This is a genomic window from Nocardia vinacea, assembly GCF_035920345.1.
In the GTDB taxonomy this organism is placed as follows: Bacteria; Actinomycetota; Actinomycetes; order Mycobacteriales; family Mycobacteriaceae; genus Nocardia; species Nocardia vinacea_A.
Map to the genome: position 1 here is coordinate 2517065 of NZ_CP109149.1, position 57401 is coordinate 2574465.

A 57401-nucleotide genomic window follows, 5' to 3' on the forward strand; every position below is an offset into this window, starting at 1 on the left:
ATCCTCCGGCAGTGCCTCCGCCGCGGGCGCCGCAACATCGGCCGGTAGCGGCACTGCCTCCAACTCGCGGTCATCTGCCGGTAGCGCCTCCGCGACGTCAGCCGGGAATGGCACCTGGTCCAGCGCCGCGACATCCACCGGCGGGCGTACCGTCTCGGGTTCCGAAACATCAGTCGGCCGCGGACCTGCCTCCAGCTCCCGAACGTCTGCCGGTAGCGTCGCGGCCGCGGGCTCGGCAGTATTCAGCATCTGCGACGTACCGTCCGGCTCGCCAACATCGACAGGCTGCGGTCGTGCCGTCTCAGGTTCTCGAACATCGACTGGCAGAGGTGGAGTTGGGCGTGCCCCGACATCCGCCGCCACTGGCACCGCGACGGGCTCCGCAACATTCACCGATGGCGGCAGAGGACCCGGCGGCCGAACATTCATCGGTGGCGAAACTACCTTCGGCGCTTGGACATCCGTCGACGCTCGAATCGCTTCCGGTTTCGCGGTCTCGCGCAGTGAACCAGTCGGTGCCGATACGGCCGACTCGGGGCCCGTGCGGATCGCGGTGGGTTGTCGAGACAGGGTTCGCTGGATTATCGGTGGGGCTGGGATCGGTTCCGGTGCAGGGAATGTGGCGGGTTCGGTGGGTGCGTTCGGTTTCGCCGGGCGCGGACGGACGGTGCGTTGTGACCAGGGGGTGTCCACTGTCCGACGGGACCACGGAGTTGGTGCGGGCTCGCGCACGAGTGGGCGGCGCCGACTTGCGGTGGGTAGGTCTGGCGTCGGTCGACCTGATGCGGTTTCCGAGTGCATTGCCGCAGACGCGACATTCGACTGTGCTGCTGCGAAGGCCGCGTCCGAACGCACATCTCCGGATGCGCCGACCGAACGCGCCTCCACAGATGCCGCGCCCGACTGCACTCCCACGGGTGCACCGTCCGACCACACCTCCGCAGATGCGCCGTCCAACCGCACTTCCACGGATGCCGCATCCGAACGCACTTCCACCGATGCCGCATCCAACCGCACTTCCACCGATGCCGCATCCGAACGCACTTCCACCGATGCCGCATCCGAACGCACTTCTTCGGACGCCGCGACCGACTCCACCTCCGCGAATTCGATCGCGGCCTTCAGCTCGACGACGGTTCGGTTGGCTTCGGCGATGAGGCGTTCCAACCTCGTCACCATCGCCTGCAGTTCGCCCGGGTCGAACCGCGACCGCTGCATCACCGAGGTCTCCTGCTGTGTCGTTACCGCGGTCAGGTGCAACCGGGTGTGCTGACCCGTAACCACGGTCCGATTCGCATGGACCCGAGTACGGACAGTGGCACAGTCAATTTTCACTCACCTCGTCAAACCTCCCGAGATTGGGAAGTCCACACCTTGCCCAGCTCGGCCGGTTCGGGCAGGGTTCATCGGTCGAACTCAGAGGGCGCCACCTCAGATCAACCATGGGTTGAAGCTGCAGTCCAGATTCGAATGGTGCGCGGGATCCAGGGCCTCGAGCACGATGGAGGCCGAACGCGGTGAATACATCATGGTCAGGTGGTCGGACAGATCCTGTTCGCAGCCGTCCTGCAGCGTGATGTTGTCGACCGTGGCATCCGGCCCGGCCTGCAGGAATGTCCAGTTGTACGGGTTGGTGACCTCGTCGTACCGCGACCCCACGACCGTGTAGTCGACACCGGGGACGGTATCCCCGTTCGCGTTGAGCCGCGCATAGAACGAAGACCCCACCGCCTGTTCGATATTCGACAGCCCGACGATCGGCTCGTAGAAACCGAGGATATTCACACCGAGGTTATTGATGGCCCGCCCCAGCAACGCGATGCCCATCAACGACGTGCCGTGGTGGGTGGCACCGAAAGTGACCAGCTTGCCGACCTTATCGGCACCTCCGTCGTATTTCAGATACTGATTCGCCACCGTTCCACCCTGCGAATGGCCAACGATGTCGACCTTCTCCGCGCCCGTGGCCGCGCGCACCCGCTCCACGAAATCCGCCAGCTGGCGCGAGGATTCGGCCATCGGCCCGACCCCGTAGCGACCGGGCAGCACCGCACCGATCCCACCGCCCTCCATCAGCCCCGATCGCCCGAAATTGAAGGCGAATACGCAGAATCCCGCCCGCGCCAACTGCGGCGAGAGATAGGCAAATGTGTCGAAGGCATTGAGCCAGGTGCCGTGCAACAGCACCACTGGGTTCGGATGTTCGGCACTCGGCTTGCAGTCCCACCGGTTCGCACCCGGCGGCGCGACATCCGGGTGCGCGAGACCGTACGCGAAAGCCGCAAGGGCCGCGGTCATTTCGGGTCCTTCACCGACAGTATTGGATGCGATGCTCTTCGCCCAGCCCGATCCGCTTCCGGTATCCACGATCGCCTGTGGCTGGCGCCCGTCCGGAGCCGGGGCCAGCCCCGCGTTGATCTGTTCGACGAGGATTTGCTGATCGGATTCGGCGGGCACCGCGCCCGCCGTACCGAATCCGAGTCCATGCGCCACGGACAGTCCAGCGATGAGGGCGGCACCCGCGAAGGCGCGGCAGCCGCGTTGCTTCATTGCAAACATTTCGTACTTCCCATCCCGATCGGTTCCGCCCCACGCCGGTCGCTATGCCACAGGTCACAGATCGCACGAAATGTGATGGCCGCCATTGTGATTACGCGGTATTCGAAATCTAGGACGGTCTTTAGTCGACGTCACTACACGCCATGACGAATAACTCCACGCTGGTTTGTCGTCGACGACAAAGTTCTGGTTGATAAAACCGAAACGTTGAACCGCCCACTGTCGTCGGCAACAATCGGCGCATGGCAATCGCTACGACCTCGGCCATCCGAGACGCTCCATTGGTGACCCGGCTACTGACCCGGTGGCCGCAGATCTCCGAGCGCATGCTCGCCGAGGGCCTCGGCGCGACGCCACCCGCGACCGATCTGCCCGAGGGCCATTTCACCGCGGAGGTGCTGCCCGCCATCTACGGCTGCGGCCGCGCCGTACTGCACGCCATCGGCGAAGACCGCGAATTCACCGGAGCCGAGGTCGCGACCTTCGTGGCACCGGTCGCTGAGCGGCATGCCGAAGACCGCTTCCCGCTGTCGATCCTGATCGAGGCAATCCACGGCTCGGCGCAATCGGTACTCGCCGAAGCTGCCGCACTCGCGACGCCCGATGAAATGGCCGATCTGGTCCAGGTCGGCTCCCGCCTGCTCGATCTGCTCAAGCACATCAATATCATCGTCGTCGAGACCTACACGGCGGTCGAACAATCCATCTACAACGCCGAGCGGGAAGCCCGCCGCGAACTGTGTTCAGCACTGCTGCGCGGCCAACCCGCCGATGAACAGGCCGCCCGTGCCGACACCCCGCTCAGCGACCGCTACACGGTGCTCGGCATCCATATCGATTCCGACGACCAGTCCACCTCCGTCGCCGATCTGCTGGCCCGGCGACGGATACGGATCCTGCACCGCACCCTCGACACGATCAGCAACGGCACCGCCCTGGTGACCTTCGACGGATCCACCGGAATCGCTCTGCTCCCAAGGTATTCCGACGAACCCGAGTCGACCCGTTACGCCGGGCTGGCGGCCGAGCTGGCCGAACAATTCGGCGCGTCGGCATATCTGGCCGAATGCCCGGCGGTCCCGCGCGCCGAACTGCCCGAAGCCGCGACGGAAGTCGCCGAACTCGCAACGCTCGCACGCCTACTCGGCCGCCCGACCGGAACCTACCGACTCGACGATCTGCTGCTCGAATACCAACTCACCCGACCGGGCCACGCCCGCGACCGGCTGGGCGAGCGGATCACCCCACTGCTGAGCAACCCCCATCTCCTGGAAGCATTGGAGGCACATCTGCGCTACGGATCCGACCGTAAAGCCGCGGCGGCACGACTTCATGTGCACCCCAACACCTTCAGCTATCGACTGCGCCGCATTGCCGAACTCACCGGTATCGATCCCGCCGACCCGAACAACTCACGCCTGCTCGCCGCATCACTCACGATCCAGCGCACGCACCAGCCGCCCGAACCGCGACGGTAGGCCGCTCAGGCGCCGATCCGGGCGACCGTCTCGGCGACTCGCTCCAGGTGATCGGTCATCGCCGCACGCGCGGCCTCCGGCGCACCGGCCTCGATGGCCCGCACGATGGCCTCGTGCTCGCGGTCGGAATCGGTGCGGCGGTCCTGGGTCAGGTTCAAGAACTCCGATTGCAGATCCAGCGCGCGGCGGGTGTCCGCCACCATGGCGGTCAGCATCGTATTGCCGCTCGCGGCGGCGATCGCGGTGTGCAATTCGCCGTCGTAGCGGACCCATTCGTGCGCATCCGGGGCCGCCGCGAGCTTGTCCAGGATCTCGAACAGCTGCCGCACCTGCTCCGGCGTGCGGCGCTCGGCGGCGAATCCGGCGGCCGGTATTTCGACGAGCCGGCGCGCCTCGATCAGATCACCGGCACCGACACCCGCGAAGGTCGGCTGGGTATCGGCATTCTTGGAGACGATGAAAGTGCCTCGGCCGGTGTGAGTTTCGGTGAGTCCGAGGATGGCGCAGGCATGTAGTGCCTCGCGTACCACCGGCCGACTCACCCCGAACTGCTTGGCCAGCGCCAACTCCGCGGGCAGGCGATCGCCCACCGCGTAATCGTCGCTCTGGATGAGGCTCTTCAGCCGACGAAAGACCGCTTCGGTGGCGCCGATGCGCTGCACGTACCCTTCCTCGACCGTCACGCGACCCAGTATGGCATTGACAGCAGCTGTGACCACCATTACAGTCAACCTGTCTTACAGCCTGACAGCCTTACTTCTTCGGGGCTGGATCCGGCCCATGGAAGGTTTTCGATGCAACATCACGACCAACAGTCGACCGCCGCCACCACGCCCGCACCGCGGATCGATATCGGGGACCTCGGCTACCAGAAGCGGCTACGCAAGCGCCATATGCAGATGATCGCGATCGGCGGATCGATCGGCACCGGGCTGTTCCTCGGCGCCAGCGGCCGGATGTCGCTCGCGGGACCATCCCTCGCCCTCGTCTACATCGTGTGCGGAATCTTCACTTTCATGGTCGTGCGCGCACTCGGCGAACTGGTGATGTACCGGCCTTCGTCCGGGGCGTTCGTGTCCTATGCCCGCGAATTCCTCGGTGAACGCGGCGCGTATTCGGTGGGTTGGCTGTACTTCCTGAACTGGTCGACGACCCTCGTCGCCGACATCACAGCGGTCGCGCTCTACGCGCACTTCTGGTCGTTCTTCGTGCCCGTGCCGCAGTGGGTACTGGCGCTCATCGCGCTGATGGTCGTCGTCGCACTCAATGTGATGTCGGTGCGACTGTTCGGCGAACTCGAGTTCTGGTTCGCGCTGGTCAAGGTCGGAACCATCGTCGTATTCATGGTGCTGGCCATCGGATTCATCGTCACCGGCACCTCGGTCGGCGCGAACGTCCCCGGCATCTCGACGATCACCGATCACGGCGGCCTGTTCCCCCGCGGCCTGGCACCCATGCTCACCATCGCCCTCGGTGTGGTGTTCGCCTTCGGCGGCACCGAAATGATCGGCGTCGCCGCAGGTGAAGCCGACAATCCCCGACTGGTGGTGCCGCGCGCGGTCAACTCCATCATGTGGCGGATCATCCTGTTCTACGCGGGCTCGGTCATCCTGTTCACACTGCTCCTGCCGTGGACGGCCTACTCCCCCGATGAAAGTCCGTTCGTCACGGTGATGAGTTCGATCGGCATCCCGCACGCCGCCGACGTCATGAATCTGGTGGTGCTCACCGCCGCGATGTCGAGCCTCAACGCCGGGCTCTACGCGACCGGTCGCACCCTGCGCTCGATGGCGGTGGCCGGTGCGGCACCACGTTTCGCCCAGCGCATGAACCGCAACGGCGCACCGTACGGCGGCATTCTGATCACCAGCGTGGTCGGTATCGCGGGCGTGGTGCTCAATCTCGTCATGCCGCACAAGGCCTTCGAGATCGTGCTGAATCTGGCCGGACTCGGCATCGTCGGCACCTGGGCGTCGATCATGATCTGCCACTGGATCTTCGTGCGCCGAGCCGAGCAGGGGCACTACCGCAGGCCCGCCTTCCGGCTGCCCTTCGCGCCGGTGCTCAACATCCTCACGCTCGGCTTCCTCCTCGCCGTCATCCTGCTGATGTTCTTCGACGACGAGATCGGGCGCATCACGCTGGCGGCATTCCTGCTGGTCCTCGTCGCGATGGTGGTGGGTTGGTTCCGGGTTCGGGGTCGACTGGATCCGGACGTGCTCGCTCCGATGTCGGAAACCGGATCGGAGACCTCGTGACCTCGATCGCCACGGTGCCGCACCGTCTTTCGCAGATCAGTGTCGACATCCTCTACACCGGTGGCACATTCGGGATGGTCGATCACGGTGACGGACTGCGGCCCCGCCGGGGTCTGGGCAGCGAAATCGCAAACACCATCGCACGATTCGAGCGGGAGAACGGCATCGCGGTTCGGTTCGACTACACCGAACTCGAGCAGGTCATCGATAGTGCCGATGCCGGGCCCGATACTGCCCGCCGGATCGCCGCACAGGTCCGATCCGGTATAGCGGAGCGGCAACCGGATGGGATCGTCGTTGTGCACGGCACCGACACGATGGCCTATGTGGGCGCTCGGTTGGCATTCGAGCTGCACGGTATCGAGGTGCCCGTCGTGCTGACTGGAGCGCAGATCCCGCTGGGCTTTCCCGGTAGCGACGCACGGAGCAACCTGACGCTTGCGCTGAACAGCATTGCCGCCCAGGCAGTTCCGGGAACGTTTATCGCCTTCGGCGAGTCGCTGCATCCGAGTGTGCGGGCCAGCAAACGCGCCTGCGACGACTACGACGGATTCGCCACGGTCCGGGAGTACACACCGCCGACCGCACCACCACGACTGCCCGAGACTCGACCGCGCATCGACAGCCCATCCGTCGGCCTGTTCACCGTCTTTCCCGGAATGCATCCGGACCTGCTCGATACGGCACTGCGCCACTACCAGGGCGGACTCGTACTCGAGTGCTACGGCTCGGGCACACTGCCACTGCACGGTTCGGCAACGGTCGAGGTCATCCGCGCGGCCACCGCACGGGGAACGCCGGTAGTGGTCATCACCCACTGTGATAGCGGCACAGTCGATCTCGACCGCTATCAGCCCGGCCGGGCCATGCGCGATGCCGGTGCCATCGGTGGCGGCGATATGACCAGGGAGGCCGCACTCGCGAAACTCGGGTACCTGGTCGACATCGGCCTGTCCGGTAGCGAACTGCGCCGGTGGATGACGACCAACCTGCTCGGCGAACTCTCGAATCACCCCGTGACACAGCCGTTCCCACACACATCCAACTGAACAGGAATCCGATGACCGAAAGCACTCGTACCGAACGCGATTCCCTCGGCACCCGCGCGGTACCGCGCGAGGCCTACTGGGGCGTCCACACCGCCCGCGCGCTGGACAATTTCGCCATTACGGGCGACCGCATCGGCAATTACCCGGCCCTGATCACCGCACTCGCCGCGGTCAAACAGGCCGCCTGCCGGGCCAACCGGGACCTCGGCCTACTCGATTCGCGCCGTGCCGACGCTATCGATACGGCCTGCGACGAGATCCGCGGTGGCGCACTGCACGACCAGTTCCCCATCGATCCCGTCCAGGGCGGGGCCGGTACCTCGACGAATATGAATGCCAACGAGGTCATCGCCAACCGGGCGCTGGAGCTGCTCGGCCACGACCGCGGCAGCTACACCGAACTGGACCCGCTCGACCATGTGAATCTGGGCCAGTCCACCAACGACGTCTACCCGACCGCGGTGAAACTCGCCATCGTGCACCATATCCACGATCTGGTCGCCGCACTGGGTCGACTGGCGACCGAATTCGACAGCAAGGCAGTCGAATTCGCCGACGTCATCAAGATGGGCCGCACCCAGCTCCAGGATGCCGTACCCATGACGCTCGGGCAGGAGTTCGGCACCTTCGCGATCATGGTGCGCGAGGACTGCGCTCGCCTCGACGAGGGCACCGCACTGTTGCGCGAATGCAATCTCGGCGGTACCGCGATCGGCACCGGGATCAACGGCCATCCGGATTATCCGGCGCTGGCCTGCACCCATCTCGCCGCTATCACTCGGATTCCGGTGACCTCGGCCGCCGACCTCATCGAAGCCACTCAGGACTGCGGCGCGTTCGTACAGATCTCCGGCATCGTCAAGCGCGTCGCGGTCAAACTGTCCAAGATCTGCAACGACCTGCGGCTCATGTCCTCGGGACCGACGACCGGTCTGGGCGAAATCTCGCTTCCCCCAGTGCAAGCCGGATCATCGATCATGCCCGGCAAGGTCAATCCGGTCATCCCGGAGGTCGTCAATCAGGTCGCATTCGCGGCTGTGGGCAACGATATGACCGTCACCATGGCCGCCGAAGCGGGCCAGCTCCAGCTCAACGCCTTCGAGCCGATCATCGCCTACAGCCTGCTCCGCACCACCGCCCACCTCACCGCCGCCATCGACGCCCTGGCAACCAGATGCGTCGCGGGCATCACCCCCCATCGCGACCATCTCGAACAGGGCGTCCGCCGCTCCATCGGCATCGTCACCGCCCTCACCCCCCACATCGGTTACGCCGCCAGTGCCCGAATCGCAAAGCAGGCCTTGCACACCGGCCGCCCCGTCGAGGAAATCGCCACCGAACTCGGCCTGCTGCCCGCCGAAACCGTGAAATCCCTACTCGCGCCGCACCGCCTCGCCGGACTGCCGACCCCGGCGACCGAACCTGCTGTGGCGCAGTAGCTACCGCGGTCGCGCTCCACTGCGACACACTGCCGGCTTCATGCCTCGGTCGCCGGGCGCTGACCTGGTGCGTCGAAGTTCGCACGGTCTACGCTTCGGCTTCGAACACGCCGACGTCGGCGTGGCGGCATAGATCCGCGGGCCGGTTGGGCTAGCATGGCAGCGCTGTGCGACGTGGCGGCGTTCGCGCAGCGATCGGGGAAGGAACCCGCCCGGCGACACTCTGTGTCGCCGGGCGGGTCGAAAACTCCTCCTGCCGTGCTCCGCACATGGCCTGTGTGCCGATCCCAGAGGCCAAGTGCGCACTGAATCGCCGCATTCCTTGCGAGAATCGCGGCACGGTAGTCGAAACCCACTCTCCCCGAGGGAACCTCACTACGCGACGTAGTCGACGAAGTTCGCTCGATGCTCGCCGACGAATTGCTGGGCACCGCAGGTCTTTCCGTGCATGACGCCGCCGGCAGGGCTGGAGTATCACGACGCAGCAGACTCCAGTCGTGCCCACCGGCGGCGGAACAGGCGAATCCCGGTGAACGCCGCAGGACGGTAACACGCCCACGAAAGGTGCTGCGGGAACCGGTATTCGGACAAATCGGCGTGTGCTACTCCCAGCCGGAAGGACTGTCGCGCACGTGCAAGAATCGTCCGCGATGATCACCTATCTCGAAGCAACTGTCATCGGTGCGGTGCAGGGGGTCACCGAGCTGTTTCCGATCTCCAGCCTCGGTCACTCCGTGCTGATCGCCGCATGGGTGGGCGGTGATTGGCGGAAGTTGTTGGTCCAGAACGAGTCCGGCGCGGGTAATCCCTATCTGGCGTTCGTGGTCGCGCTACATGTGGCGACAGCCGTGGCATTGCTCGGGTATTACTGGCGCGACTGGTGCGCGATAATCGGCGGTTTCGTCACCACGCTGCGCACCCGGCGGCTCGATACTGTTCCGCAGCGATTGGCGTGGCTGATCGTGATCGCATCCACGCCGGTCGCCATCCTCGGGCCGCTACTAGTCCATCCGCTGCACGCACTGTTCGAGGGGCCTATCGATGCGGCCATCTTCCTGACGCTCAATGGCGTGGTGTTGGTGATCGGTGAGGGGCTACGCCGACGCAATGAGCCGACGCTGGCGGAATACGGGCGACGTTTCGCCCTCACCGCCACATCGCATCCGTCCCGCCAATCCGACCGGCCGCTGGCCGCCCTCGGGACGCGCGACGCCGTAGGCATCGGATTCGCTCAAGCCGGCGCCCTGCTGGCCGGGTTCAGCCGCGCGGGTCTGACCATGGTCGGCGGATTGTGGCGCGGTCTCGAACACACCCACGCGGCCAAATTCGCCTTCCTGCTTGCTACTCCGGCAATCCTGGGGGCCGGGATCGTGGAATTACCGGAACTGCTCGGACCGGAAACCGACGGCATCCGCGGGCCGATACTCGTCGGCGCCATCGTGTCCGGGACGTCGTCCTGGCTGGCCGTGCGCTACCTGGAGCGGCACTTCCAAACTCGCACCCTGCTACCGTTCGCAACGTACTCACTGATCGTCGGACTGCTCTCGATCGTCCACTTCAGCTGAATCCATCTTCGACAAACAGGGTTTCGTGCTCAGATGACAACACCGGACTATGACGAATTCGGACTATTCGCCGAGAATGCGGCCGAGGCCGGGCTCCCCTGGTCCGGTCCGCCCGAGGTGCAACGGTTCTCGGTCGACATCGGCTCCGGTCGCCACATCAGCGGTCTGCGCTGGGGTGAGGGCGAACCGGAGTTGGTGCTGCTGCACGGTGGCGCGCAGAACGCGCACACCTGGGACACCGTGGCGCTGGCGCTGAACTGTCCACTCGTCGCGCTGGACCTGCCCGGCCACGGCCATTCCGACTGGTGGCCCGACCATCTGTACACACCACAACGGCTGGCCGATGCGGTCGCCGCCGCCGTCGAGACCGTGGCGCCGCAGGCGAAGGCGATCGTCGGCATGTCCCTCGGTGGGCTGACCGCAGTACGACTGGCCGCGCGCCGCCCGGACCTGGTGCGCCGCTTGGTCATCGTGGACGTCACCCCGGGCACCGGTGACAATCCGAACAAGACCGCAGCGATAGTCGCATTCGTCAACGGCCCCACCGACTTCGGATCCTTCGACGAGATCCTGGAGCGCACCGTCGCGCACAATCCGAGCCGGTCGGTCCAGTCGCTGCGCCGCGGAGTTCTACACAACGCTCGCCCACGCGACGACGGCCGCTGGATCTGGCGCTACGACCGACTCCGCCCCACCGCCGACGGCTCGCTCGACTTCAGCCCCCTGTGGGACGACGTCTCCGCCGTACAAGCACCCCTACTGCTCGTACGCGGCGCACGCTCACCGGTTGTCGACGACGCCGACGTCGCGGAGTTGCGCCGCCGCCGCCCTCGCGCCCAGGTCGCGGTCGTCGACGGCGCCGGACACTCGGTCCAGGGCGACCGCCCCCTGGACCTCGCAGCACTCATCCGCGACTTCGCCTTTCCCACTGAATGATCGAGCATTACTTCGGCGCGTTCGGATTGAACTTATTGGTGAAGAACTTCGACGGTTCGAAGGCACCGGTGATCCCGCCGGTATCCCGCAACCAACTCTCCCAGCGCAGGAAATCGGTGTCGGCGATTACCCCGCTGGGAGCGGGCACCCCGACCGACTGCCAGAACTTCACCGACGAAGCATCCTCGCCCGGACGTTGCCGCTTCTCAATAATCTGAGTGAACCTGGCGATGACTTCAGCACGCGGTGTGGTCTTCTGCCATTCGATCGCCTTGGCGACTCCACTCACGAATGCCTCGACACTGGCCGGGTTCTTGGCGAGGAAGTCATTGCGAAACACGTATTGACCGCCGTTGAAAGGACCGAATTCCTCGTAGTCGGTGAATACCGCACGGAGTCCACCGTTCGCGATTGCCCGCTGCTGGAACTGTCCACTCAACGCAGCGACGTCGACCTGTCCGCGCCGGAGGGCGTCCTCGGTATTCGGCGGCGGCAAGACCACCAACTGAACCGATCTGATCTGTTCCTCGTCGAAACCGCTCTTCTTCAGCGCATCGTGGATATCCGCCTCGGATTGGCCACCCAGCGTGTTCACGCCGATCTTCTTGTTCAGCAGGTCTTTCGGAGTCGTGATCGGACTGTTCTCGGGAACGTAGAACCCGGTGAACGTCTTGTCGTCGGAGCCGTAGTAGTTCAGCACCGCAGTAATCGGCGCACCGGCGTGCGCCAGCTTCGCCACCGCACCGCCGAAAGCGCCCCCGAAGTCGACCTGACCGGTAGCCGCCGACTGGATATCCTGTGGACCGCTGATGGTGTTTCCCTGCCAGTCCAGCTTCACCTTGCCTTCGAAAAAGCCGAGATCCTCGGCGAGTTCGGGAATCGTGACCTGCGAGGCCCAACCTCATTGTGCGGCCACCTTTCGGTCGATCTGGTTGGGCCAGGGGATGTAGACGGGGATGTATCGCCCCATGACGACGGCGCCGAGCGCCGACACGGCGCCGATGGTCAGGACCGCGACAGCCAGTGGACCGACCGCCGCCAATCCGCTGATCGCCAGCGGACCGGCGAAAAAGCCGCCGTCATGGGTGAGCCGCCACGCGGCAAGGAATTCGGCACGGGTGGCGGCAGGGGCGATATCGGCGCCGATGGTCATGATGACACCGTTGCCGATCCCGTTCCCGATCCCCATGACCACCGCGACGATGCCGAGAGTGAGTGCCGAATCAGTCAGCGGCACAGCGAAGTACGTGAGGGCCAGGATGGTCAGCGACGGTACGGCGATGAATCGTCTGCCGTACCGGTCCATCAGATGGCCCGCCGGATACGCGCACAGTACATCCAGACCGGCCCCGATGCCGAAGATCAGACTGGCCGTGGCGGCGGTGGTGCCGAGGTGATCGGCCCACAACGGCAGCACGGCTTCCCGCGACGAACGCGCGGCACCCATCAGCAACGAACCCGCGCCCAGCGTCAGCAATAGTTTGCGATGAGCTCTGCCGACGCCCAGTAAGGACAGCGGCGGTTGCCGGATCGTCCCGACGGCCGAGGTCCGCGGGTCCGGAAGCCGGGCCATCAGCCATCCGGCCACCGCTATCGCAATCAATTGGACGACGAATCCGCCGCGTGTGCCGATTCCCATGATCGCGGCGGCACCGAGAAATGGACCGACGAAGAAACCGAACCGCATGGAACCGCCGAATAGCGACATTGCCCGCGCTCTGCGTTCGAATGGCACGGCCTCCGACAAATAGCTCATCCGGGCCAGGCCCCAGATCGCATTGGACAGCCCGACGATCACCAGTCCCCCACATAAGATCGGCACCGTCGTCGCGAGCACGCACAATAGGACACCGATGACGCCCGCAGTGCTCGCACCGATGATCGACACCCGCTCACCGAGCCGGGATACGACCTGACCAGCGGGAATATCGCCGATTATCTGTCCGAGCCCGACCAGCGCGACACAGAATCCGGCTACCGCCACCGATGCGCCCAAGTCGAGCGCTGTCAATGTCATGACCGGCGCCGCAGCCCCCATACCGATCCCGTACGCCGCCGCGGGTACATAAACGGTGAACAACAGCGGCCGCAGCGAGCTCAGTTCAACCGATATCTCATCTTGTCGGCAGGTCGTCATACTTTTCGATAACCCGCATTTCTCTCGGTGGACGACGCACCGGAATACAACTACGCCGGGCGAATATTTCGACTCACCTTGCGGACGCAGGCGGAAATAGGCAATACCTTTTCCACATCGTGAAAATCACGGTGATTCGAATTCGGCCCGGCACTGTCGGGAATTTCGCTGCCGCCGAAATCGCTACCGGCGTAGCACCGATCGGGTGAACGCCGTGTTCAATCGCATCAGGAAGGGGCTGCCTGGCCGGGTCTCGTGGAGGGCCTCGGTGAGTAGGGCGATAGGTTCCGTGCAGGTGTTGTAGCGGGCATTCGGATCCTTTGCGAGCGAACGGTGCACGATCGAGTCGACCTCGGGTGGGATCCAGTGCCGGCGTGCAGAGATATCGGGAGGCGGATCGTGCAGGTGGGCCTGCGCGGTGGCCATGAGATTTCCGCGGGGGAACGGCGGGCGGCCGGTGAGCAGTTCGATGGCCGTGGAGATCAGCGCGTACTGGTCCGTCGCCGGGCATACTGCGCCTGCCTGCAGCAGTTCGGGCGCGGCGTACGGCACCGAGACGACGACGAAACCGTTTGTGGCCAGGGGCGGTTCGGGCCGGTGCAGCCATCGGGTCTGGTCGAAATCCGAAAGTTTCACCGTCGCAGGGTCGTCCGGGCCCACCAATAGATTCGCCGGTTTGACGTCGAGATGGACGATGTCGTTGGCGTGCACGAAATCCAAACCCGCCGCGACCCGAGCCAGCACGTGCAGCACCCGCCGCAGGTCCGGCTGTCGGTGCGGCATCGGCACCAATGTCGCCCCTGTTGTACCTGCCACGTACTCGTGCGCCGACCACAGCCTGCCGTCGGTTTCACCGTGCGTGTACATCCGCACGATATTGGGATGCCGCAGCACGGACAGGATGTCGAACTCGTGCACGAATCGCGCACGCGCCTCGGGTGACCGACTGTCCTCGGGACCCAGAATCTTCAGCGATACCGGCCGCGCCCGTTCCAGATCCTCGGCCAGATACACATCACTGCTACCGCCATGACCAAGCCGAGCCTGCACAACGAATCCAGCAAACCGGTCATTCGGTTCCACTACCACCGCCACACCGTAGTTCGCCGCCGCCCGGCATCGGCGGCGCAACCTCTCGCTGCTGGGAAATCGGGTGCGGTCAGTCCTTGGGTATGCGTTCGTGGAGGGTCTCGTCGAGCAGCCGCCACGCCGTGAGCGCGAGCCTGGCCCGCAACAGTCCAGTGGGCTCGGCGAGTTCGATACCCGTCATCTTTTCGATCTGTTCGAGGCGACGGGCGACGCTGCTGTGGTGCAGGTGCAGCAACTCGGCCGCCCGGCGCAGCGAGCCGGTGGCACAGTAGGCGTCGAGTGTCTCCAGATCTTCCGAGGTGCTTGCCATTCGGGCGATCGCGGCCACATCAGCGTTGTCGCGCGCAGCGTCCCGGGGTACCTGCGCGAGTAGTGCCAGCGCCCCGAGGTCGTCGTAGTGGACGATCGGGCTACGCGCGGTGGCGAAACGCAGGGCGGTACGGGCTTCCCGCCAGGACCGGTCGGGGCAATCGGCGGCGCCGATGCCCGCGCGTACGCCTGCCGGAAACCGGGCCGGGTCCACAGTGGTAGCCAGGATGACGCCCACATCGGCCAGCGGTGCCGCCTTCACCGGGCGGGCTGGGCAGATCAGGCCGCCGACCTGGTCGAGCGGAAGCTGAGACCGAACGGCCACGACGCGCACCGGCAGGTCGACGGCAAAACCCAAGAGCCGCAATGCCCGAGCCCTGGCCGCCTCGTCGCCGTCGGCGCTGATCACCAGTTCGACCAGGGCCGGGTCGGCCATGGTGGTGCGTGCCGGGCCGTATCGCTCGACGACCGCCGCCGCTGCGATAGCGAGCCGCTCCAACAGCAGTTCGTCGAGCGAGCGGGAGTCGCCGGTGCGTTCCAGCCAGACCGTGCCGATCTCCTCCTCGTCGAGGATGATCGACCCAGTGGTGGACGCGGACGGCGGCGGACCCGACACTTCCCGCCCGTCGGATGCGAATCGGATCACTCGTCCCGCGCCGTGCAGTCGAATCCCGGTCACACACTCGGCCAGGACCGCCGAGGCCCGAGCCAGCGCCGGGAGATCCACCCGCCGGCGCATCAGGGTGTCGTAGAACATCACGACACGCAACGCGCCTTCCGCTTCCACATCCAACTGCGACAATCGGACCACCAAGGCATCCATGTCTGCAGGATATGCGGCGCTCGTCGCGGAGCGGGGCCGGAATGCCCGACGGTTGGCGGATGAACTCCGAGCGACCGATCGCGAGGATAACTGTCATGGATCCCGAACTCGAACCATTCGTCTCGCTCTTCCCGCCGTCCGACCTGTCCGACCCGCCCACCGCGCGTAAACGGCTCGCCGAGCTGGCCGCCGCGGTGCCGGTTACCGACGCCGTGAACCTGGAGATCGAAAATCGCACGGTCCCAGCCGATCCCGATGTGCCGGTGCGGATCTATCGTCCGCACCAGGCCCAGGGCGCCATCGTGTGGCTGCACGGCGGCGGATTCGTGATGGGTGATCTGGACACCGAACATCCGTGGGCCACGATGCTCGCCAACGGCTCCGGCGCGACCGTGATCTCGGTGGGCTACCGGCTTGCCCCTGAAAACCCGTTCCCAGCCGCACACAATGACATCTACGCGGTGCTGGACTGGACCGCCGAGCACGCAACCGAACTCGGCATCGACCCGACGCGCATCGCGATCGGCGGCCACAGCGCGGGCGCTGGTCTCGCGGCCGCGGTGGCGTTGCGGGCGCGCGACGAGCAAGGGCCGCCGATCCGTTTCCAATTGCTCCACCAGGCCGGACTCGACGACCGGCAGGAGACGTGGTCGCAGCGGAATTTCACCGATACGCCGTTCGTGACTCGCGACAAGGTCGCGCAAATGTGGGGGCATTTCCTGGGCTCCACGCCCGCAACGCCGTACGCGGCTCCGGCGCGAGCCAACGATCTGTCCGGCCTGCCACCCGCTTACATCGCCGCCGCGGAGTTCTGCCCGAATCGCGACGAAGACATCGACTACGCATTGCGCCTGATGGCGGCTGGCGTGTCGGTCGAGTTGCACCAGTGGCCCGGCACGTTCCATGGCTCCCAGGCGATCCTGTCCGCGGAGGTGTCACAGCGGCAGAACGCCGAACTGGCCGGAGCCCTGCGGCGCGCCTTGGCCGAGTGATCCGAAATCCTCGGCCCGATGTGGGTAACGCTGGTCCCAAGGCGGGGAACAGCGTTGCCCAGCCCCGCACGGAACGCATCGCATGCCAGGCTGTCACGATTGACCTACGCGGTACGGCGTCCTCGAAGACGATGCAATCCCATCGTCGCGGCGGCGACACGTGGATCGAACATGTGCAGTGGGGATTTCGTCATATTCAGCACGTCGAGGAATTTCGCCGCAGTCGCCGGATCGTCCGCCGCTGCCCGGAACATCCTGTTCAAGCCTGAATGCGCAAGTGATTTCACCCCTGGTGAGCCGATCTCGACGGGGGGCATCGTCATATCGCTGACCTTTGTCAGCCACCACGGGGTGCGCAGCATGCGGCCGACGCGGCGATAGTATCGGCGTGGCAGATCGTCGGTCCCCTGCTGGAGTACCTCATCGAGTAGATCCGCCGCAATGGCCGCGACAGTCATTCCGCTGCCATAGATCGGATTGAAACTGCACACCGCATCGCCGATCGAAAGTATTCCTCCCGGAACGCGATCCAGCAGTTCGTACCGGCGCCATACCGCCGTGCGGAACCGGTAGGTCGCTACGTCGTCGACAGGTATCGCGCAGCGAATTACGGTAGCGACATCGTCGGGTGCGCACTCGGCGGCGTAATCCAGCAGTGCGTCCGGACTCGCCGGTGGGTGATTTTCCTTCCCGACGCCGAACGCCGAGAGCACCCATAAATCCCCTTCCTGTGCCGCGAACCCGAACCCGCGCGGTCGGTTCGGCATCGGTCCCACCAGGACGATCCGATCGCCGCCGACGGCGTCCAGCGGCAGGCGGAAATGGCAAGTGGCATAGCCGATATCGACGGGCACCTGATCTTCGCGTGGCCGTGGGTACCCCAGCGACTCGAGCCAGGCACCAGCTCGTGAACCACGGCCCATCGCGTCGACCACCAGATCGGCATGGACAGGCTCCGGTTCGCCGTCGGTCTCCCGGCGCATCACCCGCACTCCGCCGACACCGGTATCGGAGGCGACCAGTTCGGCGACGACAGCGTCGTCCCATATCGTCACATTCGGCAGCGCCGATACCCGGGCACGCACATGCGATTCCAGAAATGGCCGGCTGGCGGCAACGGACGTTCTGCCCAATTCGGCGCGATACAGGACGTTTCCGAAGAAGATCGCCCGGAAATCGTCGAATGCGCTGACGGCCTTCGCGCCATCGGTGATGAGCTCGTCGATCAGGCCGGGAAACCGGGACTCGGCGATATCGGCGGCGCGCATCAGCAGGCCGTGGGAATGTTGCGATTGCGGAGTGCCGCGGCGTTTGGTTTCCGCGGCCGACAACCGATCTCGCTCGACAACGGTCACCGCCGCATAGTGGTCAGCCAGAATTCGGGCCGCGAACAGACCTGCGATCCCGCCACCGAGTACGACCGCATGGTCCCCGACGCGGCGGTTACCCCTTCGACTCACCGGGTCCTCCTCGTCGGTGTGACGGCGCCGACGACGTCCGAAAGATCGGTCGATCGCGGGCAGGGCACGGCGACCCTACCCCGATGCGGCGTGGTCGTGCATGTCGTAGACGTGGCGTCAGCGGACGGATCGGTGGATGACCTCGCGGGCCAAGGCCCGGTATTGCTCGGCGCCGGCGGATCGAGGCGCCCAGGTGGTGATGGGTTCACCGGCAATGCTGGCGTCGGGGAACCGGACCGTCCGCGAGATCACCGTCTCGTAGACCTGATCGCCGAAGACCTCGGCGACCCGGGCCAGCACCTGACGCGCATGCAGCAGGCGCTGATCGAACATCGTGACCACGATGCCGAACAGGCTCAGCCCCGGGTTCAGCCGGTCCCGGACCTTGTCCATGGTGTCGGTGAGCAGCGCGACCCCGCGCAGCGAGAAGAACTCGCACTCCATCGGGACGATCACACCGTCCGCACAGGCCAGCGCGTTCACGGTGAGCAGGCTCAAGGATGGCTGACAGTCGATGAGTATGTAGTCGTAGCGGTCCCGGATCGGGTCGAGTACCCGCCGCAGTGCATGTTCCCGGCCGACCTCGTTGACCAACCGAATCTCCGCCGCGGACAGATCGATATTGCTCGGCAGGAGGTCGACGTTGTCGACATGAGTCTTGATCAACACCTCGTCGATCAGCAATCCCGATCCCCCGAGCAGGTCGTATACCGTCGATCGCAGATCATTCAGAACCGCGCCCAACCCCGCGGACAACGCACCCTGCGGATCGAGGTCCACCAGCAGCACTCGCCGCCCGCATTCGGCTAGCGCTGCGCCCAGATTGATGGTCGAGGTGGTCTTGCCGACGCCGCCTTTCTGATTGCACAGGGCGATGACCTGCGCTTCGGCACGGGGCACCGAGTGTTCGGACGCATTGACCGCACTCACGATTCGCAAACGCTTCGGCTCGTCTCCGACCCTGAGCCACTCCGATTGCCAGGCAGATCAACTCGCAGGTAGTTTGCCAACATGTCGCCAGGTTAGCCGTTCACCCCGGGACCGAACAACAAACCCCGCCTGAGTCCTTGATCATCAACAATCAGAGCATCGATCGCTGACAATTCACTGAACCGACCGCTTGGTCGAAACCGTATCGCCGGGAATGAATCCCAGAAACTGCACACGTCCGTCTTCGATTCGGGCCAGCTTCGATCGTTGTGCGGCCGCTCGTTATGATCACGATCCTCTGCTTACGATCCTCTGCCCGCTGTCCACCCACGAAAAGGAATGCCCATGGCACGCAAGGTCGTTGTGACGCTCGTCGATGACTTCGACGGCAAATCCGCTGCCGAGGAAACAGTGGCCTTCGCCCTCGACGGCGTCGAATACGAAATCGACCTATCCACCGTCAACGCCGGCCAACTGCGCGGCATCTTCGAGCCCTGGACCTCGAGCGCTCGCAAAATCGGCCGCGCAGCCCGGGGCAAGAGCCAGACCTCGCGCACGGCCAACGACCGCGCCCGCACCGTCGCCATCCGCGACTGGGCTCGCGCCAAAGGCATCGCGGTGTCAGCCCGCGGACGGATTTCAGCAGAAGTAGCCCAAGCGTACGAGAAGGCCAACGCCTAGCCGCTGTGCAACCTGGCGCTGACCACCCCGTCGTCAGTCGGCGGGATGCAATGTCCCGGTAGCGGTTTGCCGTCCGAAACCGTCCCGCGCGACGGTCGCAAGCGCACCGTCGCGCGGGGTCGCCGAGACGACCAGCCCTTGATGGTCGAACAGCGGCGACCGCAGGCGATAGTCGAAGACCTGGTCACCGGTGTACCCGCGGGCCCGGGCGGCCTCGGCCATGGCCAGCGCCTGCAACGGTCCGTGCACGAGCAGACCGGGATAGCCCTCGACATCGCGGGCGTAGTCGCGGTCGTAGTGGATGCGGTGGCCGTTGTAGGTGAGCGCCGAGTACCGGAACAGCAGGGTCGGGGATGTTTCGATGGTCCATTCGTCCTCGGCGGGAGGCACTTTCGCGGCCTGGCCCGGTTCCGGTTCGCTGGTTCCTCCGCTCGCCTCGACGGCGTCGCGGTAGACGATATCCTGCCGTTCGTCCACGACGATTCGATCGCCCTGCAGTATCTGATGGCCGACAACGACGAAGGTCAACGCGCCGCTGCGCCCCTGTTTCTCCTGTGTGGACAGCACTGTCGTTCGTTTCGTCGCTGATTCGCCGCACACCAGCGCACCGCGGGTGCGCACCTGCCCTCCGGCCCACATCCGGCGTCGTCCAGGCCCCGGCGGCGCCGGAACGGTATTGCGAATCGGATGACCATCAGGTCCCAGATCCGACTGTGCGGGGCGTTCCAGCAAGTAGATCCAGTGCCACAGCAGCGGAAGTCCCTTGTCGAGATCGGGCAGTGGCACACCGAGCAGCCCGCTCAGCGCCTCCGCCGGACCGGGCACCAGCAATTCGGTGCGTTCGACCACGTCGGTCATGCCGGCGACTCCTTCGAAACATGTTCTACCGATGCGAATTCCGCGCGCAAGGCCGCGGTGTGCCGACCCAGCCGAGGCACCGCTCCCATCGCCGGTTCCCAGCCGCCCACCACCGGCGGCAGCATGGCCTGCATCACCCCACCGGGTGTATCCACCGGCCGCCAACGATCGCGGGCCGCGAGCTGCGGATGCTCGGTGAACTCGGCTGGTGTGCGCAACCGCGCATTCGCGATACCGGCTTGTTCCAGCAGCTCGATGACCTCATCAGTGCCGAATGCCGCAAATACCTGCTCCAGCAGCACGGTCAACTCGCCGTCGTGTGTCACCCGATCGGTATTGGTCGCGAACCGTGGATCCTCGATCAGGTCGGTGCGTTTCAGCACCACGTCGCACAGCGCAGTCCACTCGCGCTCGTTCTGGATACCGAGGAATACGGTGCCGTCGGCGGTGCGGAACGGACCGTACGGCGAGATCGATGGATGTTTCGCCGCAGTGCGGCGCGGTGGTTCGTCGCCGTAGCGGGAGAAATAGGCGGGCTGGCTCATCCACTCCCCGAGCGCATCGATCATCGCGACGTGCAGACTCGCCCCGACACCGGTGCGCGCCCGGTCGTAGAGCGCGGTGAGGATGCCGCTGTAGGCATACATACCCGTGGCGATATCGGCAATCGAGAAGCCCGCTTTGGCGGGCACTTCCGGTGTGCCCGTTGACATCACGAGCCCGGTCTCGCATTGCAGCAACAGGTCGTAGGCCTTCTTCGACCGATACGGACCGTCGGGGCCGTAGCCGGAGATCGAGCAGTGGATCAGCTCGGGCCGGGCCGCGCGCAGCGTTTCGGCGTCGAGTCCGAGCCGTTCGGCGGCACCGGGGACCAGGTTCTGCACGAATACATCGGCCCGGGCGATCATCGCATCGAGCAGCCGGCGGTCGGCTGGATCCTTGACGTCGAGTTCGACGCTCTCCTTGCCCCGATTGAGCCACACGAAATAGCTCGACTCCCCGTGGACGGTTTGGTCGTAGCGTCGGGCGAAATCGCCGCCACCAGGGCGTTCGATCTTGATCACGCGGGCACCGAGATCGGCGAGCTGACGGCTCGCGAACGGCGCGGCAACGGCCTGTTCGACCGCGACGACGGTGATGTCTTCGAGAGGGCGGCGCATGCGGTGCCTTCCGGGAACGTCGGTGCCGGACAACTCAGTTGATCCGGTTACGGCTGATCAGCTGGCGGGCGATCACACCGCGCTGAATCTCGTTGGTGCCCTCACCGACGATCATCAGCGGCGCGTCGCGGAAGTAGCGTTCCACATCGAATTCGGTGGAATACCCATAGCCGCCGTGCACGCGCACGGCATTGAGCGCGATCTCCATGGCGGTCTCTGAGGCGAACAGTTTCGCCATACCGGCCTCCATATCGGCGCGCTCGCCCGAGTCGTATCGGCGCGCCGCGTACTGCACCAACTGGCGCGCGGCGGTCAGTTTCGTCGCCATATCCGCGAGATAGTTGCCGACGGACTGGTGCTGCCAGATGGGTTTGCCGAAGCTTTCCCGTTGCTGGGCATAGCGAATCGAATCCTCCAGCGCGGCCCGACCAACGCCGAGCGCGCGCGATGCCACCTGAATCCGCCCGATCTCCAGACCGCGCATCATCTGCGCGAAGCCCGCACCCTCGACCCCGCCGAGCAGCGCCGATGCGGGCACCCGCATATCGTCGAAGGTCAGCTCACAGCTCTCGACACCCTTGTAGCCGAGTTTGGGCAGATCCCGCGACACCGTGAATCCGGGCCCCTTCTCCACCAGCAGAATGCTGATCCCACGATGCGCGGGTTCCGCGGCCGGATCGGTCTTGCACAGCAGGGCGACCAGATCCGACCGGCGGGCATTGCTGATCCAGGTCTTGGACCCGTTGACGATGTATTCCTCACCGACCCGGCGGGCCGTCGTGCGCATCGCCTGCAGATCCGATCCGCCGCCCGGTTCGGTCAGCGCCATGGTCGCGCGCAGCTCGCCGGTCGCCATCCGAGCCAGGTAACGGTCCTTCTGCTCCTGAGTTCCGTAGTCCAGCAACAGTTTTGCGACCACCGTGTGACCGCCCATCGCCCCCGCCAGGCTCATCCAGCCGCGCGAGAGCTCCTCGGTGACGGCGGCGTAGCACGGTGTGGACACCTTGGCCGCGCCCCACGGTTCCGGGATGGCCAGCCCGTAGATCCCGAGCTGTTTCATCTGGTCGATCAGCTTCTCCGGGTAGGTGTTCGTGTGGTCGAGCTCCTGCGCGACTGGTTTGACCTCCCGGTCCACGAAGTCACGCACCACTGCGACGATCGCGGTTTCTTCCTCGTTGAGCTCGTCCACGACGACTTCCTCTCGACCCTCGGCGATACACCCGCGCACCATCATCGTGAGAGTTAATACGGGCCTGGGTAAAATGCCGAGTTCTGATACCACTATGCCGGTTCGCGATGCGCAGGAGGAGCGGATGGACTTCAAGCAGTTGAAGGCCATGGTCACGGTGGCCGAGGTCGGCAGTGTCACCAAGGCCGCGGAGTTGCTGCACCTGGTCCAACCGGCGGTCACCCGGCAGATACGGATGCTCGAACAGGAACTCGGTGTCGCACTGTTCGAGCGCACCCGGCAGGGTATGCGCCCGACCGAGGCCGGGACGGTCATGGTCGAGCGGGCGCGGCGAGCCCTGCACGAACTGGATCGTGCCCGCGCCGAACTCCGCCCGGCACCCGGTGTCGTCACCGGGGTGGTCACCGTCGGCCTGCTGGAAAGCGCCGCCGACCTCTTGGCCGAACCGCTTGTTTCGGCGCTCGCCCACGATCACCCCGGCATCGAATTGCGCGTGCTCACCGGCTATTCCGGACATCTACAGCGCTGGCTCGACGACGGCGATCTGGATCTGAGCCTGCTGTACAACCTGACCAGCACACCGTCGCTCAATGTCGAACCGCTTGCACGGGAACGGCTCTGGGTGGTCGCACCCCCGAGCGCCGAGCTGCATACCGACCGTCCTGTCACCTTGGCCGAGGTCGCGACCCATCCGATGGTGATGCCCGCGCCGGGGCATGCGCTGCGCGCCCTCATCGACGGCGCCTCCGCGCGAACGCAAGTGAATTTCGACGTGACCGTCCAGACCAATTCACTGCGCATGCAGAAACTGCTGGTGCTCGGCGGGCACGGCTGGACGATCCTGCCCGGCGTCGGCATTGCCGACGATGTCGCCAGCGGAACGCTCAGCGCCGCACCGCTGTGCGAGCCGGAGGTCTGGCGACTGATCGTCCTCGGCATACCGCGCACCGGCCGCGTACCCGCTGCCGCCGAAGTCGTTGCGGCCGAACTCATCCGCCAGGTACGCACCGCTGTGGCGGAGGGGCGCTGGCCCTCGGCCCGACTCGTCGACCGCAGCGAAACCACGGCGGATTGACCAGATCGATTGCCGTCGAATGGCTCGGGTCGAACGGACGCCCATCGCGTCACGCACCAGCGTCATATGCCGTCCGGAAATACGGGCATCAATTGTTTTTATTTTTCAACCGTGCTCATCATCACTCATGATCGGTCGCAGAGTCTTCTGATACCGAGGTTCGCCATGCAGCAGTATCCGATGTTCATCGACGGGCAGGACCATCAGCCGATCGGCGGCGAGTGGTTCCCCACCGACAACCCGTATCTCGGCGAACCATGGGCCCGAATCGCCAAAGGCGGCACCGAGGATGTCGACGTCGCGGTGCAGGCCGCCCACCGGGCCTCGACCTCCGGCTCCTGGCCGGAACTCACCGCGAGCGCTCGCGGCGCACTGCTGCGCCGCCTCGGCGACACCCTCGCCGAGCATGCGCACCGACTGGCCGAGCTCGAGGTCCGCGACAACGGCAAACTATTCGCCGAGATGTATGGCCAGCTCAGCTATCTGTCCCAGTGGTTCTACTACTACGGCGGACTGGCCGACAAGATCGAGGGGACAGTCCTGCCGCTGGACAAGAAGGGCTACTTCGCCTACACGCGCCAAGAGCCCGTCGGTGTCGTCGGCATCATCACGCCGTGGAATTCACCGCTGATGCTACTGACCTGGAAGCTGGCCCCGGCCCTCGCCGCAGGCTGCACAGTGGTGATCAAACCGTCGGAATTCACCTCCGCCTCCACGATCGAGCTGGTCAGGCTGTTCCATGCCGCCGGATTGCCACCGGGCGTGATCAATGTGGTGACCGGCTTCGGCGCCGACGTCGGCACCGCCCTCGTCGAGCATCCGCTGGTCCGCAAGATCACCTTCACCGGATCCGATTTCACCGGGCGCGGAATCAACGAGGCCGCGGCTCGTGACCTCAAGCACGTGAGTCTCGAACTGGGCGGTAAATCCCCGAATATCGTATTCGCCGACGCCGATCTCGACGCCGCCGTCAACGGAGTCGTTTCCGGCATCTTCGCCGCCACCGGCCAGACCTGTATCGCCGGATCGCGACTGCTGGTCCAAGACAGCATTCACGACGAATTCGTCGCGCGCGTAGTGGAACTCGCGCGCACGGCCCGCATGGGCGACCCCATGTCCGAGAACACCCAGGTCGGCCCGATCACCACACCGGCGCAGTACACGAAGGTGCTGGACTACCTTCGGATCGCCGAAAAGGAAGGCGCCACACTGGCTTTGGGCGGAGCGCCCGCGACGCGCTCGGAATGCGGCAACGGCTGGTTCATCGAACCGACCATCTTCACCGACGTCGACAACCGGATGCGCATCGCGCAGGAGGAAGTCTTCGGACCGGTGCTCGCCGTCATTCCGTTTCGCGCCGAAGACGATGCCGTCGCCCTCGCCAACGATGTCCGCTTCGGCCTCGGTGCGGGCGTCTGGACCAGTGATATCGGCCGTGCACTACGCATGGCCGACCGCATTCGCTCCGGCACCGTATGGGTGAACACCTATCGCGCCGTCAGCTTCATGGCACCGTTCGGCGGATTCAAGGATTCCGGCATCGGCAGGGAAAACGGTGTCGACGCCGTCCGGGAATATCTCGAAACCAAGACGGTCTGGATCAATTCCGGTGCGCCCGTGGGAAATCCCTTCGTAATCCGCTGATCCGCCGAGGCCTGTCGCCGATCCGACATGGCGTCGCAGTAGAGCAGACGTGGGCACACGCGGGATCCGGAAAGTATCACCGCGCCACCCATCGGTGAATGATGACGCCGGAGATGTGCCAAAGTTCTACGTAGCAGTCACGCGGGCGCGGTCAAGCGTCGCCTTCGTCCTATAGCCAGACACTACTCACTCTTTGCGTTTGCCAGATAGCGAGAGGCATGCCACCTCGTCCCATCGGTATCCGCACCCCCGCCGCTCAAGCGCAACCATTGTCACGTCGGAAACCGTGACAGCAACGCCATCGAGCGGCGCGTCTATAGCAGCCGCCGTTGCAGCAGCCTCTGCCGAGAGTCCCTCATACATCGGGTAGGCAATCGTCACATGTGGCGCGGACGACGAGTCCTTCACCGGAGCATCAGGGAAGGCGGACAGGGTTGCTGCGCGCAGTGTGTCTCGAAGGTTATTGATCTGCTCGGCGGGCGAAAGGATAAACCCGATCGCACCACGGAGATTGGTCAGCTCCCATGCACAGGACCGATACACCCACAGCGTCAAGTGGCATACCGCAACGTTCAGCAAGGGCTTCGATTACAACTTTGTCGGTATCGCCCTCGACACAAGTACGACACGATCGGAAAAGAAACCTTCCGAAAATGAGGTAGGCAACTCCTTCGTTGCAACCTTACTAACAGACTCTTCGCTCTTGCCGATATCAGCCGCGATCTCGGCAATTGAAGTGCTTTTAATTGTTGATTGATTACCGACGATCCCGGAAGACATACCAATGGGTGAACGTCTGGCGTGACACCGATCCCATCGCCACACCTCTGTTCACCACGTCCGAGGGAAGCAGGTTCGTCAGTAGCTATCCACATGATCCACCCCCTCAAGACGTATGGATTCCCGATCCAGAAATGACCACCTGGTCGGACAAGGCGCCTGCGCCGGAGGCTGTCCACGCCCACAGCAACTACTGGATCGACCGGGAACAGGAGCGGATCGTAGCGGCACTGCACCAGCAGCTAGAGCGGCTTCCATTGACGTAGAGTGATTTCGGCCGCCCGCTGCCAACGCTCAAAGAGCGTACTTCATATGGTCGGCTAAGCCTTAGTGAGCTTCTTGTAGCAGGTCAGTGCCGCTAATGTAGGCAGATTTTCACGCCTGCGCATATGGACAAGCGACGAATTCAAGGAGATCGCGACCGAGTAGGTTTCAACCCCCGCGAGCGCGGAACTCCCCGACGGTTGATCGCATAGACGAGTCAGCGCGTGGGTTTCGGCTGATGCCCAACTCGGCCAGATTCTCGGCGTCGCCGATTGTGACATCCGGCTACCGGGCAATTTATCTGAACGAGGCACTAGAACGGACTGCCGATATCTCCGAGCATTGCTTTGCGGATGAGCGGCAACGGAAGCGGCCCGAGTTTGATGTACGCGTCGTGGAAATCCTTCAATGAATACTTGTCGCCTATCTTGGCCTTGTAGTCGTCACGCAGCTTCAGGATCATCAACTTGCCCATCGTGTAGTAGCCGTATGTGGCGTCAGAGGTTCCACGCTTGGTCTCTGACTCTGCGACCGGTTCGGGTTCATATGCCTGCTTCAAGAACATGTCCTGCGCCTGCTCGATCGTCATGCCCTGCGTATGCAGTTTGATGCCGACAATGAAGCGGACGTCACGGCGTAGGGCATCCTGGATTTGCGCCAGCCGGTAGCGCGGATCGTCGGCGTGCAGGCCCTCGTCGAGCATCATCTGCTCGCAGTAGTGCGCCCAGCCCTCGGAATTACTTGGCGCCGTAATGACTTTGCGAATATCGGACGGATAGTCTTTCGCGTAGAGGAATTGCACATAGTGTCCTGGCCACACCTCGTGTACGGACGCGTTGCTGATCATGGGCCGGTACCACTGCGTCATGAAGTCGTCCTGCTTCTCTTGTGACCATGTCGGATCAGGCAGTGTCATGGTGAAGTAGGCCTCGGTGGCGACGGTCTCGAACGGGCCGGGTATGTCCATCGACGCCGTAAGCGTCGCGCGCAGGAAGGGTGGGGTCTCCACCACTCGTGCCGGTGGAGCCAGCGGAAGCTCGATGATCTGCTTGTCGCGGACGAACTGCTCCAGGCTGTCGAGGTTGCTCTGTGTCACTGCCAATAACTCCGACGCTGGTGGGTAGTCCTTCGCCGCCTCCGCGAGCACGTCTGTTGGCGTCTTTGTTGGGTCGATCTTTCGAGCAGCCTCGGCAAACGCCTGCTGGTTGCGCTTGAGGTCCGCCTCCGCGATGGACAGCAAGTCGGGCAGCGGGGTGGTGATCATCTCGTCGGCGGCGAGCACCTTCCGATAGATGTCCGGGCCGTACGCGAACGAGCCGTTGGACCGGTTCAGCAGATCGCTCTGCAGCCATTCCTTATAGTCATCGAGTGCGGCGACCACCGCGTCGTTGGCAGAGCTGAACTCGGCCAGCAGCGGTGGGTCTTTCACGTCGGCGAACGCCGCAGGCACATCCACCGCGAAGAAGTGGCGGTTGCCGTCGAGTTGGTCGATGGCGATCTCGGTGTAGACACGTGGTGGATTGTCGAGGTTCTTGCGGGCCTCGGCGAGGGCATTCGGCATCAACTTCAGGCGGGCGGTGAGTGACCTCAGCCGTTGCTCGGGCGGCGCGAACGTGCGCGAGATCATCACAAAGGCGTCGTTGGTGATACCGCTGCTGTAGGTGTCGGGATCCTTCGCCCAGGGGCGGATGACCTCTTTGCGCAACAGCATTCCGTCGAGCGTCTGCTTGGTCTGTTCGAGGTCGAGCTGTGCTTCGAGTGAAAGTTCTTCGGCATCAACGTCATTGAACCGCGCCTGGAACGACTTGATCGAATTGGCTTCGGCCTGCACCGCCGCCGCTGACCGGTCCGCAATCAGATCGTCGTATTTATGGATGCCGAGGAAAGTCGCATTCGATGGATCTTGTTTGTAAGTGAATTCGAGAAACTCTGCCGCGAGCTTGTGGAAGGCGTCATCGCCGGAACCCGCGGATGCGGGAGGCGGGCGACTTGGACTACTGCATGCCTGTACGAACGTCACCAGGAACAGCAGTGTTACGAGCGACGAAGCCAGCCATTTCCGGCGGGCACCAGGCTTCGTTGTGTCAGCGGGTGTGATCATGGCAATCGCTCCTTCGACCCGCGCAGGCGCGCGGGTTTGATGAGTTCGAAGCACCACTTTCGCGCCCAGGGATTGCATTATGCCCGGGGCCGGGGAAACCTGGGCGGCCCACTTGCCGGGCCGCTCGGATTACGATAGCGCCATTGTGACGGCCCTATCGGTGATCAACACACGCACGAATGGCCAGAGGCGCTTGCTCGGTGTCTTCATCTCTCTGACGTCCGCGTCCAGGCACGCTGGTCTATGCGCTCGAAGTAGGCGTCGCGACGAGGTGCTGACCGCAACAACTAGGTTCTGTCTCCAACTTGATCTGACCATCGACAATGCCCTGCCACAGGACAAGATCAAGGCCAGGCTCCGCAAGATCCAGAGCGAGCGCACCAGCATCGAAGCCCGGCTGACCGCCACACACGCGGAGTTGGCGGTCGGTGTCGAGGTATTGGTGAACGCACTGGATCTGCTCAGCGATCCGCAGGAGTTGCACGAGAACGGAAGTGATGTGGTCCGGCGCCACCTCAACCAGACGTTCTACCAGTGCTTCTACCTGGACATTGATGGTGTGAAGGCTGACCAGCTCAACGAGCCTTTCGCTGGCCTACACGAAGTTGGCGGGACTGGACGAACTTTCCACCAGGGGCTACCCCGATCGCCCCGCCCAAGTAGAAGGTCCAGAAACGAGAAAGGTGGTCCTACCCTCTCCGGTGTCCCTAAGGACCCCGGTTCGAGTAAGACCACCCTTGTGGACATGGCGCGAATCGAACCCGGCTGACGAACTGCACCGGCCGGGCGGATTGGTCATCGTTACCAGCCGTAGATGGAAAATGGGCTACCACTGACGATGTGCGCCATTGCCGCACGACAGTAGTCGATCATGCGCTCAGGCGGTTCATTGGCTGAAACCCATTGCAGCTCTGCGCATTTGTCTGGTTCTTGGTTCTCGGGCTCTCCCTTCCAGGAACGCACCGAAAAGAAGAACGCCATTCGTCCGCCGGAGGACGAGTTGTGCATGATGTGGGCGAAGTGGACGTCCTCGGGGGCGATGCTGATCCCGATCTCCTCCTTGGCTTCGCGAATCAGGGCGTCGATCACGGATTCGCCAGCTTCCAGGTGGCCGGAGGGCAGGTGCCAGGCTCCGTCCTCGTAGCCGGTGTTCTGGCGCAGGCCGAAGAGGACGTCGTTTCCGCGGCGTAGCAGGAGGTGAACATCTCCAGTGACTTTGTGTCGCCGAGTATCTGAGCCGTGAGACTTGGTGGTCGCGTCGGTCATGAAATGAAAATCCCCTTTGTCCATAATCGTTGAGCTGGGTTTGCGCCAAGGGAGTGCCGGGGCAGGATCAGCCGAACGCCCACCATGGCACCGGAATACATCGGACTCATCGAACGGGCTTGGAGGCGCCGAAACCCCTGGCCCGCAAGAACGGGACCAGGGGTTCGGCGTGCCGAATTGTGGTCAGCTCTTGACCAATTCGGGGACTGCGGTGTCGAGCTCCTCGCCATCCGCAGGGGCGGCCGCCGCCCGGCTCGGCAGCAGCACAGCCATGACGATCACGACCAGTGCCAGAGCGGCGGAGACCAGGAAGGCCAGGCGCATGCCGTCGAGGTGGGCCGTGACTGGGTCGGTGCCGTCGGCGACGAGTCCGGTGCTGCGGGCCGACATCACCGTTACCACCAGGGCGGTGCCGAAGGCTGCGGCGACCTGCTGCAGCGTGCCGAGCATCGAGCTACCGTGCGAGTACAAATGCTGCGGAAGCGCGCCGAGCCCGAGGGTGAAGACCGGGGTGAAGGCGGCGGCCAGCGACACCATCAGCAGGATGTGCAGTACCAGCAGCTGCCAGTACGGCATGGACATCGAGATCTGGGTGAATCCGGCCAGCGCTGCGGCGATCCCGACCGAGCCGGGAATGACGAGTACGCGTCCACCGAACCGGTCGAACAGGCGGCCGACCGTCGGTCCGAGCAGACCCATCGCCAGCCCGCCCGGCATCACCAGCAGGCCGGTCTGCAAGGGGCTCAGGCCACGCAGGTTCTGCAGATACAGCGGCAGCAGGATCATCGAGCCGAGCATCGCCATGAACGCGACCGACATCAGCACCAGTGCCTTCGCGTAGGTGCCGGACAGCAGGACCCGCAGATCCAGCAGCGGGGTGCCGATGCGCTGCAGGCGCAGCTGACGGAATACGAATACGGCGATGAGAGCCGAGCCTGCGGCGACGATCAGAGCCGGGCTGGTGAGGTTGTCGCTCTCGAACCGGCTGAGCCCGAATACCAGCCCGCCGAATCCGAGGGCGGCGAGCACCACGCTGGCCGAGTCGATCGCCCCGGCCTGCGGTTCACCGACATTCTCCAGTCGACGCAGACCCAGCCAGGTGACGACCGCAGTGATCGGCAGCACCAGCACGAAAAGCCAACGCCACGAACCGATCTGCAGCACCATCCCGGAGACCACCGGGCCGAGGGCGGGCGCCACCGAAATGGCAAGGGTGACATTGCCCATCACCCGGCCGCGGTCCTGTTCGGGCACGACGGTCATGAGTGTGGTCATCAGCAGCGGCATCATTACCGCAGCGCCGCCGGCTTGAATGACCCGGCCGAGCAGCAGCACCGCGAACGACGGCGCGACGGCCGACAGCGCGGTACCGGCGAGGAAGACCCCCATCGCCACGGCATAGGCCCGTCTGGTCGATACCCGCTGCAGGAACCAGCCGGTAGTCGGGATGACGGCGGCCATCGTCAACATGAACGCGGTGGACACCCACTGAGCCGCCCGCTCGGTGACCTCGAGGTCGGCCATCAGCCGCGGGATCGCGTTGATCATGATGGTTTCGTTCAGGATCACCACGAAGGTCGCGAGTACGAGTACCCGGATGACGGTCGGCGTCCGCCCTCCCGAGGCGGGGGCGGAAAGTTCGGCTGACATCGGGTGTACCTCCAGAGCGTCTCGACAGGAATATGTGTGGCGCGTTGCCGATTCATCGGATCTCGCCACAGTGGTTGAGACGGGACCGGCAGCTCGAATTCATCGGCACGCGACAGTATTGCGGTCGCCACCGACAAGTTCGTCGCTCTTCCATCCATCGACACCGCGCCCCCACAGCGGGCGTATGGGTGAGAACATACCTCTCATGATGAAGAATGATCCTTCCAACGCGGGACGAACGGCGCAGCGCCGGATGCGGACGAGCACCGCGGCGGCGTTCGTCATGGCGATGACACTCGTGTGTGGCGGTAATGCGGCAGCAGCCGACGAGCCGAACGCCGCCGATCCGGTGGCTTCCGCGGGATGCGCTCTGCCCGCGGTCGCCCCGGGAAACTCCACCGGGCAGTTCGCGGCAGCGGGAAAATCGGGTAGCTACGTCCAGGACGTTCCTGCGGGGACATCAGGCGCGCTACCGGTGGTCTTCGATGTCCACGGGTACCTGGAGCCCGCCCAGATCGAACGCGTCGCCACCGGTGTCGGCCAATTCGGAATCGAGCACGGATTCGCGACGATCACTCCGCAACTCGACGAACCCGGTTGGCCGCGCTGGGATTTCAGCGAGAACAGCGACGATGTCGCCTATCTGTCGGAACTGCTGACGCACGTGGAATCCACACTGTGCGTCGATCTGCGGCGAGTGTTCGTCACCGGACTGTCGATGGGTGGCTTCACCACTTCGTCGCTGGCATGTCAGCTCGCGGACCGGATCGCGGCCGTCGCACCGGTGGCCGGACTGCAGGACTTCGCCTGGTGCAATCCGACGCGTCCGATACCCGTCATCGCGTTCCATGGGACGGCCGACCCGTTCGTCGCCTACACCGGCGGACCCGGTCCCAACGCCCAGTTGCTGCCTTCGGCCGATGGTTCGGGTTCGGCGGCCGGACGGGGCGGCACCAGGCCGAGCGGCGTCGACGGTCCGGGACCGGCGAGCATCCCGACGCAGGCTGCCGCTTGGGCGCACCGAAACCGCTGCGGGCCCGAGCCGGAAGAGCGCCGGATTGCCGGCGATGTCACCCTGTTCCGCTACCCATGCCCCGTAAACGGCGCCGTCGAGCTATACGCGCTGCTGGGCGGCGGGCACACCTGGCCGGGCTCGCCGCCTGTCGCCCCCGAACCACTGGTCGGCGCTACCGTATCGATCAGCGCTAATCAGATCATGTGGGATTTCTTCCAGGCACATCCGCATACCGGCCCCCTCCGGTGAGCGTGCCATCACCAGCGGTACCAGCGACCGCGGGTCCCCGCGGTATCGGCGGACCGGAATACAAAGCCGAGCGCAACCATTTCTGCTCACCTTCTGCCGCTCGCATACCCGGCAACCAGCACAAATAACGGATGTCGCCGTCGGATCGAGGGTGCTGTCCGTGCCGACGCGCCGGGCTCAACGGCGTATCTCGACGGCTTCGGAGAACAACCCGATTCGCGGCGCCTTCATGAAGTACGGTCAGGCCATGTCCGAGGACTGTGTGGAGCGAGCCGACGTAGCGCAATCCAACACCTACAAATGGGAGGTTGTCGGCAGCGGGCCAACCGGGAACTCCGTTGTCGACTCCGGTGACGGCGAATTCGGCATTCCCGATGACTGCACCGGCCGCACGTGCACCAACCACATCGAGGTCGGCACCGCGGTGTTCGACCGGGTCGTCGCGGACATCGTGATCGAACACCGAAACGCGGTCCTGGACGCCCGCCTCGAGGAGGAACCCGACCCGGACCGGCCGCTGGACCAGGTCACCATCCAGGTCTGCGACGGTAATGGCGTCGAAATGCTCTCGGCGACAGCAGTATTGACCTATCCGGTCGTCACCGTCGCGGACACCGAGATCTACCGTAAGCAAGTGGCGCTGGCCGAGAAACGGGAGCGGCGGCGACGTGAACGCCGCGATAAAGCCATCGCCGCGGGAACCTCCGCCCCACGGTCGGGACCGGCCGACCCCAGACTGGCCGGACTCATCCTCAACCTGCGCGTCGAAGCCGACACCGTGCGCGAGGAAGTCCCGGACGCCGACCACTGCCGAGAACAATTGGCATTGGCCCAGAACACCGTACAAGCCGCCACCGAAGCGGCGGCACGTGCGCGGATAAGCGGCACGCAAGGTGAGTTCGAACATGCCCACGCCTTTATCCAACGCTGGACACCACGCATAAACCGCTGGGCCGCATTCCTAGAACTGACCACCGAGGCCTACGCCGACGCGGACGCCGTCGATGCCCTCGCCGACCGCATAAGCCTGCAACCCCCTGTCGACAATTAGCTATTCGACCAGCTTCTCGCTCTTCAGCCAGTCGTAGGCGACATCGGCGGGATCCTCGCCATCGATATCGACGCGGCCATTGAGGTCCTGCATCAGCTCGTCGGTGAGGTGTTCGGAAATCGTGCCCAGCAGGGTTCGTAACTGCGGGTAGCGGTCGAGGACGACGCCGCGCACGACCGCGGTACCGCTGTAGGGCAGGAAGAACTGCTTGTCGTCGTCGAGGACGACCAGATTCAGGTTCTTGACCCGACCGTCGGTGGTGTAGATCATGCCGAAGTTGCACGGCGCGCCCTTGGCCGTCGCCGTGTAGACGACACCGGCGTCCATGCGCGTGACATTGCCGGAAGGAACACCGTTCGGATCGTTGTAGGGGATCCCGTACTTCTGCAGCATCGGAATGAAACCGTCGGAGCGGCTGAAGAATTCGTCGTCGACGCAGAAGGTTCGATCGGGCACCGGGAGCGCGGCGACATCGGACAGCGACTTCACCTGCAGGCGTTCGGCATTCGGCGTCGATGCGCCGAATGCGTATGTGTCATTGAAATTGGCCGGCGGCAACCACTCCAGGTCGTGATCGCGCTTCTCGATGTCATGGACACGCTGCCACAGTTCCTTCGGGTCCGAGATCGTCTCGGTCTCGTTGTGGTAGTTGACCCAACCGGTGCCGGTGTATTCCCACAGCACATCGGCATCGCCGTTGAGCTGGGCCTGTCGAGACGATGCGGAACCCGGCGCTCCGGTCAGGTCCGTGACGTGAGCGCCCGCCGCGGCCAGGTAGGTCGCGGTAATCTTGCCGAGCAATACCCCCTCGGTGAAGCTCTTCGAGGTGACGACCAGCTTCGCACCGTCCAGCGGCCGCTCGCCGCCGGGCAGCCGCGCGTCGTGGAATGTTCCGGACGAGCTCACCAGACCACATCCGGTGAGCATCGCCATTGTCGCGACCAGTGCCGAAACCAGTGTGACCAGTGGCGATCTCATGACACACCTCGCGGTGTGGCGGCCAGTTCGACGAGTCTGCCGAGCCAGTCGATGACCAACGCGAGCAGTCCGACGAGGATCGCGCCGGAGATGAGCAGCTTAGGCAGGAAGAGGGTGACGCCGGTGGTGATCAGCGTGCCGAGGCTGGTCGCGCCGATGAAGGTGCTCAATGTCGCGGTACCGACCAGGATGACCAGCGCGGTGCGGACACCGTTGAGGATCACCGGCACCGCGAGCGGGAGCTCGACCTGGAACAGTGTCCGCGTGCCCGAGAAGCCGATACCCCGCGAGGCCTCGATCGTGCGCTGATCCACCTGCCGCAGCCCGACGATCGTGTTCTGCAGGATAGGCAGGATCGCGTACACGACGAGACCGACTATCGCAGTGCGGAATCCGGTGCCCAACCAGAAGGTGAACAAGACGAGCAGACCGACCGCGGGCGCGGCCTGGCCGATATTGGCGATATTGACGACGATGGGCTCGAACCGATTCAGCGCCGGCCGGGTCAGCGCGATGCCCAGTGGAATCGCGAAAACGACCACGATCACCGTGGCGACGACGGTCAGCTTGATGTGAGCGAGGATCGTGGTCTGCAGATTGGCCCAGCCGAGGGACGCCCGCTCCGTCGCGGTGAAAGTCGTCGAGCGATACCAGATGACGTATCCGATGGCGATGACACCGATGACGAGCGGTTCGAACCACACGTCGATCGGAATGCGGCGCAGACGATTCATGACTGCCCGGCCGATCCGGGTTCGTCATCGGCGGCGACCACCGGGGTCGGCGCCGGGTCGGTGCCGTCGACGTATGTCTCGTACGACAGGTCCTCGCCATCAGTGTTCCCCTCGGCGAGTTTGGCCCGAATCACCTCCGTCACCGAGCTGATGCCGAGCGAGCCGACCACCGCGCCGCGGCCATCGGTGACGAGCGCGGCACCTTGGCTGGTCGCGAGCATGGCGTCGAGCGCGTCATTGAGGGTCGAGGATCGCGCGACGACAGGCAACCGCCGGTCCAGAAAGTCGGAGACCTCCGGTTTGGTCGCGACCTCCGTGAGCGAGGGCCACGACCGCGGCCGCCCCGCCTCGTCGACGACGACTATCCAGGTGTGTCCGGCGGCCTTCGCACGTTCGATCACCCCCTGCGCCGACTCCCCCACCCGAGCGGTGATCACCTTGTCGTACGCGACATCGCGCACCCGCGAGACGGTCAGATAGGCCAGTTTCGCGCCGGATCCGACGAATTCCTCCACGAACGGTGTGGCCGGATCGGTGAGGATCTCTTCCGGGCGCGCGTACTGCTCGACGTGACCGCCTTCGGACAGGATGAGCACCTTGTCGCCGAGCTTGGTGGCCTCCTCGAAGTCGTGGGTGACGATCACGATGGTCTTACCGAGTTCGTGCTGGATCGCGATCAGACTGTCCTGCAGGCGAACCCGGGTAATCGGATCGACCGCGCCGAACGGCTCGTCCATGAGCAGCACCGGCGGGTCCGCGGCGAGCGCACGGGCGACGCCGACCCGCTGCTGCTGTCCGCCGGACATATCCTTGGGCAGCCGGTCGGCGAAGGTGCCCGGGTCGAGACCGACCAGATCGAGCAGATACTCGGTGCGCTCGGCGATCCGCTTCCTGTCCCATCCGAGCACCCGTGGGATGGCGCCGACATTCTTGGCCACCGACCAGTGCGGGAACAGCCCGCCGGACTGGATGACATATCCGATCGACTGCCGCAACTTGTCCGGATCTTCCCTGGTGACATCGCGGCCGCCGATGAAGATCCGGCCTTCCGTCGGCTCGATCAGCCGGTTGATCATCTTGAGTGTGGTCGTCTTGCCGCAGCCGGACGGGCCGACGAACGCGACGATATCGCCCGCATCGATTTCCAGATCGAGCCGCTCGACCGCCGGTTTCTCCTGACTCTTGTAGCGCTTGACAACCGAATCCAGCTTGATGGACGCACCGGTGACATTGCGCTCCGGTGCGGTCGGCGCGGGTTGGCTGGTCATGACAGTCCCTTTGCGATCGTGAGGCGTCCGAGCAGGACGAGGAGCGCGTCGAACACCAACGCGATGAGGACGATGAGAATCGTGCCCGTCAGCGCCATTTCGAGCGCGTTCGCCCCGCCGAGCCGCGAAAGGCCGTTGAAGATCAGCGATCCGAGGCCGGGTCCGAGAACATAGGCGACGATGGCGGCAACGCCGACGATCATCTGGGTGGACACCCTGATGCCGGTGAGGATTACCGGCCAGGCAATCGGCAATTCGACGGTCAGCAGAATGCGCCATCGCGAAAAGCCGATCCCGCGTGCGGATTCGACGACCGAGGCAGGCACCGACCGCAGGCCCACGATCGCATTGCCGATCACCGGCAATGCCGCGAAGAACGCCAGCATGATGAACGACGGGACCACGCCGAGTCCGAACGGGACCAACAGCAGCGCCAACAGCGCGAGCGAAGGAATCGTCAGCGCGACCCGGCTCGAGGTCAGCGAAAGCGCGGACAACAGCGGAAGCCGATAGACCGCCACCGCGATGAGGACAGCGACGACAGTCCCCACCAGCACCGTCTGAAACGCAAGGGAGGCATGCTGATACGTCAGGAACGCCAGAACCTCGCCCCGTCCTCGGATGTAGCTCCACAAATGCACGGAATTCCCATCGTCAGCCGAAGACCGATCGCTACCTGTCTGCGCGCAGTAACCAGACGCACGAATTGTCAAAGACTAAACGAAACTGCCGCTCGGTGCCGGACGGCACGCGGCGGCGAATGGCTCACGGTATTGGTGGGCTGACAGACGCGAGTCCCTGTGTGCCGCCGCTGTTCGGTAGCGGCACACAGGGACTCGAAGTGCTTCTGATCCGGAATCAGGGGGTGGAGTAGCCGATCAGGGCGCCGATGCCCGCGCCGAGCGGGACGGTGACGAGTGCACCGACACCACCGAGGAAGAAGCCGATCACCGCGCCGATCCCGGCGCCGATGAGCGCGCCGATCCCGGCGTTGTACTGCTTGCGGGCGATCGTGTCCGAGGCCTCATCGATTGCCTGCGCGGTCCGCGTGGTGTCGGATTGCGCTGTGAGGGTGAGGGTTCGGCCGTCATTGGCGATCTCCGGTGTCAGGGCGACGGTCCCGGCCGCGGTCTGCAGCCCCAGCGGAATCGAGGTCACCGCATTGCCCGCGACGTCGGTGAGGGTGATCGAAAGAGCATCGGCGGCCACGGTGAACCGTCCGGTCTCGACGGTGGTGCTGACTCCTCGGCGGTCTGCGGTCGGTGCGGTGACGAAGTTGATGCCGTGATCGGTCGCCTGCACGGTGGTGTCGGATGCTACCGGCTGGGCCTGCACGGCGCCTGCGGTAATGCCGGTCGCACCGATCGCGAGCAAGGCGGTGGCGGCGAACTTGGTGGCACTCATGGTTTTCCCCACATTTCATCGGCTGTCGCGCGCCGACACGTGCCTGAAAGCCCGTGCCGGGCCACGTGATTCAGTCGACCACATCTGTGATCGAAAGGTAATAGTACCGTCCGGGGGCAACCCCTGCGGGCCGCAATCCGGGCTGCGACTCGGACAGACTGCGTGCCGATCATGTTGCCGCCCAACATCTCCGGCAGAGCGACGGGTCAGCCGATGGTGCGGGTTTGCAGGTCACTACCGATTACGACGTCGGCGCGGTAGCCGTTTTCTGCCCAGGTTGCGACGGTCACGCAGTATGAACCAGGTCACCAAGGCTGCGATCGCGGCGGTCACCGCGGCCGCGACGGGCACCGGGCGACTGCGCGTCACGGCGGCGAACTGGACGGCGCGGTCTTGCGTTGCGGCGCTGGCTTTCTCACGCTTCTCCCGCACGGTTTCCGCCGCATAATGCACCTTCGCGCGGGCGTTGTCCACGGTCTGATGCAGTTCTGCCTCGGCTCTGCCCTTCACATCGAGCTTGCCGGTCAGTTCCGCCATGGTCTGTCCCAGCTCTTGTCTGGCCAGGTCGCGGTCGGCGCGCAGCAGTTCCGCCTCGGGCGATCCGACTGAAGGGGTGCTCTCATCACTCATCGCTATCCTCCGCTCTTGATCGCATGGATGTCTTGCTGTAAGCCGGTGATCGCCTCCTGCGGAATCGGCGGGACCGCCTTTTGCAGGTCCTTCTTGCCGATGACGGCCAAGGCGGCGCCGACGAGGAGCAGTATCGCCCCGACGATCAGCGCGGCAGACCAGCCTGACAGCGGACCCGCGAGGGCGATGATCACCGCCGCGATGACGGCGGCGCCGCCGTAGCATGCCGCGAGCGCCCCGGCACCGGTCACAACCGCGCCGCGCCCCAGCCGTTTGCCTTTGCTTTGCACTTCGAGTTCGGCGAGCTTGATCTCGTCCCGGATCAGGCGGGCCATTTGCTCGGTCGCATCGTTGACGAGCGCGGTAACCGACCGTGTCTCCGTGGGCGACGTCTCGATATACGACCCGGTGGGTGTTTCGGTCATGGCGATTCCTAGTTATTCGGGGAACAGCTCCAGATATGTCCGAGTTGGCCCGCTTTGCGACTTTCAAACCCACGAGGGCCAGATCGTCCAAGTGGTGAGGCCACGATGCCCGACGCGGGCACCATAATGGTTCCACCGCGAACGCGGATCCGTGCCGGTATCGGCTCGCCGCAGAGCACGGCACCAGATCGCCCGGCGAGGTGGTCGGCGGCTATCACGGCCCGGACGTTTCGGCAGCTCGCACAGCCACCATACGCCGAAATCGCTTCCCACCCTTGGGATTACCGTCATTGACAGCCACGCACCGAGCGGCGAACCATCGAATCGTCAGTCACCCCTCTCGGGTGTGCACGTATCCGATGATACGGAGTGTGGTCATGGCGAAAGCAGTCGACAAGACCCCGTTCGTCCGGCGGTCGACCGGTCCGCTGCTATCACGATCCGTCTGCTCGACACGAAGGAAGCCACGAGCAGCAGTTCGATGAGCGGTGACCAACTCCGTCATCCGGTTTTCGATGGAAGGATTTCCGATGAAGAACGAGCGCCAGAAGGCACCTGCTGAATCCACGGCCGAGAAGCGCGCGGCCATTGTGATCCGGCCGCTGGACAAGAAGGAGACCACCAGCGACGGCAGTGGCAGTGGCGCCACCTAATAGTCGATGTTCCTGATGCGCGCTGAACAGATGCTGCGGCCACGGATGAAACCGGAACACGGTCGGTACGTCACGATCGACGGCAATATCAGGATCGGTGCCACGGTCCACGGCCTCGGAGTGGAAATCGAAGATCCGGATGGCTGGGTGCGGGTTCTGATCGGCGCACTGGATGGCACCAGGTCGCCCGACGAGATAGTCGACGTGGTGCTGTCCGCTTATCCGGGAGTGCCCGCGGCCGACGCTATGCAACAGTTGTCGGACGCGGGCTTCCTGGAGGATGCCGATGCTCCGATGCCGGTGGAATTGTCGGAGCGGGAGCTGGAGCGCTATTCGCGCGGTGTGGCGTTCTTTCGGTGGATCGACCGGACGGCTCGGGTCAGCGCTTGGGACGTGCAAGTTCGACTGCGCCGAGCCCGCGTTCTGCTGATCGGTGTCGGTGGTGTCGGCGGGCTCGTCGCGCAGGGCCTGGTCGCCTCCGGTGTCGGGCAGCTACATTGCGTCGACGCCGACGTGGTCGAGCTTTCCAACCTCAATCGCCAGATCCTGTTCCGGGAGAACGATATCGGCAGATCAAAGGTCGAGGCCGCGGTCCAGCAGTTGCGCGCGCTCAACTCCGATGTGCGGGTCACGGGCGAACAGCGGCGGATAACAGAGCAGTCCGACCTGGCTGAACTGCTCGAACCCGGATACGACCTACTCGCCCTGTGCGCTGACCAGCCGCGCACGATCCGCCGATGGGCCAACCGGGCGTGCCTGGCCGCTGGCGTGCCCTGGGTGGTCGGCGGCTACCACGGCCCGACCGCATCTGGCAGCCTGCACGGCCCCGGGCAGAGTGCCTGCTGGGAATGCCTGCACGATCACCAAGCCGAACAGGCAGATATGCGGCTGCCTCCTGAGACGACGCTGGAAAGCCTTGCGCCACAACTGCCCTGGCATCCGGTCAACATCGTATCGGCGACCCTCACCGGCACGCTCCTCACGCATTTCGCGCTTGCCACGCTGACCGGTGCCCCATCGATCGAACCAGGGTTCCGCTATGATGTGAATCTGGTGAGTCTGGACGCGTCCGTGCCCGACCGCATCACCTCTCGGCCGGACTGCCCGGCCTGCGGCAGCCCGCCGTGACCGACGCACACACGGCTGTCACCCCGCGACCCGATAGTCGAATCAGACTGCACGACTTCGCGACTCGTCCCGATCGCGACGAGTGGATCGTCGGCCGGTTCGAGACTCGACAGTTCGTCGCCCTCCCGCAGGAGGGGGTGACCGCACTGGAACTGCTGCGAGCCGGTCAAACCATCGAACAGGCAGCCGAACGGCTGGCCGACGCCGAGGGACGCGAGTTCGATGTGCTGTCCTTCGTCGAGGCGCTGATAGAGCTGGAGTTCGTGGCCGAGGTCGACGGGCGGCCGGTTCCGTGCGCCCCGCCGCGACCGGCATCGTTTCCGTGGATACGCCCCGAGCATGCGCGGTTCGCGCTGAGCCCGGTCTTTCCAGCGCTGTTCGCCTGTCTCATGATTGCCGCAGTCGCGACACTCGTCGAACGGCCCGACCTGCTGCCGAGCTTCCATAACCTGCTCTGGAGTCCCGCAGGCAGCGTCGTGCTCGCGCTCAGCGTCACAGCGGGCTGGTCGCTGGTATTCGTCCACGAGCTGGCACATTTCGTCGTCGCGCGGGCGACCAGCGTGCACGCCCGCATCCAGCTGGGTACGCGCCTGCAGTTCCTGGTGGCCGAAACCGATATCAGCGGAATCGAACTCGCACCACGGCGGCATCGGCTCACCGCCTATCTGGCCGGTATGTCGACAAACTTCTCGGCCGCGGCCGTGGCCGTGATATTCGCCGCTGCGACCGCCCCGACCACGACGCCGCACCGGATTCTGGCCGCGATCATCGTGATCGCATTGCTGCCCTTGCCGTTTCAGTTCATGGTGTTCATGCGCACGGACATCTATTTCGTACTGCAGGACCTCACCTCATGCCGCGACCTGTACGGCGACGGCCTCGCATATGCGCGCTATCTCGGAAACCGGCTGCGACGTACCATCTTTCGCCGATCCGGCGCGGCAGAAGATCCCAGCCTGCACCTGCCATCGCACGAACGCCGCGCGGTACGCGTCTACAGCGTCGTCCTCGTCCTCGGAACCGTGCTGTGCCTGACCGCGATGGTGACCTTCACCCTCCCCGCCGATCTCACCTTGATCTACCGCGCCATCGACAGACTGGGACCGAGCCATCCGGTAGCGACCAACCTCGACAGCGCGGTCGTGCTACTCATCCTCGGCACCCTCCACGCCGTATGGGGCGTGACCTGGTGGCGACGGCAGCGTGCGAAGCGGCGGTAGGACGCGCCCCCCGGCCGTCGTCGCGCGCCAGAGTCCGGCTCCCGAGCGCATCACCGAGGGCCATTAGCGATCCAGGAACGGCGAACCTGTCATCCAGGGGCACACACCCGCCTGAACTTCAGCAGATTCAGCGGCTCTCGGCGAGTGCGGTCACCGAATCCGTGATCAGAGCGATGAGCCTCGCGCGGTTGGCGCGGGGTACTCGGGCACCCAGTTCCACCGCCAGGGCGGACCGGAAGTCCTCGCGGATCGTGGCGCCCTGTTCGGTCAGGACGGCCCGGGTGATGCGGCGATCATCGGGATCGGTCTCCCGAGCGACGAAACCGCGTCGCGCCAATCGATCCACCATGCCCGTCACATTCGTCTTGTCGCAGCCGAGCAATCCCGCCAGCTCACCGAAAGATGGTCGGCGGCCGGATAGCAGGCACAGCAGTTCGACCTGTTGCACGGTCAGTCCGAACCGGCGCGAAATGACACCGTACAGCACGCCCACCTCGCGATACAGCGCGGCGAAAGCGGCGGCCAGGTCCGGATCCTCCGAGGTCATGGCCAATAGTTTAGATGATCGACAGTTGACAACCTCGAACGAATTAGTCGATGCTGTCAACTATCGATATTGTCATCTATTGGAGGCAGGCATGCCGGTCGCGCTCGTCACCGGAAGCTCACGCGGGATCGGCCGCGCCATCGCCGAGCGGCTCGGGGCCGACGGCGCGGCCGTTGTCGTTAACTACCACTCGGACCGATCCGCGGCAGAACAGGTCGTGGCCACTATCGAAGCCAGCGGCGGGCAAGCGATCGCCGCGCAGGCGGACGTGGCGGATCCGGCGCAACTGACCGGACTGTTCGAAACCGCCGAGCAGCACTTCGGCGGGCTGGACATTCTGGTGAACAATGTCGGCACCGCCACCTTCAGCCCCATCGCCGAGGCGACCGACGACGAGTTCGACCTGATGTTCACCATCAATACGAAGGCCACGTTCCTCGCGTTGCGCACGGCCGCCAACCGACTGCGCGACGGCGGACGGATCGTCGTCGTATCCTCCGGCGTGACCGCAACCTCCCGACCGGGTTCCGGAATCTACGCCGCCACCAAGGCCGCCAGCGAAACGCTCGCCCGCGTACTGGCCAAGGAACTCGGGCCGCGTGGCATCACCGTCAACAACGTGTTGCCAGGCGCTGTCCGCACCGAGGCACTCGCCGCGGCGCGCAGTTCGGCACTCACCGAACAGATCATCAATCAGACCCCACTCGGCCGAATCGGCGAGCCCGACGATATCGCCGATATCGTCGCCTTCCTCGCCTCCCCCGACGCCCGCTGGATCACCGGCCAGTCCCTGCATGCCGGCGGCGGACTCTTCTGAGCGGCAATTTTGTCCGCCCCAGCGGTCAGGACGCGGCTGCGGTGGCGCGGGCCCGGTTGTCCCGGATCTCGTCGTGGTGGTCGGAGGCCCAGGCGATCAGGGACGTGACGATCTCGAGAAGGCTGCGACTGAGTGGCGTGAGGGCGTATTCCACGCGCGGCGGCACCTCGGCATAGGCGGTTCTGGTCACGAGTCCGTCCTGCTGCAGCTGACGCAATGTGAGGGTCAGCATCCGCTGGGATATGCCGGAAACGTCGTGCTGTAGGTCGGTATAGCGCCGGGGCCCGGCGTCCAGGACGGCGATCACCAGCATGCTCCACTTGTCCCCGACACGGTCCAGTACCTGCCGAATGAACTCCATCCGCTCGGCGGGGATGCCGGCGCACGGCCCGCGGCCCGCGGCAACGCTTGATCGGGCCGTGACCTCCATGGCGCACATTCCTCTCCGGCACAGACATCGATGTGCCTTTTGTACGGCCTCCAATACTGGCCCATTATGGCGTTACGCACAAACAGTAGGAATTGGAGTTGCGTCATGAGGATAGAGATCTGGGCGACCCCACCAACGCCTGACCACTCGCCCTCGCCTGGCCCATTCAAAGGAGTAGCCCTATGTCCAAAGTGATTGCCATCTTCGGAGCCGGTACCGGTCTCGGTGTGTCCGTCGCCCACCGCTTCGGGCGCGAAGGCTTCCGCGTCGCCCTCGTGGCGCGCCGCAAGGACCGCCTGGACGCGCTGGTCGAGCAGGTCGCCGGTAAAGGCATCGAGGCGGCCGCCTTCTCCGCCGATCTGTCCGAGCCCGCCGAGGTGCCCGCACTGGTCGCGGCCATACGCGCCCGCTTCGGCCGCATCGATGTAATCGAATACGGGCCGATCGGCGGTGAGCAGGGCTTCACCCCGGCCGCCCAGCTCGACGCGACCACCCTGCAAGGGCTGATCCCACTGCTGCTGCTCACCCCGGTGGAGGTGGTCCGCGCCGTGCTACCGGAATGGACCGAGCGCGGCGACGGCGCCTTCCTGCTGACCCACGGCTATTCGGCGGCGCAGCCGATGCCCCATCTCAGCGGTGTCGGCCCGGTGATGTCCGCCGCCCGCAACTACCTGTACTCCCTCAGCGGTGAGCTCGCCGACACCGGCGTCTACGCCGGCACCCTTTCCATCGGGGCGATGATCGCCCGCAGTGAGGCGGCCACCGCGGTGGTGGCCGATTCGGACTCGCTTGCGGCCTTCCCCGTTGTCGACCCGGACGACCTCGCCGAGCACTACTGGGACATGTACACCAAACGCGACCGCATCGAGCAGATCTATCCCGAATCCCTTGCCCCGCAAACCATCGCAGGGTAATCCGATGCAGTATCGACTCGGCCGGGAATCCCGAGGCGTAGGTTCCGGCGTAGCCGGGCGGCCTGAATCACGAAGTGCCCGTATCGGATTGCCGCGACGACCGGGCCCCGGGGCTTGCCTGCCGTTGCCCCGTCAGCTCGTTCCTTTGCGCCCCACGAGGTGAAAGACGCGGCTGAGTCGGCGGTACGGGTCTCGTCGACTGGCTTCGAGTTCGACCGCGGCCGTGGCCGCTACCTGCTTCGAATCGCTGGGGTCCAACTCGGCTCCACTGAACTCGAGCCAGTCGACGAACAGCCAGACCCCATACCAGCGCGGTAGCGCAGCCTTCGATCGTTTCAGCGACGGCATGTCGCGAGCCGCCGAGGACGCCCGAGGCCTTGACGCGCTGACGCTGATGGGGGCGCAGTACTACGAGTCGCTGGCGGACCGCACCGCCCTGTTGTTGCAGCTACAAGGGTTTGCCGCCTGCGGTGACAGCGAAGTTCGTGATCTTGTGCGGGCGCGGCTCTCGCACATGTGGGCCACGGTTGCCGATACGACGGGCCTCGACCCGGTGACGGCGAAATCGTTCCTCGCCTTCGGCATGCTGCTCAACAATGTGGCCGCCGTCGATGTCGACGAGGTCGATGAGCCGTGGGCCATGGGAGTGCGCAGTCGTATCCATGCGGGTCTTTTCGAGCACATCACCACTGACACCAACCGATGAAATCGGTGCTCGGCGAGGAATAAATCTCTTATTCCCGCTGTACTCGACCATCGAATTCCGGGTGCATGCCCCCTGCTTCACTCGAGTACGAGCGATGCCGAACCTGCGGGCGCACGCTGTTCGACCGCCTATTTCTCCACTCACGCGGACCGATCAATCGACGGTAATATCGGTGAGCAGCATTTCCGACGCAAACGTTTGCTCGCTGGACGACATCCTTCTAGGGGGCCACCTGGACACGGCACAGTCGATCGTCGTGATGGCCGCCTCGGCGAGCTCTCGAGGCGAGAGAATCCCTCCCGCGGCAACCAGTCATCTACGACGTCGGCGGGTGCCCGAAGAATCGGTTTCGCGCACCACCAGAAATATGGTGGCGACATCCGCGTGCTCCGCCAATTACTATCGGTTTCGGGGGTAATTGGTGAAAGTCATTCAGCGGTGAGCGAGATGCCGCCCGGAGAACCGGGGCACTCGGCCGCGGCAGCGGCCCTACAGCCTCGGCTCCCCCATCGGTGAACTCGGTGATCTGCTCCTCTGGACGGGATCGATGATCGGAATCACCTCGCCGCTCCCGGACATTCACGGATCTCGTCCAACACCGACTGCACCGCGGGTATCACCCCTCGCGCGTCTGCGACTTTGCTCGATCGGGGACGGCCGGCCTCACCAACCGACCGTCACTTATAGATTAAGCGCTTAACCATCCGATGTCCAGCGGCTGCATCGAAGCGGACGTCGTGCCGCGAGAACTTCCGGTAGACGATGCTTCGAGCGCGCGGTTCAGGTCGAGGCGCGCACGACGAGCCGGGCGATGTCCGTGGGCTCAGGAGCCGATGGCACCGGATACCCCAGTTCGGTGAGGACTGCCGCGATCGCGGCGGTGGCGACCGCGGTGGGATCGAACTCCACGGTGGTCAAGGGCGGTGAACTGAACGCTCCCATGGGGTTTGCGTCCACGCCGATGACAGCGAGGTCGTCGGGGCAGCGGAGTCCGGCTTCGTGGATGCCGAACAACACCAGGCCCGCGATCTCGTCGCTCTGCGCACAGACAGCGGTCACCCCGTCGCGCGCCCACCCGACCACCACAGCCGCGACATTGTCCGGAGTGACCTCGCCGACGCTGATGGACGGCAAATCGTGCAGGCGTGCCGCTTGCGCGACGCCCTCGAACCAATAGTCGCCCAGGGCACGCCATTTCGCGATTCCGGTATAGGCGAAGGCGATCTTGCGGTGCCCACGCGAGACCAGATGCCCGACCCGCAACGTGCCGACCGACAGCAGCGGGTCCCCGAGCGCGGGCAGCAGCCCGATCTCGATATGCGGCACCTTCGCCGCGCGCACCGCGTTGCGTACGGGACTGCTCAGCGGAAACATGCTGACGACCGCCGTCGGATCGAGATTGCCGATGGCGTCGACGACCTGCTGATCGTCCTCGGTCTGGAAGATCTGCACCTGCAACAACCCGTGGCGGGCGAGTTCGGTGGTCATCCGGTTACCGGCCTCGATCGGCATGTCACCGACCGCCACCCTCGGCACCACATACAGCACCACGCCCCCCTTACCGCGCGCCAGATTCCGCGCGGCGACATTCGGCCGATACCCCAACTGTTCGGCGGCGGCGTAGACCGCTTCCCGGGTTCGCGCCGAAATCCGCTTGCCCTCGGCATTGTTCAGGACATAGCTGACCGTCGCGGTCGATACCTTCGCCAGCCGCGCGACATCGGCATTCGTAGGCCGCGCAGTCCTGTCCTCGACGCTCGACGCGTCACCCTCACGAGCGGCCATGGCCTCATGATGGCACGCCGTGCACCGTTCATGCCGTTCGCCATCCCCGTCGGCGGTGCTCGAAGAACTCCGCAGCGCGGCGGATCGAATTCTCCACCGGCTCGGGCTTCCAGCCGAGTTCGCGCTCGGCCTTGCCGTGGTCGAGCGGCGACATCAACTCGGCCATACGCAACCCGACTGTGGCGAATGGGAGATCGCGGTTCAACAGACGGGCGGCGAGGTCGTTGCCGCGGGCAGCGAAGTAGAGCAGTCCCAGGGGCAAGCCGATGCGCGGTGCGCGGGCTCCCACAGCAGCAGCGGCGATCTCGTGGACCTCGCGGCTGCTCATGTAGCGGTCGGAAATGATGTACCGCTCGCCGGGACTGCCATGGGTGCCCGCGAGGACCATCGCACGCGCGGCGTCCTCGATGCCGACCACCTCCGAGGAGAAGTCGAGATAGAACGGGAACCGCCCGGCGGCAACCCGGGCGATCACCGAACCGTGCGGTGTCGGCCCCCAGTCGCCGGGGCCATAGGTCGTGGAGATGCACATGGCCACTGCCGGAAGAGACTTCTCCCTGACGTAGCGCATCACGAGATCCTCAGCCGCGACTCTGGCCGCGATGTACGGACCGCCATCGTCCCAATTGTGCGGGTCGTCCTCGGTGACCGGGCGCTGGTTGCTGATGGCCAGCGTTCCGGCGGTACTTGTGAAGACGAATTTGTCCGGACCGGCCGCGACCGCGGCGTCCAGCACATGCCGTAAGCCTTCGACATTGGTGCGGAACAGGGGCGCCGGATCGCGTAACCACATCCGCGCGTCCACGACACAGTAGTAGACGACGTCACACCCCCTCATCGCCGAGCGCAGTGCGACGTCGTCGAAGACGTCACCGTAAACGCGTTCGACATCGAGGTCATCGATCCCCAACGTCGAACTGGAGGGGCGCAGCATCACCCGTACGTCCGCGCCATCTGCCGCCAACCGACGGGTGACGTGGCTGCCCAGGAAACCGCTGGCCCCGATGACCAGCTTCTTCGACTGTGTCATAGCCGCCGACATACCTACTTCAGCATGCTGCCCGCGTCGATCGGCAAAGGTACGCCGGTCACGTAGCGGGATTCGTCGGAGGCCAGGTAGAGCACCGCATTGCTGATGTCGCTCGGCTCCACCCACGGCACCGGCAGGGTGTGGAACATCTGGCAGATCGGCTCGAGATCCTTCGGGCCCGGATTCTCCAGGTCGGGGCGGAACAGCTTGAAAGTTCCCTCGTTCAAGAGCATGTCTGTGTTGACGTGCGTGGGATGCACCGAATTGACCCGGATCATATGCTGGCCCAACTCGACGGCGAAGGTTCGCATGAGGCCGACCACACCGTGCTTGGCCGCGACGTAGTGCCCGACCTGCGGGTACGCCTTGAGACCGCCGACCGAGCTGGTGAGGATGATCGAGCCGCCACGGCCAGCCGCGATCATATGCGGCACAGCAGCTTTCACGCTCTTCCACACCCCACCGAGGTTCACTCCGATCATGTCCTCCCAGAGGTCTTCCTCGAGATCGACCAGCTGACCACCTTGGTTGGCGAGGCCCGCGTTCGCGATGATGATGTCGAGTCGGCCCAGCTGCTCGACGCCACTATCCACCGCCGCCTTCAGCGCCGCGTAGTCACGCACGTCGACCTCGGCGGTGACGACGCGCCGGCCTTCGGCCTTGACGAGATCGGCCGTGGTCGCCAAGTCTTCCGGCGTCGGCATCGGAAAGGGCACCCTATCCAGCTGTTTGCAGACGTCGATGGCAATGATGTCGGCGCCCTCCTGCGCCAGCCGCACGGCGTGGCTGCGACCCTGGCCGCGCGCCGCGCCGGTGATGAATGCGACCTTTCCTTCGACCCGTCCGGTCATGATTACCTCTATTCGTTGTGTTGATTCGTCGGTCAAGATGTGAAGGCGGGCAACGTTTCCCAACCGCGGACGGTCGAGGTGGGCGACAACTTGGCGCTGGCCATGTCGACCTCCCACTCGGGGAACCGCGCCAAGATCTCCTCCAGCGCGATCCGCCCCTCCAACCGAGCCAGCGCCGACCCCATGCAGTAGTGCGTGCCCACGCTGAAGGTCAGGTGTTGGCGGGTGTCCCGATGGATGTCGAAAACATCGCCGTCCGCTGGGAATTGCCGGTGGTCGCGGTTCGCCGCCCCGATGAGCATCATCATGACGCTGCCCTCCGGAACCGTCCGGCCGTGCAGTTCGACATCCCGAGTCACATAACGCGCGACGTGTGGCGCGGGGGGCTCGAACCGGAGCAGTTCCTCGACCGCGTTCGGAATGAGCCGCGGGTTCTCGACCAGTTCACGCCGTTGGTCAGGATGTTCGGCGAGAACCTTGCCCGCCCAACCGATCAGCCTCGTCGTGGTCTCATTACCGGCACCGGCAACCACGTTCACGTAGATCAGCAATTCATCGCGGGTCAGTCGCCGCACGACTCCGTTCTCGTCCTCGAACTCCACGTTGAGCAGCTCGGTCATGATGTCGTCGGACGGGTGCTCGGCACGCCAATCGATATACGCGGAGAAGATTTCGCCGGTGGCAAGCCCCTCCGAGGCAGCCTTCATCGGCTGGCCTTCCTCCGTCCGCATCTGATCGTTCGCGAAGTCTCGGATCGCTTCCTGATCCTCCTCGGGAATGCCGAGCAGCATGCCGATCGTGCGCATCGGCATCTGCGCGCCGATATCGGCGATGAAATCCAGCCGACCGGTGCCGACCAATGGATCGAGGCTGCGGACACAGAATTGGCGAATCTTGTCCTCGAGTTCCCGGATCTTGCGCGGAGTGAACATGCGCGACAAGAGCTTTCGGTGAATGTCGTGGACCGGCGGATCCTCGAAGATCAGAATTCCCGGCGGCATCTCGATTCCGGCCTTGATCAGTTCGAGGATGGCTCCGCGGGCGGAACTATAGGTACCCGTATCGAGCAGTGCCGCATTCACATCGGCCCACCGGCTGATCGCGTAGAAGTCGTGCTGCTCGTTGTAATAGACAGGCAGCTCTTCGCGGAGCCGCTTGAACATCGGGTAGGGATCGGCATTGAGTTGGATATCGTAAGGGTCGTAGTAGATGTCGTTGATTGCACTGGTGGTCACGGAGATTCACCCCTCCTGCTCGAATTTCGATATGGCACTTTTTAGTTGGATGGCGGGGCGGACCGCTTTACGGCAGTTCGACCTTGCTCGTCAGCCAGCGACCGTCGACGCGGTCCATGGTCATCAAGATGCGGTTGCGATCGATGCGTGGCGTCGGGTTGGTCACGTTGGTGATTTCGGCGTCGACGAACAGCATGATCACGGCGTGGTCCTCGGCAGCGGACTGCACGCTCGCGGCGACGACATGTCCCTTGCTGACCGACTTGGCCTGCAACAGCATCGGTTTGAGCTGATCGGCCGACTTGCTGTACATGCTCTTGAATTCCCCGGTCGCCCCGTTCAGGACGGTCGCGAAATCGCTGTCGATATGCGAGGAGTCGATGCTGGTCAGGGCTACCGCATAGTCCTGAGCGGCCGCCAAAGCCGCCGCGCCCGCGGCTTGGCGATCGTTGCGGGTCTCGAGTTTCCAGCCGAACACCGCCGCGAGTATGACCGATACCACGACCAGCAGCATCAGGATCCCGGTCAGCGGGCGTGGCTGCAATCGGCGCCACGAGCGGCCGGATTTCCCGGTGCCCTCGGTGGCGTCCGCGACCGCGACCACGCCGTCCTCAACGACGGCGGCGTCGGCGTTTTCAGTTGCGTCCGCACCGGCGTCGGACGCTTCCGCGCCGACAGTCGATGGTGCCGAATCATCGTGACTCTCATCGGGATTCGTGGCTGACACCGGGTCGGACACCGCACTCGCGCCGTCGGCCGAGGCCGAGTCGTCGACCTTGTCCATTGCCATCACCGAGCTCTTGTTCATCCTTGTCTCCTGTTCACAATCGTCGTTCCCCCGATGCGCTATCTCCCTTGCACGAATGGGCCGCCGTACGTCGGTGGCACGGAGTACGGCCCGGTCGGTGTCGGGTCCGCGCGCTGCTGCGGATCCACGCCGGGTGGGATGGTGGCCGTGTTGTCGCCGGGCGGCCGGGGCGCGTTCGCCGCGCCACGTGGCATCAGCGACGGATCGGTATTCGTACACCGGGCGTGCAGGTAGGGTTCCGGGGAATCCGGAATGGTGCCTGGTAGGCGCGGCAGGTCGTAGTCGCACGCATACTTCGGGTAGACACTCGCAACGGCCCACACCCCGCCGTCGTGCAGGGCCGAGATGATGGCATCGAGCGTCGAGCCGGTGCGCTGCTGTGGGAAGAAGAATTCTTGCAGCGCCGGCACGTGTACGTAGGCCATCTGTGAGGTGGTGGCCAGGTTGCCCAGCAGCTGCACCATGGTCGGCGAGTTGTCGGCGATGATCTTGTCCACCGCGGTAAGCGCGGCCGGTGTGTTGTCGACCAGGGTCTGGTAACCGCCGGTCATCGATCCGACCCCGGCCATCGTCTGTGCCAGGTCGGCGGCGGTCGCCTCCAGCCCCGGAGCGGCGTCGCGCAGCGTGAAGAGCACTGACTTACTGTTGTGCAGCAGCGAAACCGTCTGCGGCAGAACCGAATCCAAGGTAGAGAGTAGGAACATACCGCCGTCGACGATGGCGGCCAGTTTCTCGGGTGCTGCCGAACTCGCGCCGAGTTCGCGCACTATCGCCTCGATCTGGGCCGGATCCAGCTGCGCCAGCGTTCCGCTCATGCTGGCGAGCATGGTGGCCAACGTGACCGGTGTGGACGTCCGCTCTTTGGCGACGACGTCGCCGTCGGCCAGATACGGCCCGTTCTCGGATGCGGGCAGGAAGTCCAGATATTGTTCGCCAGCCGCCGACAACGAGGCAACCCGAACCTCGCCGGTACGTGGGATCCGCACACCGGAGCGGAGGTCGGCAACGGCGACGACCTTCTCGCCGTCAACGCCCACCGACCGCACGCGGCCAACCCGGACGCCGCGCAGCGTGACGTCCTGACCGGGCAGCAGGCCGCCGGATTGGGCCAGTTCGACCCGTACCTGGTATTGCGACCGGAACGGATCGAGTTGCAGGGAGCCCAACAGCAGGTACCCGAGCCCGAGGACCAGAACGAGCAGTAGGCCGATGCACGAGGTCAGCAGGCGGTGGCGCGACATTTGCCGCACCGTGTACACCAGCGCCCGCGCGGGTGGTTCCAAAATTACGGCTGTTTTCATCGGCCTGGCTCGACTTTTTCTCGCAAGCGGTTGAGGGTGTATTCCAGCGACCCGATGAAGTTCACCCAATCGGACGCGTCCGGCATTCTGGCGCCGGAATCGGCCGGAGTATTCGGATCCGGCAACGCGCCGATCGCGAGCCGGGCGACATCGACATTCACGTGCGCCGACGACGCACTCGTCACTTTCATGATCAGCGGGATAAGCCCGATGAGTGCGTCGAGGTTTGCGTCGGGATTGTTTGCTGCGGTGTTCATGCCGTCGGCCAGCAGATTGACCGATTCCAGCAAGCTGCGGTCGTTCGTGCCGTTCACCGAGGGGTACCGGGCAATCTGCTGGGTGATCCGGTTCACCTGCCCGACCAGATCGATGATGCCGCGGGTGTTATCGCCGATGACCTGCAGAGCCGGTCCGGCCGCGGCGAGAACGTCGCTGACGTCGGCGCGCTGCGTCGCGATCGTCGCGCTCAGATCGCCGGTCGCCGCCAGGATTTCGCGGATCCGGTCGGACCGTGCCGAGAGGTTCTTCACCAATTCCCTGGTCTGCTCGATCATCTCGGCCAGGCGGTCACCGCGACCGCCGACGGCAGCGCCGAGGCTGTTGGCCAAGCTGGTGAAGTTCTCGATGGCACCACCGTTGACGAACAAGGCCGCTCTGGTGAGCACTTCCTCGATGGTCGCCGCAGCCGACGTCGACTTCAGCGGAATTCGCGCGCCGTCGCCCAGATCGGGAGCCGCAGGATCCGGCTCGGCGGGCGGGGTAAGTGCGACGAACACGTCACCCATCGGTGTGGCCGAACGCAATTCGGCGGTGGTCCCCGCGGGCAACCGCACGTCGGATTTGATCCGCATCACGACCACGGCCGTGTAGTTCGCGGCCTGCATCGACTGGACCTCACCGATATCGGCGCCGTTGAGCCGGACCTTCGCTTTGGCGGGCAGGTTGAGCGCGTTGGCGAAGGTGGCCGTCAAGGAATAGCTGTCGCCGCCGATGCCCGGCGCCGGTAATGGGAGCTTGTCCAGGGTCACCGAACACGCGGTGGCCGAGCAGGCAGCGGCCGACACCGCCACCACCGCGGTCATGCGGAGAAGGCGTTGTCGCGAACCGAATTTCGTCATAATCGAGTCATCCCTGCTATTTCGGCGGTGCGCCGGCCATGACCGCGAGCATCTGGCCGATACCGAAGTCGGGACCCATATCACGCGCGGTTCCGGTCGCACAGCCGAGCTCCTTCAGCCCCAACAGGTTGCAAACCGTCTTCAGCATCTGGCCGTCGAGGAAGAACCTGTTCAAATCGACCGTGGCGCGCAGCGCGCCGATATTCTGGTCGATAGCGTTATATGCGTTGTCGGTCACCAGCGGAAAGACGTCGAGAAATTCCGCCAGATTGTCGTTGTAGTCGGCCATGGATTTGGTGATCGTGTTCGAATTCGAAGCCAGCGCCCGCAGATTGCCTTGATTACGCTGCAGCACATCGGTCATCGCGATGATGATCTGATTCAGTTTGGCCCCGGTGTCCCCGGCTCCCAGGTGCTGGTCGGCGAGAATATCGCTGAGCGTCCGCACACCGGAACCGAATTCGCGCAATGCCTGATCATTGCGGGCCGCGGCCGCGGTCAAGGCATCGAGATTCTGTACGACCGAGGTAACCGCGGCACGGGTCGCGGCCCCGTTGTCCGGGCCGAGCTGCATTGCGCGCGACAGTTCGCTCATCGCATCGCGCAGATTGTTCCCGTTGTCGGCCACGATCTGCGAGCCGACGTCGAGCAGACCACCGACCGGTCCCTGGCCTTTGCCGTCCCCACCCAGCGAGGTGGACAGTTTGTCGGCCATCGCGAGCAGGCTGTCGAATTCCACCGGGGTCCTGGTTCGATCGGTGGTCAGGACAGTGTGGTCGGCCAGCGCCGGACCGTCGCGATATACCGGAGTGAGTTCTATGTGCCGGTCGGTCAGCACGGAGTCCGACACGACAACCGCCTGGGCATCGGCCGGAATCTTGACCCATTTGTCGATATCCATGGTGACGTCGACGTGCGTCGCCCGCGCCTGGATGTCGACGACTTTGCCGACCCGCATACCGAGCACCGAGACGGCGTTGCCGGTGTACAAGCCATTCGCATTCGCGAACTGCGCGGTAACCGTGATGGAGGTATCGGTCAGCCCGCCGAGCGGGCCGCTGGAACATCCGGCGACCACGGCGCCGATGAGGGCGACGGTCGCCAGCTTCACTCCTCGGATCACGCTATTCATTTGCAGTCCTGGAAGTACGGTTGCTGGTTCACTTGTTTCGCGTATCCGCTCAGTGCGCACATGAAGGAATCGATGAAGGCGCCGTCGGGCGCATTGGCCGCCAGTTCCTGGCCGGACCCCGATGCGTTCGCGAACAACCGCCACGGCACCGGCAGGATCTGCAGGATGTTGCGCAACAGGTCGTCGTGCCCGGCGATCATTGCCGTCATCTGCGTCAGATCGGTGATCAGTTGCTGGATTTCCGGCCCGTCGTCCACCGCGATGGGCTTCAGCTGTTGGACCAGAGTGGTAGCGGCGTTCAGCAGTGCTTCGATGGCCTGCCGCCGAGAAATAATCTGCTCCAATACATTTCGGCCCTGACCGACCATGGCCGCCAGGTCCGCCTGCTGCTCGTGCAGCACGTCGAGCACCTGAGCGGTGCCATTGAGCAGCGAACCGATCTGGGTGCGCCGATCGGCGATCACCGAGGACAGCGACCTGATGTTGCCGAGGATTTCGGGCATCAACGCAGGTGTACCGCGCAGTTGCTCGGACAAGGTATTCATCGTCTGCGCGACCCGATCGGCATCGATGCTGCTGAAGGTCGTAGTGGCATTCTGCAGAGCGGTTTGCAGGTCGTAGGGCACCTCGGTGCGAGACAGCGCGATCGAATTGCCGCGCAGATGCCCCGACCCGGCGGGACGGAGTTCCACATAGCGCGACCCGAGCAGCGTCGTCAGTTTGATGGCGGCCCCGGTATCGGATCCCAGTGGTAGGCCGCGGCGCAGCTTCATGGTCACCACCACGTGGTCCCCGGCCAGCCGCGTCCCGGTCACGGTGCCGACCTGGATACCGGCGAGGGTCACCGCATCGCCGGAGCCGACACCTGCGGCCTGCGCGAAGTCGGCCCGGTAGGTCTGCTCACCGAGGTGCAGTGAATTCACGAATACCGTCACCCCGACGACCACCGCGACCACGGTGACCGCGACCAGGCCGATTCCCAGTCTGCTGCGGTCCTCGAGCGGGCGGTGGCGCATCCGCTGCCATACTGTTTTCAGTCGTCGTATCATCGCTGCCTCACCTGCAGATCGCCGAGTTCTCGACTTTGCCGCCGGGGTTGCTCGCCCCGAGAATCGCCCCGAGCAGCGGATCGAATCCGGGCAGCATGCTCGCCTGTACATCGCAGGGGTAGGCGTCCACATAGGCGCCGTTGTCGGTAACGCGGGCCATTCCCTTCAGCAGGAACGGCAAATTGAAACCCAGCTCGGCGAACTTCTGCTTGTTGTCCATGAAGTGCTGGGCGAATCCCGGTTGCCGATCGACGAACGCATTGATCGAGGGACTGGCACCGCGCACTACTTCCGCGGCGCGGCCCAGCACCCCGGAGATCGAATCGACCTGCTCGAACAGCACATCACGCTGCTGGTCCAGCGCATCGAAGATCCTGCGCGTCTGCTGCAGCACCGTCTTCAGGTTGCCGCTCTGCTTGGACATATCACCCAGTACCGCACCGAGATTGTCGATCACCTGACCCAGCACCTGGTCCGGCCCCGCGAATGCCTGTGCGAGCGAGGCGGTTTCGGCGATCAAGGTGGTGATCGCACCATCGTCTCCCTGCAGTGCCCGCACCACCGCCGCACTGATGTTGTCGACCTGTTGCGGATCGAGCACGCTGAACAGTGGCTCGAATCCGTTGAGCAGCTTCGAAATATCGAACGACGGCTCGGTGTGCTCGACCGGGATCTGCCCGCCTGTCGGTAACACCTTCGGATCACCGAATTCCCGCAGCGACAGTCCGATATAGCGCTGCCCGATGAGATTCTGATAAGTGACCGACGCTGCCGTGTTGCCGTACAACACCTGGCCGCGCTGGACCTCGAAGGTCACCTTCGCGCGGGTGCCCTCGAGTTCGACGGCTTTTACTCGGCCGACTCGCACCCCGGCCATGCGCACGTCGTCGCGCGCATGCAGTCCCGATACGTCGGTGAAGATCGCGGAGTACGTGTCGGTCTGCCCGCTGACGTCACGTGACAGCGTCACATACATCATCCAGGTCAGCCCGACCGAGACCACCAGGAACAAGATCAGGCCGAGCAACGGTTTGCGGTAGCTCATCGCGGCTCTCCTGTCGGGGCATCCGGTGCCGGGGTGAGCTTCACGTCGTTGCCCCTGAGTAAGGGGCCGAACAGGATGTCGGCCGCGGTATTGGGCCCGCCGCCGAGAATCGATGCGATCTGCTGCTGCTCTTGACTGCTACCGATCGGACCCACATTTCCCCCGATCGGAGACGAATAATTCGCC

Annotated in this window: 57 protein-coding genes (2 of these 57 running past the window's edge); 20 read left to right on the forward strand and 37 right to left on the reverse strand. The window is 64.6% G+C overall.

The features are described 5' to 3' along the window. Both OIE68_RS11860 and OIE68_RS11865 read right to left on the reverse strand, forming a co-directional pair. Positions 1–249, reverse strand: the start of a protein-coding gene (locus OIE68_RS11860) for a hypothetical protein (protein WP_327099431.1). The gene continues 1770 nt to the left of window position 1, outside the view; 249 of the gene's 2019 nt are visible here — the first part of the coding sequence; the start codon lies at positions 247–249; its stop codon lies off the left edge, out of view. Between the two features lie 1182 nt (positions 250–1431). Further along, positions 1432–2550, reverse strand: coding sequence for an esterase/lipase family protein (locus OIE68_RS11865; RefSeq protein ID WP_419150765.1), 1119 nt, complete (start codon positions 2548–2550; stop codon positions 1432–1434). A gap of 251 nt (positions 2551–2801) precedes the next feature. Between OIE68_RS11865 and OIE68_RS11870 the strand changes: the two genes are divergently transcribed. Next, entirely contained in the window at positions 2802–4037 is a 1236-nt protein-coding gene (locus OIE68_RS11870; protein ID WP_327099433.1) for a helix-turn-helix domain-containing protein, read from the forward strand. Between the two features lie 5 nt (positions 4038–4042). On the opposite strand, the gene OIE68_RS11875 is transcribed toward OIE68_RS11870, so the two are convergent. Continuing rightward, complete coding sequence (locus OIE68_RS11875) at positions 4043–4720, reverse strand: FadR/GntR family transcriptional regulator (protein WP_062982273.1); 678 nt, start codon at positions 4718–4720, stop codon at positions 4043–4045. A gap of 111 nt (positions 4721–4831) precedes the next feature. Here OIE68_RS11875 and OIE68_RS11880 point away from each other — a divergent pair, with 111 nt between their 5' ends. The 5 genes from OIE68_RS11880 to OIE68_RS11900 all read left to right on the forward strand — a co-directional run bounded on the left by OIE68_RS11880 (position 4832) and on the right by OIE68_RS11900 (position 11284). Beyond that, positions 4832–6295 carry an amino acid permease gene (locus tag OIE68_RS11880; RefSeq protein WP_327099434.1) on the forward strand — a complete coding sequence of 488 codons (1464 nt, stop codon included), beginning with the start codon at positions 4832–4834 and terminating at the stop codon, positions 6293–6295. After that, positions 6292–7344, forward strand: a complete 1053-nt coding sequence (locus OIE68_RS11885) for an asparaginase (protein ID WP_327099435.1) — start codon at positions 6292–6294, stop codon at positions 7342–7344. Before OIE68_RS11880 ends, OIE68_RS11885 begins: the two co-directional genes overlap by 4 nt. 11 nt (positions 7345–7355) lie before the next feature. Continuing rightward, positions 7356–8783, forward strand: coding sequence for an aspartate ammonia-lyase (locus tag OIE68_RS11890; protein ID WP_327099436.1), 1428 nt, complete (start codon positions 7356–7358; stop codon positions 8781–8783). Between the two features lie 650 nt (positions 8784–9433). Beyond that, positions 9434–10348: an undecaprenyl-diphosphate phosphatase gene (locus OIE68_RS11895; protein ID WP_327101643.1), complete on the forward strand. Its 915-nt coding sequence runs from the start codon at positions 9434–9436 to the stop codon at positions 10346–10348. Between the two features lie 33 nt (positions 10349–10381). After that, entirely contained in the window at positions 10382–11284 is a 903-nt protein-coding gene (locus tag OIE68_RS11900) for an alpha/beta hydrolase (RefSeq protein ID WP_327099437.1), read from the forward strand. A 7-nt stretch (positions 11285–11291) separates the two neighbouring features. On the opposite strand, the gene OIE68_RS11905 is transcribed toward OIE68_RS11900, so the two are convergent. The 4 genes from OIE68_RS11905 to OIE68_RS11920 form a co-directional block, all read right to left on the reverse strand. Continuing rightward, a complete protein-coding gene (locus OIE68_RS11905) occupies positions 11292–12164 on the reverse strand; it encodes an ABC transporter substrate-binding protein (RefSeq protein ID WP_327101644.1) in 873 nt (290 codons plus the stop codon). Positions 12165–12185: 21 nt separating this feature from the next. Beyond that, positions 12186–13421, reverse strand: a complete 1236-nt coding sequence (locus OIE68_RS11910) for an MFS transporter (protein ID WP_419150697.1) — start codon at positions 13419–13421, stop codon at positions 12186–12188. 183 nt (positions 13422–13604) lie between these two features. Next, a complete protein-coding gene (locus tag OIE68_RS11915; RefSeq protein ID WP_327099438.1) occupies positions 13605–14510 on the reverse strand; it encodes a serine/threonine-protein kinase in 906 nt (301 codons plus the stop codon). Between the two features lie 70 nt (positions 14511–14580). Then, positions 14581–15642 carry a helix-turn-helix domain-containing protein gene (locus tag OIE68_RS11920; protein WP_327099439.1) on the reverse strand — a complete coding sequence of 354 codons (1062 nt, stop codon included), beginning with the start codon at positions 15640–15642 and terminating at the stop codon, positions 14581–14583. A gap of 95 nt (positions 15643–15737) precedes the next feature. On the opposite strand from OIE68_RS11920, the gene OIE68_RS11925 reads away from it, so the two are divergent. Further along, a complete protein-coding gene (locus tag OIE68_RS11925) occupies positions 15738–16634 on the forward strand; it encodes an alpha/beta hydrolase (RefSeq protein ID WP_327099440.1) in 897 nt (298 codons plus the stop codon). A 104-nt stretch (positions 16635–16738) separates the two neighbouring features. Here OIE68_RS11925 and OIE68_RS11930 read toward each other — a convergent pair whose 3' ends face one another. Further along, positions 16739–18094 carry an NAD(P)/FAD-dependent oxidoreductase gene (locus OIE68_RS11930; protein WP_327099441.1) on the reverse strand — a complete coding sequence of 452 codons (1356 nt, stop codon included), beginning with the start codon at positions 18092–18094 and terminating at the stop codon, positions 16739–16741. Positions 18095–18211: 117 nt separating this feature from the next. Beyond that, on the reverse strand, positions 18212–19024 hold the full coding sequence (locus OIE68_RS11935; protein ID WP_327099442.1) for a ParA family protein: 813 nt from the start codon (positions 19022–19024) through the stop codon (positions 18212–18214). Positions 19025–19369: 345 nt separating this feature from the next. On the opposite strand from OIE68_RS11935, the gene OIE68_RS11940 reads away from it, so the two are divergent. After that, a complete protein-coding gene (locus OIE68_RS11940; RefSeq protein ID WP_327099443.1) occupies positions 19370–19705 on the forward strand; it encodes an Lsr2 family protein in 336 nt (111 codons plus the stop codon). Positions 19706–19738: 33 nt separating this feature from the next. Here the strand turns inward: OIE68_RS11940 and OIE68_RS11945 are convergent, their stop codons facing one another. Genes OIE68_RS11945 through OIE68_RS11955 form a run of 3 tightly spaced genes read right to left on the reverse strand, consistent with a single transcriptional unit; the run spans position 19739 to position 22912 of the window. After that, positions 19739–20563, reverse strand: coding sequence for an FAS1-like dehydratase domain-containing protein (locus tag OIE68_RS11945; protein ID WP_327099444.1), 825 nt, complete (start codon positions 20561–20563; stop codon positions 19739–19741). Beyond that, positions 20560–21723: a CaiB/BaiF CoA-transferase family protein gene (locus OIE68_RS11950; protein WP_327099445.1), complete on the reverse strand. Its 1164-nt coding sequence runs from the start codon at positions 21721–21723 to the stop codon at positions 20560–20562. Before OIE68_RS11950 ends, OIE68_RS11945 begins: the two co-directional genes overlap by 4 nt. 34 nt (positions 21724–21757) lie before the next feature. Beyond that, positions 21758–22912 carry an acyl-CoA dehydrogenase family protein gene (locus OIE68_RS11955; protein WP_327099446.1) on the reverse strand — a complete coding sequence of 385 codons (1155 nt, stop codon included), beginning with the start codon at positions 22910–22912 and terminating at the stop codon, positions 21758–21760. Between the two features lie 124 nt (positions 22913–23036). On the opposite strand from OIE68_RS11955, the gene OIE68_RS11960 reads away from it, so the two are divergent. Both OIE68_RS11960 and OIE68_RS11965 read left to right on the forward strand, forming a co-directional pair. Further along, a complete protein-coding gene (locus tag OIE68_RS11960; protein WP_327101646.1) occupies positions 23037–23987 on the forward strand; it encodes a LysR family transcriptional regulator in 951 nt (316 codons plus the stop codon). A gap of 165 nt (positions 23988–24152) precedes the next feature. Continuing rightward, entirely contained in the window at positions 24153–25631 is a 1479-nt protein-coding gene (locus OIE68_RS11965) for an aldehyde dehydrogenase (protein ID WP_327099447.1), read from the forward strand. 186 nt (positions 25632–25817) lie between these two features. Here OIE68_RS11965 and OIE68_RS11970 read toward each other — a convergent pair whose 3' ends face one another. Both OIE68_RS11970 and OIE68_RS47060 read right to left on the reverse strand, forming a co-directional pair. Beyond that, on the reverse strand, positions 25818–26186 hold the full coding sequence (locus tag OIE68_RS11970) for a hypothetical protein (RefSeq protein ID WP_327099448.1): 369 nt from the start codon (positions 26184–26186) through the stop codon (positions 25818–25820). Further along, positions 26092–26286: a TOPRIM nucleotidyl transferase/hydrolase domain-containing protein gene (locus tag OIE68_RS47060; protein ID WP_419150766.1), complete on the reverse strand. Its 195-nt coding sequence runs from the start codon at positions 26284–26286 to the stop codon at positions 26092–26094. The genes OIE68_RS11970 and OIE68_RS47060 overlap by 95 nt, the downstream gene beginning before the upstream one ends. Before the next feature lie 259 nt (positions 26287–26545). Here OIE68_RS47060 and OIE68_RS11975 point away from each other — a divergent pair, with 259 nt between their 5' ends. Beyond that, positions 26546–26677, forward strand: a complete 132-nt coding sequence (locus OIE68_RS11975; protein WP_327099449.1) for a hypothetical protein — start codon at positions 26546–26548, stop codon at positions 26675–26677. A 311-nt stretch (positions 26678–26988) separates the two neighbouring features. Here the strand turns inward: OIE68_RS11975 and OIE68_RS11980 are convergent, their stop codons facing one another. Further along, positions 26989–28776, reverse strand: a complete 1788-nt coding sequence (locus OIE68_RS11980) for a DUF885 domain-containing protein (RefSeq protein ID WP_327099450.1) — start codon at positions 28774–28776, stop codon at positions 26989–26991. Positions 28777–29047: 271 nt separating this feature from the next. On the opposite strand from OIE68_RS11980, the gene OIE68_RS11985 reads away from it, so the two are divergent. Next, complete coding sequence (locus tag OIE68_RS11985; protein ID WP_327099451.1) at positions 29048–29545, forward strand: hypothetical protein; 498 nt, start codon at positions 29048–29050, stop codon at positions 29543–29545. Between the two features lie 32 nt (positions 29546–29577). Here OIE68_RS11985 and OIE68_RS11990 read toward each other — a convergent pair whose 3' ends face one another. Together OIE68_RS11990 and OIE68_RS11995 are read right to left on the reverse strand one after the other, a co-directional pair. After that, positions 29578–30042, reverse strand: coding sequence for an NUDIX hydrolase (locus tag OIE68_RS11990; RefSeq protein ID WP_327099452.1), 465 nt, complete (start codon positions 30040–30042; stop codon positions 29578–29580). Between the two features lie 183 nt (positions 30043–30225). Next, positions 30226–31692: an MDR family MFS transporter gene (locus OIE68_RS11995; RefSeq protein WP_327099453.1), complete on the reverse strand. Its 1467-nt coding sequence runs from the start codon at positions 31690–31692 to the stop codon at positions 30226–30228. 205 nt (positions 31693–31897) lie between these two features. Between OIE68_RS11995 and OIE68_RS12000 the strand changes: the two genes are divergently transcribed. Next, on the forward strand, positions 31898–32956 hold the full coding sequence (locus OIE68_RS12000) for a hypothetical protein (RefSeq protein ID WP_327099454.1): 1059 nt from the start codon (positions 31898–31900) through the stop codon (positions 32954–32956). A gap of 247 nt (positions 32957–33203) precedes the next feature. Next, positions 33204–34007 carry a hypothetical protein gene (locus OIE68_RS12005; protein ID WP_327099455.1) on the forward strand — a complete coding sequence of 268 codons (804 nt, stop codon included), beginning with the start codon at positions 33204–33206 and terminating at the stop codon, positions 34005–34007. Here the strand turns inward: OIE68_RS12005 and OIE68_RS12010 are convergent, their stop codons facing one another. The 7 genes from OIE68_RS12010 to OIE68_RS12040 form a co-directional block, all read right to left on the reverse strand. Next, positions 34008–34985, reverse strand: coding sequence for a glycine betaine ABC transporter substrate-binding protein (locus OIE68_RS12010; RefSeq protein ID WP_327099456.1), 978 nt, complete (start codon positions 34983–34985; stop codon positions 34008–34010). Then, positions 34982–35719 carry an ABC transporter permease gene (locus OIE68_RS12015; protein ID WP_327099457.1) on the reverse strand — a complete coding sequence of 246 codons (738 nt, stop codon included), beginning with the start codon at positions 35717–35719 and terminating at the stop codon, positions 34982–34984. The genes OIE68_RS12010 and OIE68_RS12015 overlap by 4 nt, the downstream gene beginning before the upstream one ends. Then, on the reverse strand, positions 35716–36987 hold the full coding sequence (locus OIE68_RS12020) for an ATP-binding cassette domain-containing protein (RefSeq protein WP_327099458.1): 1272 nt from the start codon (positions 36985–36987) through the stop codon (positions 35716–35718). Before OIE68_RS12020 ends, OIE68_RS12015 begins: the two co-directional genes overlap by 4 nt. Then, positions 36984–37628 (reverse strand): ABC transporter permease, encoded by a 645-nt coding sequence (locus tag OIE68_RS12025; RefSeq protein ID WP_327099459.1) that lies wholly within the window; start codon positions 37626–37628, stop codon positions 36984–36986. The genes OIE68_RS12020 and OIE68_RS12025 overlap by 4 nt, the downstream gene beginning before the upstream one ends. Before the next feature lie 217 nt (positions 37629–37845). Beyond that, the gene (locus tag OIE68_RS12030; protein WP_327099460.1) at positions 37846–38391 is read right to left on the reverse strand and encodes a hypothetical protein; all 546 of its coding nucleotides are present in this window, start codon (positions 38389–38391) and stop codon (positions 37846–37848) included. A 234-nt stretch (positions 38392–38625) separates the two neighbouring features. Beyond that, positions 38626–39021, reverse strand: a complete 396-nt coding sequence (locus tag OIE68_RS12035) for a DUF3618 domain-containing protein (protein WP_327099461.1) — start codon at positions 39019–39021, stop codon at positions 38626–38628. A 2-nt stretch (positions 39022–39023) separates the two neighbouring features. Beyond that, the gene (locus OIE68_RS12040) at positions 39024–39446 is read right to left on the reverse strand and encodes a phage holin family protein (RefSeq protein ID WP_327099462.1); all 423 of its coding nucleotides are present in this window, start codon (positions 39444–39446) and stop codon (positions 39024–39026) included. A 530-nt stretch (positions 39447–39976) separates the two neighbouring features. On the opposite strand from OIE68_RS12040, the gene OIE68_RS12045 reads away from it, so the two are divergent. Genes OIE68_RS12045 through OIE68_RS12055 form a run of 3 tightly spaced genes read left to right on the forward strand, consistent with a single transcriptional unit; the run spans position 39977 to position 42447 of the window. After that, positions 39977–40099, forward strand: coding sequence for a hypothetical protein (locus OIE68_RS12045; RefSeq protein ID WP_327099463.1), 123 nt, complete (start codon positions 39977–39979; stop codon positions 40097–40099). Positions 40100–40114: 15 nt separating this feature from the next. After that, positions 40115–41227 carry a HesA/MoeB/ThiF family protein gene (locus tag OIE68_RS12050; RefSeq protein ID WP_327099464.1) on the forward strand — a complete coding sequence of 371 codons (1113 nt, stop codon included), beginning with the start codon at positions 40115–40117 and terminating at the stop codon, positions 41225–41227. Continuing rightward, positions 41224–42447 carry a hypothetical protein gene (locus OIE68_RS12055; protein ID WP_327099465.1) on the forward strand — a complete coding sequence of 408 codons (1224 nt, stop codon included), beginning with the start codon at positions 41224–41226 and terminating at the stop codon, positions 42445–42447. The genes OIE68_RS12050 and OIE68_RS12055 overlap by 4 nt, the downstream gene beginning before the upstream one ends. 127 nt (positions 42448–42574) lie before the next feature. Here the strand turns inward: OIE68_RS12055 and OIE68_RS12060 are convergent, their stop codons facing one another. Beyond that, a complete protein-coding gene (locus OIE68_RS12060; protein ID WP_327099466.1) occupies positions 42575–42994 on the reverse strand; it encodes a MarR family transcriptional regulator in 420 nt (139 codons plus the stop codon). A 91-nt stretch (positions 42995–43085) separates the two neighbouring features. Here OIE68_RS12060 and OIE68_RS12065 point away from each other — a divergent pair, with 91 nt between their 5' ends. Next, on the forward strand, positions 43086–43811 hold the full coding sequence (locus OIE68_RS12065) for an SDR family oxidoreductase (RefSeq protein ID WP_327099467.1): 726 nt from the start codon (positions 43086–43088) through the stop codon (positions 43809–43811). 25 nt (positions 43812–43836) lie between these two features. On the opposite strand, the gene OIE68_RS12070 is transcribed toward OIE68_RS12065, so the two are convergent. Next, positions 43837–44172: a helix-turn-helix domain-containing protein gene (locus tag OIE68_RS12070; protein WP_327101647.1), complete on the reverse strand. Its 336-nt coding sequence runs from the start codon at positions 44170–44172 to the stop codon at positions 43837–43839. Positions 44173–44423: 251 nt separating this feature from the next. Between OIE68_RS12070 and OIE68_RS12075 the strand changes: the two genes are divergently transcribed. Then, positions 44424–45155, forward strand: a complete 732-nt coding sequence (locus OIE68_RS12075; protein WP_327099468.1) for an SDR family NAD(P)-dependent oxidoreductase — start codon at positions 44424–44426, stop codon at positions 45153–45155. A gap of 346 nt (positions 45156–45501) precedes the next feature. Continuing rightward, positions 45502–45861, forward strand: coding sequence for a hypothetical protein (locus OIE68_RS12080; protein WP_327099469.1), 360 nt, complete (start codon positions 45502–45504; stop codon positions 45859–45861). A 780-nt stretch (positions 45862–46641) separates the two neighbouring features. Here OIE68_RS12080 and OIE68_RS12085 read toward each other — a convergent pair. From OIE68_RS12085 to OIE68_RS12135, 11 genes are all read right to left on the reverse strand, one after another. After that, positions 46642–47646, reverse strand: a complete 1005-nt coding sequence (locus OIE68_RS12085; RefSeq protein WP_327099470.1) for a LacI family DNA-binding transcriptional regulator — start codon at positions 47644–47646, stop codon at positions 46642–46644. 28 nt (positions 47647–47674) lie between these two features. Further along, positions 47675–48676 carry an NAD-dependent epimerase/dehydratase family protein gene (locus OIE68_RS12090; RefSeq protein WP_327099471.1) on the reverse strand — a complete coding sequence of 334 codons (1002 nt, stop codon included), beginning with the start codon at positions 48674–48676 and terminating at the stop codon, positions 47675–47677. Positions 48677–48690: 14 nt separating this feature from the next. Beyond that, positions 48691–49527 carry a mycofactocin-coupled SDR family oxidoreductase gene (locus OIE68_RS12095; protein ID WP_327099472.1) on the reverse strand — a complete coding sequence of 279 codons (837 nt, stop codon included), beginning with the start codon at positions 49525–49527 and terminating at the stop codon, positions 48691–48693. Between the two features lie 32 nt (positions 49528–49559). Further along, positions 49560–50690 (reverse strand): cytochrome P450, encoded by a 1131-nt coding sequence (locus OIE68_RS12100; RefSeq protein ID WP_419150767.1) that lies wholly within the window; start codon positions 50688–50690, stop codon positions 49560–49562. 139 nt (positions 50691–50829) lie between these two features. Then, positions 50830–51570: a hypothetical protein gene (locus OIE68_RS12105; protein ID WP_327099474.1), complete on the reverse strand. Its 741-nt coding sequence runs from the start codon at positions 51568–51570 to the stop codon at positions 50830–50832. A gap of 38 nt (positions 51571–51608) precedes the next feature. Further along, positions 51609–52871, reverse strand: coding sequence for an MlaD family protein (locus OIE68_RS12110; protein WP_327099475.1), 1263 nt, complete (start codon positions 52869–52871; stop codon positions 51609–51611). Beyond that, positions 52868–53989, reverse strand: a complete 1122-nt coding sequence (locus OIE68_RS12115) for an MlaD family protein (RefSeq protein ID WP_327099476.1) — start codon at positions 53987–53989, stop codon at positions 52868–52870. Before OIE68_RS12115 ends, OIE68_RS12110 begins: the two co-directional genes overlap by 4 nt. A gap of 16 nt (positions 53990–54005) precedes the next feature. Continuing rightward, positions 54006–55121, reverse strand: coding sequence for an MCE family protein (locus tag OIE68_RS12120; protein ID WP_327099477.1), 1116 nt, complete (start codon positions 55119–55121; stop codon positions 54006–54008). Then, positions 55118–56137 carry an MCE family protein gene (locus tag OIE68_RS12125; protein WP_327099478.1) on the reverse strand — a complete coding sequence of 340 codons (1020 nt, stop codon included), beginning with the start codon at positions 56135–56137 and terminating at the stop codon, positions 55118–55120. The genes OIE68_RS12120 and OIE68_RS12125 overlap by 4 nt, the downstream gene beginning before the upstream one ends. A 40-nt stretch (positions 56138–56177) precedes the next feature. Beyond that, the gene (locus OIE68_RS12130; RefSeq protein ID WP_327099479.1) at positions 56178–57215 is read right to left on the reverse strand and encodes an MlaD family protein; all 1038 of its coding nucleotides are present in this window, start codon (positions 57213–57215) and stop codon (positions 56178–56180) included. After that, positions 57212–57401, reverse strand: partial view of an MlaD family protein gene (locus tag OIE68_RS12135; RefSeq protein WP_327099480.1) — the final stretch only. Its footprint extends 1121 nt past the window's final position; 190 of the gene's 1311 nt are visible here — the last part of the coding sequence; the start codon falls outside the window, past its right edge; its stop codon occupies positions 57212–57214. The genes OIE68_RS12130 and OIE68_RS12135 overlap by 4 nt, the downstream gene beginning before the upstream one ends.

Bases quoted from the DNA above. Each gene is read 5' to 3' on its own strand.
- OIE68_RS11865 (WP_419150765.1), bottom strand. From the start codon at position 2,550: ATGAAGCAACGCGGCTGCCGCGCCTTCGCGGGTGCCGCCCTCATCGCT.
- OIE68_RS11870 (WP_327099433.1), top strand. From the start codon at position 2,802: ATGGCAATCGCTACGACCTCGGCCATCCGAGACGCTCCATTGGTGACC.
- OIE68_RS11880 (WP_327099434.1), top strand. From the start codon at position 4,832: ATGCAACATCACGACCAACAGTCGACCGCCGCCACCACGCCCGCACCG.
- OIE68_RS11890 (WP_327099436.1), top strand. From the start codon at position 7,356: ATGACCGAAAGCACTCGTACCGAACGCGATTCCCTCGGCACCCGCGCG.
- OIE68_RS11895 (WP_327101643.1), top strand. From the start codon at position 9,434: ATGATCACCTATCTCGAAGCAACTGTCATCGGTGCGGTGCAGGGGGTC.
- OIE68_RS11900 (WP_327099437.1), top strand. From the start codon at position 10,382: ATGACAACACCGGACTATGACGAATTCGGACTATTCGCCGAGAATGCG.
- OIE68_RS11910 (WP_419150697.1), bottom strand. From the start codon at position 13,421: ATGACGACCTGCCGACAAGATGAGATATCGGTTGAACTGAGCTCGCTG.
- OIE68_RS11920 (WP_327099439.1), bottom strand. From the start codon at position 15,642: ATGGATGCCTTGGTGGTCCGATTGTCGCAGTTGGATGTGGAAGCGGAA.
- OIE68_RS11925 (WP_327099440.1), top strand. From the start codon at position 15,738: ATGGATCCCGAACTCGAACCATTCGTCTCGCTCTTCCCGCCGTCCGAC.
- OIE68_RS11940 (WP_327099443.1), top strand. From the start codon at position 19,370: ATGGCACGCAAGGTCGTTGTGACGCTCGTCGATGACTTCGACGGCAAA.
- OIE68_RS11945 (WP_327099444.1), bottom strand. From the start codon at position 20,563: ATGACCGACGTGGTCGAACGCACCGAATTGCTGGTGCCCGGTCCGGCG.
- OIE68_RS11950 (WP_327099445.1), bottom strand. From the start codon at position 21,723: ATGCGCCGCCCTCTCGAAGACATCACCGTCGTCGCGGTCGAACAGGCC.
- OIE68_RS11960 (WP_327101646.1), top strand. From the start codon at position 23,037: ATGGACTTCAAGCAGTTGAAGGCCATGGTCACGGTGGCCGAGGTCGGC.
- OIE68_RS11965 (WP_327099447.1), top strand. From the start codon at position 24,153: ATGCAGCAGTATCCGATGTTCATCGACGGGCAGGACCATCAGCCGATC.
- OIE68_RS11975 (WP_327099449.1), top strand. From the start codon at position 26,546: ATGACCACCTGGTCGGACAAGGCGCCTGCGCCGGAGGCTGTCCACGCC.
- OIE68_RS11980 (WP_327099450.1), bottom strand. From the start codon at position 28,776: ATGATCACACCCGCTGACACAACGAAGCCTGGTGCCCGCCGGAAATGG.
- OIE68_RS11990 (WP_327099452.1), bottom strand. From the start codon at position 30,042: ATGACCGACGCGACCACCAAGTCTCACGGCTCAGATACTCGGCGACAC.
- OIE68_RS11995 (WP_327099453.1), bottom strand. From the start codon at position 31,692: ATGTCAGCCGAACTTTCCGCCCCCGCCTCGGGAGGGCGGACGCCGACC.
- OIE68_RS12000 (WP_327099454.1), top strand. From the start codon at position 31,898: ATGATGAAGAATGATCCTTCCAACGCGGGACGAACGGCGCAGCGCCGG.
- OIE68_RS12005 (WP_327099455.1), top strand. From the start codon at position 33,204: ATGTCCGAGGACTGTGTGGAGCGAGCCGACGTAGCGCAATCCAACACC.
- OIE68_RS12010 (WP_327099456.1), bottom strand. From the start codon at position 34,985: ATGAGATCGCCACTGGTCACACTGGTTTCGGCACTGGTCGCGACAATG.
- OIE68_RS12015 (WP_327099457.1), bottom strand. From the start codon at position 35,719: ATGAATCGTCTGCGCCGCATTCCGATCGACGTGTGGTTCGAACCGCTC.
- OIE68_RS12020 (WP_327099458.1), bottom strand. From the start codon at position 36,987: ATGACCAGCCAACCCGCGCCGACCGCACCGGAGCGCAATGTCACCGGT.
- OIE68_RS12030 (WP_327099460.1), bottom strand. From the start codon at position 38,391: ATGAGTGCCACCAAGTTCGCCGCCACCGCCTTGCTCGCGATCGGTGCG.
- OIE68_RS12035 (WP_327099461.1), bottom strand. From the start codon at position 39,021: ATGAGTGATGAGAGCACCCCTTCAGTCGGATCGCCCGAGGCGGAACTG.
- OIE68_RS12040 (WP_327099462.1), bottom strand. From the start codon at position 39,446: ATGACCGAAACACCCACCGGGTCGTATATCGAGACGTCGCCCACGGAG.
- OIE68_RS12045 (WP_327099463.1), top strand. From the start codon at position 39,977: ATGAAGAACGAGCGCCAGAAGGCACCTGCTGAATCCACGGCCGAGAAG.
- OIE68_RS12050 (WP_327099464.1), top strand. From the start codon at position 40,115: ATGCGCGCTGAACAGATGCTGCGGCCACGGATGAAACCGGAACACGGT.
- OIE68_RS12060 (WP_327099466.1), bottom strand. From the start codon at position 42,994: ATGACCTCGGAGGATCCGGACCTGGCCGCCGCTTTCGCCGCGCTGTAT.
- OIE68_RS12065 (WP_327099467.1), top strand. From the start codon at position 43,086: ATGCCGGTCGCGCTCGTCACCGGAAGCTCACGCGGGATCGGCCGCGCC.
- OIE68_RS12070 (WP_327101647.1), bottom strand. From the start codon at position 44,172: ATGGAGTTCATTCGGCAGGTACTGGACCGTGTCGGGGACAAGTGGAGC.
- OIE68_RS12075 (WP_327099468.1), top strand. From the start codon at position 44,424: ATGTCCAAAGTGATTGCCATCTTCGGAGCCGGTACCGGTCTCGGTGTG.
- OIE68_RS12080 (WP_327099469.1), top strand. From the start codon at position 45,502: ATGTCGCGAGCCGCCGAGGACGCCCGAGGCCTTGACGCGCTGACGCTG.
- OIE68_RS12085 (WP_327099470.1), bottom strand. From the start codon at position 47,646: ATGGCCGCTCGTGAGGGTGACGCGTCGAGCGTCGAGGACAGGACTGCG.
- OIE68_RS12090 (WP_327099471.1), bottom strand. From the start codon at position 48,676: ATGACACAGTCGAAGAAGCTGGTCATCGGGGCCAGCGGTTTCCTGGGC.
- OIE68_RS12095 (WP_327099472.1), bottom strand. From the start codon at position 49,527: ATGACCGGACGGGTCGAAGGAAAGGTCGCATTCATCACCGGCGCGGCG.
- OIE68_RS12100 (WP_419150767.1), bottom strand. From the start codon at position 50,690: ATGTTCAAGCGGCTCCGCGAAGAGCTGCCTGTCTATTACAACGAGCAG.
- OIE68_RS12105 (WP_327099474.1), bottom strand. From the start codon at position 51,570: ATGAACAAGAGCTCGGTGATGGCAATGGACAAGGTCGACGACTCGGCC.
- OIE68_RS12110 (WP_327099475.1), bottom strand. From the start codon at position 52,871: ATGAAAACAGCCGTAATTTTGGAACCACCCGCGCGGGCGCTGGTGTAC.
- OIE68_RS12115 (WP_327099476.1), bottom strand. From the start codon at position 53,989: ATGACGAAATTCGGTTCGCGACAACGCCTTCTCCGCATGACCGCGGTG.
- OIE68_RS12120 (WP_327099477.1), bottom strand. From the start codon at position 55,121: ATGAATAGCGTGATCCGAGGAGTGAAGCTGGCGACCGTCGCCCTCATC.
- OIE68_RS12125 (WP_327099478.1), bottom strand. From the start codon at position 56,137: ATGCGCCACCGCCCGCTCGAGGACCGCAGCAGACTGGGAATCGGCCTG.
- OIE68_RS12130 (WP_327099479.1), bottom strand. From the start codon at position 57,215: ATGAGCTACCGCAAACCGTTGCTCGGCCTGATCTTGTTCCTGGTGGTC.